The sequence below is a fragment of the Pseudomonadota bacterium genome (assembly GCA_013285465.1).
Taxonomy (GTDB): Bacteria; Pseudomonadota; Alphaproteobacteria; order Micavibrionales; family CSBR16-224; genus CSBR16-224.
On record CP053449.1, the window covers coordinates 1,402,290 to 1,459,960 of the forward strand.

A 57,671-nucleotide genomic window follows, 5' to 3' on the forward strand; every position below is an offset into this window, starting at 1 on the left:
GTATTGCTGGCACGGAAGCTGAGAACACGGCGCGGCAGAATCGGCACTTCCTCGCCTGTCTTGGGATTGCGGCCAATTCTCTGGCCTTTCTGGCGAACGGTAAATGTTCCGAAGGAGGAGATTTTGACAACCTCTCCACGCTCAAGTGCGGTGCAGATTTCTTCTAAAACCATCTCGACCAGATCAGCCGATTCGTTGCGGGAAAGACCGACTTCTTCATAAACGGCCTGGCTTAAGTCTGCGCGTGTGATTGTGTTGCCTGTGGTACTCATGTGCTGTGACACTCCCCTATTTTTAAATGATTCATCTTTCAAAACCAAAGCTTTGACAGGCTAGCGGAAGCGGTAAAAACAGTCAATAACAAAGCATTAAAAAATAACTGCTTACGCAGTGAAACTTCGCATGGAAAAAGAACGCGAAAATTCTACCAGCGCACCAGCGCGGAGCCCCATGTCAGGCCGCCCCCCATTGCCTCGAGCAACAGTAAATCATTTTCACGAATGCGTCCATCCTGAACCGCTTCATGCAACGCCAAGGGAATCGAGGCAGCAGAAGTATTTCCATGTTTCCCGACAGTTAGAACGACTTTTTCAAGCGGCATTTTGAGTTTCTTGGCCGTGCTTTCAATGATACGGCGGTTCGCCTGATGCGGCACCAGCCAGTCAATATCCGCAGACGTCAACCCGTTGGCATCCAGCGCTTCCCGCACCGCTTCGCTCATCCTTGTGACGGCATGGCGGAAGACCTCCTGCCCGTTCATACGGACATGCCCCGTTGTTCCCGTTGTCGACGGACCGCCATCGACATAAAGCAGATCACGATGTCGGCCTTCCGAATGCAGATGCGTTGATAAAATACCGCGCTCGCTTTCCGCATGGCCTTCCAGAACGACAGCAGCAGCACCATCGCCGAACAGCACACAGGTGGTGCGGTCTTCCCAGTCCAGAATCGAGGTGAAATGATCTGCGCCGATCACAAGGGCGCGTTTCACCTGCCCCGTCGTGACAAAGTTATTGGCAACCGACAATGCGTAAACAAAACCCGAGCAGACCGCCTGCACGTCAAAAGCAAAACCGTGATCGCCCATACCGATCTTGTCCTGTACCGTCACAGCTGTTGCGGGGAATGTCTGATCCGGCGTGGTGGTTGCCAGAACAATCACATCAATATCGCTGCCGTCGATACCGGCATTTTTTAATGCCTGGCGCGCAGCTTCCGTCGCCATAAAAGAGGTTGTTTCGCCTTCGCCCGCAATGTGGCGGGATTCGATGCCTGTGCGCTGGCGCACCCATTCATCGGAGGTATCGACCGTTTTGGCCAATTCGTCATTACTGACGCTTTTTTTCGGCAAATAAGCGCCCGTGCCGATAATGCGCGCGCGAATTCCGGTCATACCGCTTTCTCCACCCCGTCTTCCGCCGCAGGCAACCCCGTATCACCGGTTTTATCAAGCGCTGCGGCCAGATGTTTATTCATATCGCCCGCAATCATCTTGGCGCCCACTCCGACAGCATTAGCAAAGCCCAGCGCATCCATACCGCCGTGACTTTTCACGCATAAGCCGCGCAATCCCATGAAAACGCCGCCGTTATAACGGCGCGGATCCATACTGTGTTTCAATTTACGCAAAGCCGGAATCATAAAAGGATAGCCAAGCCAGCCGATCGGCGAATGCTTGAAGGACTGCTTCATCATATGCGCGACCAGACGCGCCGTACCTTCCGATGCCTTCAGCGTAATATTTCCGGTAAAGCCGTCTGTCACGACAACATCGACAACGCCTTTCATAATGTCATCACCCTCGGCATAACCGACAAATTCCCCCGGCAGCGACATTTCAGCCAGCAGATGTGCCGCTTCCTTCACTTCTTCACTGCCCTTCATTTCCTCTGAACCGACATTCAAAAGCGCAATCTGCGGCTTTTCGACTTTCAGCACGACCTGCGCAAAAATAGCGCCCAGCACGGCGAATTCCGTCAGATTTTTTGCCGTGCATTGAATATTCGCCCCCAGATCCAGCAAAACGGTTTTCCGCCCCTTTTGCATGGTCGGATAATAAGAGGCAATCGCCGGACGGGAAACATTGGGAAGCGGCTTTAAACCAAACAGCGCCATCGCCATCAGCGCACCGGTATTGCCCGCCGAAACGACACAGGCGGCATCACCCTCTGCAACGGCCTGCACGGCCAGACTCATGCTGGAGTTTTTACGGTGACGCAATGCGGCTGACGGCTTGTCATCCGGCAACACCATTTCTTCCGTATGGCGAATCTCTGATTTTTTACGCAAGGACGGGCGGGCATCAATCAACGGTTTGATTCTTGCCTCGTCACCCGTGAAAATATAAGACAGTTCGGGATGGCTTCGCAGCGCCAGCACGGCACCGTCAATGACATGATCCGGCGCTTCATCGCCGCCCATCGCATCCAGTGCCATTGTGAATTTTTGCTGCAAAACCGCCGTCTCCCGTTGTCATGCGAAACCAGCACAGAGCCCAAGCGTTTCTGTGCTGTTCCTATTTGCGCATTACCTGTTATTTAGTCTTTTAATTATTCAGCAGGTTCGATAATTTGCTGGCCCTTGTACATGCCTGTTTTCAGGCAGACATGGTGCGGGCGTACGAATTCGCCGGTCGTCTTATCTTCGGCATAAGCCGGAGACGACAGGGAATGGTGCGAACGGCGCATATTGCGTTTCGACTTCGAGGTTTTCTTCTTAGGTACAGCCATTGCCTTATCCTTTGTCCTTTATCTTTATCGTCTTCTTTTCAAAATCCTTTTTTCCTGTCCTCCCCTCGGGAGGCGGAAACGCTTTTATATAATACATCACAGCAGAAAGTGCAAGCATATTTCTTATATATGGCGCTTCTCCGCGAAAAAGAGCAATTTGCAAAAAATTTTACGAAAACTTAATATTGTTATGCAATACTGGAATTATAGGGTTTTAAGTCTTCAGTTGAATGTGTATTGCTCGCTCCAAAGTTGGTTGAATGAAATTGTAGCCGGGATGTTCTCATCCCGGCTATTTTTTTTTGTTTCCCGTGAAGATATAGCCTTCTTCGCCCGTTTCAATCAGCGGCTCTCCCGAAAGAGCCTGAATCTTCTGCCGCAGGCGGTAAATATGAGTTTCCAGCGTGCGGGTATTGACTGCGGCATTATATTTCCAGACATTTTCCAGCAATTCCGCCCGGGTCACATTCTCTCCTGTACGGTTATAAAGATACAGCAGAATATCAGCCTCTTTTTCGGTCAGGGATGCTTCCCCGCTCCCCGATTTCAGGCGCAAAATCCGTTCCGCAGGAATAAAGCGGCATTTTCCGATTGTCAGAACCTGCTTCAGGCTTGCCGCTTCCTGCCGGGCAAAAAACTGTCCGATCATATCCAAAAGCACCCCGGCACGCAGCGGTATCTTGACGGCCAAATCGCGCCCATCGTTCCTCTCCGCCGCATGATCCACCAAGCGCAGGTCATATTCCGCTTTTCCGTCATCACGCAACAATGTGTAATGCACAGACAGAAAGGCTTCCAACGCATCCGCCAGCACATCATCCTGCACCGACAGCGCGATTCGTTTTTCTGTGTCTTTCCCCATGATTGCAACGCTTTGTTAAGAATGTTTCTGGTAAGCTATAAATTAGGGCAAAAACGATACGGGCGCAAATAATGGCTCAGGAAAAATCCATTACTGATTACGAAGTCATGTTCACCATGCATACCGGCGTAACGGTACTGGTGAGCAAATTAAAGGAATTCGATAAAATCAACGGCGAAGGTCTGCATTTTCAGATCAGCCCCGATCAGTGTCTGCAAGTCGAAACCCCTGAAGCCCTGATCATCATCAAGGATTTAAGCAGCGATTACCTTGAAGAAGCGCTGGAGCGCGGCTTTATCATGTTCTATGAGCTGGAGGATGACGAGGTCGTACGCTGCACCCCCTGCCAGATCCACCGGCAGCAGGCGCGCGCAAAAACCTAGAAATTTCCTAAAAAAGCCGAAAAAACCTAGCCCGCAGCCTTAAGCGGCAAGCTCATCCGTTTTTTTTAGCGCCAAAGACTTTCCTGCCGCACCAAGATCGGCAAATGCCTCATCCAGACGTGCCGCCATGCCTTTTTCCGCCTCCCGCAGCCATTTACGGGGATCATATTGCTTTTTATACGGCGTGCCGTCTTCAGGATCGATCTGATATTTGAAGGCTTTCGCATTGGTTTCGACATATTTGCCGACAGGCGCGGCGAATGCAAATTGCGTATCCGTATCGATATTCATTTTGAAAACGCCATAGGTCAAAGATTCCGAAATTTTCGCCTTTTCAGAGCCGGAACCGCCATGGAAGACCAGATCAAGCGGGTTTTTACCCGTATTATGGCTCTTTTGCACCAGATCCTGCGAATTTTTCAGGATTTCAGGGCGTAATTTGACGTTTCCGGGCTTATAAACGCCGTGAACATTGCCAAAAGAGGCCGCAAGCGTGAAATGTCCGATCGGATTCAGTGTTTCATAGGCACGCAGACAGTCTTCCGGCTGCGTGTAAAGATGCGGGTTATCCGCACCGATATCATCATCGGAGCCGACACCGTCCTCCTCGCCGCCTGTTACGCCGAGCTCAATCTCGATACTCATGCCAAGCGGCACCATGCGTTTCAGCAAACGTGCGGATTCCGACAGGTTGAAATCAATATCATCCGCCGACAGATCCAGCATATGCGAGGTAAAGAGCGGCTTGCCCGTTTCTTTGAAATGCTGTTCGCCATGATCCAGCATCGCCTCGACCCAGGGGATCAGCGCACGGTTGGCATGGTCGGTATGCAGAACAACGCAAACGCCGTAATGTTCCGCCAGCAGATGCACATGTTTGGCCGCAGCGACCGCGCCCAGAACTTTTGCCGCAAATCCGTCTTCCATGCCTTTTCCGGCATAGAATTCCGCGCCGCCGTTAGACAGCTGGATAATGACATCGGATTTATTCTTTTGCGCCGCTTCCAGTACTGCATTGACGGAATTTGTACCGACAACATTGACAGCCGGCAATGCATAGCCGCCATCCTTACAGGCTTTCACCAGTGTCAGATATTCCTCACCGGTGACAACGCCGGGCTTCAGTCCTGTTTTGCTCATTTTCGCACCTCTTGCTGTTGAAATAGGGTTATTCGCACGGGAAGTCTAGCAAATCCTCCCCGAAGGATAAAGCCTAAACGGCAATGTCCAGCAAGATGCCCGTGATATCTTCCGTGGTCTGTCGCGTGGTCTTTTCCGCATCGGAAAATGCCTGCAATGCGGCCAACAGCCCGTTTTGCTGTCCACCCTCACCGCGCCGCTCCGCAGCTTCTTCCGCACGCTCCTGACGCAATTCGGCCTGCGCCTGCAATTTGGTCTGCTGCGCCTGCGCCGCGACCTGCACATCCTGCGGTGACGGCTCCGCCGGTGCCAAAGCCGCGCGGATGACGATCTCCATTTTACGGATGGTTTCTTCCGGATTGCCGCGCACGGCTGATGCGTCAATCTGCACTTCACCCCCGACGGCATATTCACGCCCGTCCGGTCCTGTGACCGTATCAAAGCTGACCGCACCGGCATACGGGCCGCCAACGGATTTATGCGCTTGTTCATGGGCGCGCACTTCGATATCACGCTGTTTTAGCTCACGGACGGTTTTTTCTTCCGCCTCCGTCAGCCCTTCGGCATTGGTTTGTTGCTGATTTTGCCGTGCAGAAGCCTGCTCCGGCGCAATGGCGGCCGGACGCTGCACAGGAATAGAAAACTGTACACCAGAAATCGCTGTCATACCTTATTCCATTTTACAGGAATAAGGTTGACTATGCGTTAAAATACAATGATTTAGAGAGATGCCAGCTTCACAGCCGTATCCGACATACGGCTGGAGAAACCCCATTCGTTGTCATACCAGCTCATCACACGGATCAGACGGCCATCCAGCGCTTTGGTCTCGTTCAGTGCGAAAATAGAAGAACGGGGATCATGGTTAAAGTCGCTGGAGACCAGCGGCTCGTCATAATAGCCCAGCACACCGTGCATGGCACCGTCAGCCGCCGCTTTGATCGCGGCGTTGATTTCTTCGACCGTCGTGTCTTTTTCCGCAACGAATTTCAGATCAACAACCGAGACATTCGGGGTCGGCACACGAATAGCCACGCCGTCCAGCTTGCCTTTCAGCTGGGGCAGTACTTTGCCGACAGCACGCGCCGCACCCGTTGAAGTCGGGATCATGTTGCAAGCCCCTGCCCGTGCGCGGTGCAGGTCTTTATGCATCGTATCAACAATACGCTGATCGCCGGTATAGCTGTGGATGGTCGTCATAAAGCCGTGTTTGATACCGACCGTCTCATGCAGAACAGCGGCAACAGGTGCCAGACAGTTCGTGGTGCAGGAGGCGTTGGAGACGATTTTGTGATCGCCCGTCAAAGCATCACTGTTCACGCCGTAAACAACCGTAATATCTTCATCCGTACCGGGGGCGGAAATCAGCACTTTGCGCGCACCCGCTTCCAGATGTTTGCCTGCGGCTTCGCGTCCGGTGAAAATACCCGTGCATTCCATCGCCACATCAACGCCCATATCACCCCAGGGCAGCGCCGTCGGGTCGCGTTCCTGAATACATTTCACTTCATGGCCGTTGATAATCAGATTGCCGTTTGCAACCGAGACATCCCCGTTAAAACGTCCGTGTACCGTGTCGTATTTCAACAAATGCGCATTGGTGTTTACATCCGCTAGATCGTTAATGGCAACGATTTCGACATCATTGCGTCCTGATTCAAAGGCCGCGCGCAGAACAAGGCGTCCGATACGTCCAAAACCGTTAATGGCAACACGTGCTGTCATGATATTCCCTCCTGATTAAAAATGATCTCTTACCCTAAAGCCTTTTTACACCTGCTGCACTGCAAAAGACAAGAGTTAACGCATAGAAATATATTTTACATATTTGCATTTTATCTATTTATTATGTATAATAATATTGTGTGTGTGATTCTTTACTATGGCGGCGAATGCAAAAATAGGGGTGTGTAATGCTGAATAACGATAAAAATCAATACCATCAGGAAAATCGTCTTTTCGGATATGTCATTATCAATGCCGAAGGCGATGTGCTGGACGGTATGACAGATGACGGGCATCTGCATTTTACACCGCAATATGAATTGGCTGATCTGGATGCGCAGCCGATGCTGTTCCGCAACCGGATGCGCCTGCCCCGCAATATCACGGACAAACTCGACAGCAGCTTCGGTCTGGTGGAGGTACGTCTGGACAATGACGGCAAAGCCGACGCGGATGCCGTATTGCAAGGCCGTGTCATCGGCTCCGTTTCTTCGTTGCTGGCGGCGGTTGCCATGGATAAAAGCTTTGAAGATGTCAAAAGCTACGCCACGCGCCAAGACTTCCGCGAGAAAAACTACCGCGACAAGAAATAATCACAATTGATTGTCTGAAAGGTTAAACGGCTTCCTCAGCGGCGGCATTCGATGCTTCGACGCTTGCGAGTGCCTCTTCATGGCAGCGGCCCAGCTCCAGCCACAGGCGGGATTCGGATACGCCCGGCAGGTCTTGCTGCACTTTGCCAATCACATCTTCAAAACCCGGCTCGTCCAGATCGAAAGACACCAAATGCTCGGCATAGGCTTTGGCCTCAGTCTCGCCCAGTTTCATCTGTTCCGCCGCCCATAATCCAAACAGCTTCACCATCCGGGCGCTGACTTTGAAGATCATTTCCTGATCGTGCTGGAATTTTGCCTCAAAAGCACTTAACCGTCTTTGGAAATTATCCATCTTCTATACTCCTGATTACTGTTAACGGCACAACATCTGTACAAATTTCGCGCCCATTATGCGCAAGCGCGCCGTGGATTGCAAGCATGACTCACTCTCCTGTCTGCAATAATCCGCCATGTTTGCGCGACCGGTCCAAAGACCAGAAAAAACATCCCGTCGCAATGACAAAATAAACCGCATTCAGCCCCGCCGCCCGCCACAGATATTCCGCATGAAATTCCCCGTTCAGCAGGATGCCGCGCAAGCCTTCAAACACATGCGAGGCCGGCAGCGCCCGTGAAACCACCTGCACGGCCTCCGGCAAAGCGCTGATCGGATAATAAACGGCGCAAAGCGGTGCAAACAGGAAGGTCAGCGCATAACAGAACCCTTCCGCCCCCAACCCTGCCCGCATTAAAATAGAGGTGATAAACAGCCCCAGCCACCAGCCCATCACCCATACATTGATAATCAGCGCCGCCAGCGGCAGGCCGATACTGAAAATATTGAAATCGTAAATCCACATCGCCAGAAACAGCACAGGCGTCACCCCGATCAGCGTGCGGATAATACTGATGCAGATCATCGACACAATCCATTCCGCCGGACGCAACGGACTAACGCAGAGATGACCGATATTGCGCGACCACAACTCCTCCATAAAGGACAGTGATACACTCAGCTGTGAACGGAACAGCATTTCCCAAAGCAGTGCCGCGCCCAATAGCGCCCCGACAACATAAGGAATATGCGCCGACGAAGCCGCGAAATATTGACTGATAAAGCCCCACAGCACCATATGCATGGTCGGCCAATAGATCAGATCCAGAATACGCGGCCAGGATTTGCGCAGAATATAGAAATAGCGCAGGATCATCGCGTAAATACGGCCGAAACTCATCATTTTTTCAGCCCTTTCTTCTCTTGGCAGCCGTTTTTTTTGTAGCGGCTTTTTTAATCGCTTTCTTCTTAACAGCTTTTTTGGGAGCGGCTTTTTTCTTCTTCTGCAACAGCGCCGCCACGGCCTTGTCTTTCCCATGATCACGCGCAACCTTCAGGAAGACATCCTCCATATTGCGCAGACCATAGCGGTGAATCAAGGTTTGCGGCGCACCGACATCCACAATCTTGCCCTGCCGCATCATCAAGACATTGTCACATAATCTTTCGACTTCCGGCATATTGTGGGAGGCCAGCAGAATCGTCGCGCCGGTCTTTTTGCGGTATTTTTCGATATAACTGCGGATTTTATCGGCCATATCAGGATCCAGCGAGGCTGTCGGCTCGTCAAGCAGCAGAACATCCGGTTTATTCAGCAGCGATTTTGCCAAGGCGACCCGCGCCTGTTGACCTGCGGAAATTTTGCCGTAATGGCGGTCAAGGAAATCAGTAAAAACAAAGCCTTCCGCCAGCTCGTCAATCCTCTCCCGCAGGTCGGGGACGGAATAAAGCCGTCCGTACACCGTCAGATTTTCACGCACCGTCAGGCGGCGCGGCAAATCCGTAAAAGGCGAGGCAAAATTCATGCGCTCCAGCGCGGCATAGCGGTCATTCGTCATGTCATGGCCCAGCACCGCGATCGACCCTGCGCTGGGATAAAGAATACCAAGCAGCATTGATAATGTGGTGGTTTTTCCGGCACCGTTACCGCCCAGCAGTGCTGTCGTGCTGCCGAAAGGAACGGAAAAACTGATCCCGTCTACCGCACGGATATTGCCAAAAACTTTTTCGAGATTTTGGACGACAATGGCATGATTGCCCGCAGTCTCATTCTTTTTTGCTGTCATTTTTTTTTGATTACGCGCGATTGATTTTGCGTCAATCGTCATTTTCTTTTTTACTGCGGAAACTGTCGAGTGAAATGACCTGCCCCGTCTTTTCACCGTCTTTCAAATTCAGTTCATCATCCTGCCCGTCATCCTCATCTTCCTGTCCGGGGTGCAACGGCTGGAATTGCAGCGCGAAATTCACCGAGGGATCCGCGAAAATGGTGATCGAATCAAGCGGCACGACCAGTTTTTCCGGCACATTGTTGAAGCTGAGCATGACGGAGAAAAATTCTTTTGCAATTTCAAGATCATAGAATTGATGCTGCAAAACAATCGTCATCTCATTGGGATAGCGTTCCTTGAGATAATCCGGCATTTCCACGCCTTTGTGCTTGGTCTGGAAAGTAATGTAGAAATGGTGGTCATCCACAAGTCCGGTTTCAGCCGTTTCCCGCAAAGCTGCACGAACAACGCCGCGCAGCGCCTCTTCCACCATGCGGTCGTATCTAAAAGCATCATCGTTATCTTGCATTCAACCCTCTTTCGTCCTTCTTTTTTTTAAATCCTAGCAGATGACAGGTTGAGATACAGTTAATTTTTCAAAAAAATCAACCCGTCCGATACTGCCCGATCTCTAGATTTCAACTGCGCGCACTTCCACAACTTCGGGAATAAAATGCTGCAAAAGGTTCTGCACGCCGGATTTCAACGTCATCGTCGAACTCGGACAGCCGGAACACGCGCCCTGCATATGCAGATAAACAATCCCGTCTTCAAAAGAATCGAATAAAACATCACCGCCGTCACGCGCCACGGCGGGACGGATATGCGTATCCAACAATTCTTTGATCTGTTTGACGATTTCACTGTCCAGATCACTGGGCGCATGTGTTTTTTCCGCATCATTGCGCACGGCATCCAGCGCCTCGTCCAGCATTACGGGATGTCCCAGCGTGAAATGCTCCATCACGATATCCAGCACCGCCGGTTTCAAATCATTCCAATCCGTATCTTCCGCCTTGGTCACGGAAATGAAATCCTTGCCCAGAAAAATGCCGCGCACTTCGGGCAGAGAAAACAGCTTATGCGCCAGCGGTGAATTTTTTTCCGCTTCATCACCCGTCTTAAATTCGGCAGAACCGGACGGCATTACCTCGCATCCCGGTAAAAATTTTAGCGTTGCGGGGTTAGGTGTGATTTCCGTTTGGATAAACATTAAGCTGTAACTCCCTGTTATTTTATTATTTTTATCGTTCCGGCCTTATAGAGGCACACCCTTGCTTGTCGAATATTCAAAATGCAGTGCCTGCCCCGGGAATACACGCGGGTGAATCGCATGCGCTGCCGTTGCCGCCTCGGAAAAACCCGTCAGAATCAGTTTCAGCTTGTTCTTATAACACGCAATATCCCCGACGGCAAAAATACCCGCACGGTTGGTCTCGCAAGTAGACGGATCAACAACGATATGGTTTTGCTGCAATTCCAGCTGCCAATCGGCAATCGGGCCGATTTTACTGGCCAGACCGAAAAACGGCAGCAATATATCCGCCTCCAGCATCCGGCTGCCGCCGTCAAAATCTGTCACTTCCAGTGCCGTCATGATACCGTCCCGCCCGTGCAACGCGCCCAGCTGATACGGTGTCACGATTTCCACAACATCGCCCTGCTCTGCCAGTTCGTGCATACGGCGTACCGTTTCCGGCGCGGCGCGGAATTTGTCGCGGCGATGCACCACATAGATTTTTTCCGCGACATCAGCCAAAGAGACGGCCCAGTCAACAGCGCTGTCACCGCCGCCGGCAATCACCAGCCGCTTGCCTTTAAAATCGTCACGGCGGCGCACCATATAAAAAACCGATGTCCCTTCATAATCCGCAAGACCGTCCAGCGGGGGGCGGTTCGGTCCAAAAGCGCCGACACCCGCCGCGATCACAACCGCCTTGGCGCGAATCTGTGTTCCCGTCGTGGTCGTCACGCACCAGCCATCTGCACCGTCTTCCTTCATAAACACAGCCTGTTGATTTAAATGATAGACCGGATCAAACGGCTCAATCTGGCTGATCAGGTTCTCGATCAACTGCCCCGCCTCCAGCACAGGATGCGCAGGAATATCATAGATCGGCTTTTCCGGATACAGCGCCGCGCATTGACCGCCAAGGCTTTCCAGCGCATCAATAACATGGCAGGACATACCCAGCATACCGCACTCAAAGACAGCGAATAATCCAACCGGACCGGCACCGATGACAACAACATCGGTGGTATGACACGGAAAATTTGATGTATTGGTATTCATCTGCTGTTATTATAACTTGTTTTGATTGACCATATGCGACGTGAAAGGCGAAGCCCCGTAAAATGTTGGAGATCATCCTGACCCTATCGCTTGTCTGTACAGTTGTACTGCTGTTCGTCACGCTTTTCAACGAATATTATCAGCAGCGTCTCGGCGTTTCCTGCATGCCCACGACTCCGAAAGTCCGTGCGCATATGATGGGACTGATTGAGGAATACGCCAAAGACGGACACGCCAATATCGTGGAGCTGGGCTGCGGCTGGGGCGGTATGGCCCGCAGCGCGACCAAGCGCTTTCCGTGGCTGACCACAACGGGAATTGAGAAATCACTCTTTCCCTATCTGTTTTCAAAACTGCGTGCGATTGGCAATGACACAAATATCCGCCACGAAAATATCTACAAATATGATTTAAAAGATGCCGATATCATATTGTGTTATTTATCAAATCAGCACATGGAAGGCCTAGAGGACAAAATGACGGAAGAGCTCAAACCCGGCAGCGTTGTCATCAGCAGCACCTTCCAGTTTGCCAAGAAAAAACCCGATAAAATCGTACCTCTTACAGGTGTTTACGACACAAAAATCTACATTTATGTGTTCTGACGCGCTACAATAGGTATGAATGAAGACAAATTGTTAAAAAGAAAAATCTAAAAACACTCTCAAGGTTCCTGTCCGTGCACTTCCGGCCCATTTTTTTCTCACTCGGTATTTTATTGACGATTCTGGCGGTCGTCATGCTGCCATCGGTGCTGCTGGAGTTTTTTGACAATAAGAACTGGAAAAGCTTTGCCTCTGTGCAGGCTTTGACCGCTTTCTGCGGTATTTTGACCGCTCTTGCAAGTTACGAGAAAAAGTTCATCTTCCGCATCCGCGAAGCCTTTTTGATGACAAACCTGATCTGGATTGTTGTCGGGCTGTTCGGCTCATTGCCGTTGTATTTTTCCGATATTGAGATCAGCTTTACCGATGCGCTGTTTGAATCTATTTCCGGCGTGACCACAACCGGCGCAACCGTTCTGACCAATCTGGACGATATGTCGCGGGGACTGCTTTTGTGGCGCTCCATGCTGCAATGGCTGGGCGGAATCGGGATTATTGTGATGGCGCTCTCCGTCCTGCCGCTATTGAATGTCGGCGGCATGCAGCTTTTTAAAACCGAGGCAATGGATGTGGAAAAAGTTCTTCCCAGCGCCGCACAAATTGCCGCCTCGATCGGTACAATCTATGTCATGCTGACAGCTATTTGCGCTGCCTGCTACGCGCTGGGCGGCATGACGCGTTTCGATGCGCTCAACCATGCCATGACAACCATCGCAACGGGCGGATTTTCGACCCATGACAAATCGATGGGTTTTTTCGACAGCGCCCGGCTGGAATATACCGCAACATTCTTTATTCTGCTTAGTTCCCTGCCCTTTATGCTTTATCTGCGCGCCATTCGCGGCAATCTGCTGGCTATCTTCCGCGATACGCAGGTGCAATGGTTCTTAAGCATCGTCGGATTGGCCATCCTGTCGCTGATTTTCTATCTGACCCTTACTTTTAATGCGCCGCTGGCCTCCGCCTTGCGCTATGCCAGCTTTAACGCCGTCTCCGTCATTACCGGAACGGGCTATGCCACAACGGATTATTCCGCATGGGGCGGCTTTGCCAAAGGGCTGTTCTTTTTTCTGATGTGTATCGGCGGCTGTGCCGGTTCAACGACCTGCGGTATCAAGATTTTCCGTTTTCAGATTCTCTATGCGGTCTCCCATGTACAGATTACAAAATTGGTCAAACCGCATGCCAGTATCCGCCCCTATTACAACAAGCAGCCGGTTTCCCAGGATGTGCAGATGTCAGTGATGTCGTTCTTTTTCCTGTTCGCACTCAGCTTCACAATCACCGCATTGCTGCTGCAAATGACCGGACTGAATTTTCTGGATTCCATGTCCTGCGCCGTGACCGCGATTTCAAATGTCGGTCCTGCTCTTGGCGAGACCTTCGGTCCTGCGGGAACTTTTGCGGATATGACCCATGCCGGAAAATGGATCATGTCCGTTGCCATGATGTTCGGACGTCTGGAGCTGTTTACATTGCTGGTGATGCTGTCACCGCATTTCTGGCGGCATTAAACGGCTTTACTTCTTCAGCAATCCCGTTTGCTTTAAATAAAACAGAATAAATTGTTGCGATTCCTTGCTGCCCCAATCCGCGGGCTGTTCGACGCGGCGCAACAGCTTACCGTCAGGGCCGATAATCCACGTCACAGGCAGTGCCATCATATTTTCACGGTGGCGAATGGAACGCTGCGTATCCATATAAAGCGGCGTCAGTTCAATATTATGCCGTTTGAGGAACCTCCGAACCGATGCCTGCCCGGTATTATCCATGGAGACCGCGACAAAAGCGACCGGCGCACCCTGAAAAAATTTCTGCGCTGCCATAAATCGCGGCAATTCCCTGATGCAGGGCTTGCACCACATACCCCATAAATTGACCACCAGTAATTTCCCTTTAAAGGAAGACAGCGCATATTCCTTGCCGTCATCCATATTGCCGAACACAATCTCCCGGGTCGTGTCCGGGCGGAAGGGCGGACGGTTTTTGAGTTCTTCGCGGCGCTTTTCCGCACGTTCTTCTTGCTCCTTGCGCGCCTTTTCCGCCTCTGCGCGGAATTCCTTTGTACGTTTCTCGACGGCAATTTGCTGCTGTCTCTGTTCTCCGGAATCCATGCGCTGTTTCAGAAACAGACCTGCTGCCAAAACGCAGATAACAGCAATAATGCCAATAATCACCGTCCGGTTTTTGCTTGCCATATTTTCGCCCTCGATTAGAATTGCGATAGAGTTGACTGTTCCCTTCTTTTTTAAAGGAAAGCCATGTTCCGCGCAACATCCCTGTTTCTCTGCTGCCTGACCGTCGCTACAAGCCTTGCGCTGAGCGGCTGCGGTATCAAGCCCTCCAAGGTTCTGCCGCCTGAAGACAGCAAGACGGTCACCTATCCGCGCACCTATCCCGATCCGGTCAAAAACAGTCCTTAAAAAACCTTCCCTAAGGCGTAAAACTTCGTGATATAATAAAAAGATGAGGGATATGTCGTTTTATAATTTGCCCAAATCAACACGCCGTCTTTTAAGATTCAGCCAGTGCCGGCTGTTTCTGACCAGCTTTGTGATTGAAATATGGCCCGTGCTGACGCTGCCGTTATTTTATCTCGGTCTTGGCCTGCTGGATCTATTCTCCTATATGCCGTGGTGGCTTCATGCTTTGACCCTGCTGGCCTTTATCGGCACAATGCTGTTTTTCATCCGGCGCGCCATTCTGCGTCTGAAATGGCCGGATGTACGGGATATCATGCGCAAACTGGAAATCTCCTCCCATGTCGCACACCGCCCCTTGAACAACCTGACAGATCATCTTTTCCACGGAACGCGCAGCGAAGACCAAAAGCTGTTGTGGAAAAAGCATCTGCTGCGTGCGCGGGAGCAGTTGACGCAGATTCGGCTGTTGCAGCCCGACCGCTCCTTAAAACAGCAGGACCCGCGGCGCCTCGGTTTTCTGGCCATCCTTATTTTCGCTGTCGGATTTTATTTTGCCGGTGATAACCGCAATATGCGCATCACGCAGGCTTTGACACCGCCGCAGGAAATGGCGGAGATCGTCACACCGTCATGGCAACCGCCTTTGATGGAAGTGACCGCATGGGTCACACCGCCCGCCTATGCCGGCGGCGAAGCGCAATATCTGCACAGCGGTCCGTTAAAAAGCATCGGTGGTAAAATCACCCTGCCGCAGGATAGTACGCTGACCATGCATATTTCAAAAACCCGCCACTTCCCGCCGCGAATCTATGTGGATGGTGCCCGCAAAGACCTGATCTTCAACAATGAAGGCCATTACAGTATTGATATCGACTTTACGGAGGCCGGAGTCTTCGAAGTTGTGATGAAGCGCTTTTTTCTGACGCGGGCACATTGGACGGTGACCTCCGTTCCCGATCAGGCACCGCAGATCAAGCTGGAAGAAAAAGCCGCCGAAGTTGAAAGTCAGGAAATAGAATGGTCCTACAGTGCTGCGGATGATTACGGCATCGCCAAGCTGGACATGTATATCAGCCCCGATTCTTCCCTGCAGAGCAAACTGGATAAAGCGCCGCTGACACCGGAGGAAAAACGGCAATACCACTTCCCGATCGCCGTCCCGCAGGACCCGCCCTTACGACAGCTCGCGGAAACGCGCACCACCGATATGACGGAATCGGTCTTTGCCGGACAAGCTGTTGTTCTCAGCATTCTCGGCGAGGATACGGGCGGACAAATCGGACAAAGCAACCCTTTTAAAACCGTCCTACCGATGCGCCAGTTCAAACATCCGGTCGCCAAGGCACTGGTCGAAATCCGCCAGACGCTGGCATGGTCGGATAATGCCGCAGAGCGCTTGAACGCATGGACACGCCTGCGCGGCATCGCCACCGCCCCTGACCAGTACCGCGATGACATCACGGTCTTTCTGGCGCTGAGCGTTGCGCATATGACGCTGGAGCGGCTTGTCGCCTCACCCTATTCCCGCATGAACCAGAAAACGGAAGATCAATGGCTGAAACGCCTGAAAAACGTGCGCGAACTGTTGTGGAAAACCGCCTTACATATTGAGGACGGCAGTCTGGCTGTCGCCGCACGTGATTTGCGCAATGCACTGGAACAACTGGCTGAAAAAATGGAAAAAGGCGACATGACGGAAGAGGAGTTCCAAAAACTGGCCGCCGAAATGCAGGAAACCATGGCGCGTTACATGCAGGCACTCAGCGAGGAATTGCGGGAGAAAATGCAAAACGAACAAAAAAGCAGTCAGGAAAATCAGCAAATGTCACAGGAGCTGATGGACCGTCTGGCTGAAAAAATGGATGTCGGCAGCATGTTCCAGCAATGGCAGCAGATGTCCGAAGGCGGCTCGAAAGAAAACATGCAGAAAATGATCGAGCAAATGCGTAAATTCATGGAACAGATGGATCCGGAAAAGCTGAAAAACGCCCGCCCCTTCGATAACAAAGAATTTGAAAATATCGGCGATCTGCAAAAACTGATCGAACAGCAGCAGGAGCTGATTGAAAAAACGCAGGAAGAAAAAGACCGCCAGGAACAGAAACAGGAACAAAAGAAAGATCAGCAGGGCAAGCAGGAGAAAAAAGAACCGCAGAACAAGAAAGACGGTGATAAAAGCAAGGAACTGGCCAAAAAGCAGGGCGAAATCCGCAAAGAACTTGGCGATATCAGCAAGAAAATGGATGAAAAACTGGGCGAAGTTCCCGAACCGATGGCCGAGGCAGATCAATTCATGAAACAGGCCGGCGACGGCTTGGAAGAACCGGATATTCCCGCCGCCCTGAAAAGTGAGCAGGAAGCTCTGGAAGCCCTGCAAAAAGGTATGGATCAGGAGCTGGAACGCCTTGCCGACCTGCTGGAAAATGTCATGATGATCGGCAGCGGCGGGCAACCGCAAGGACCGCAAGACGGCGAGCGCGACCCGCTGGGACGTCAGGACGGTGACAATATCGACACCTCTGACCTTGATTTGCCGGATGAGAAAGAGCGCACAAAGATTCAGGAAATCATCCGCGAATTGCGCCAGCGCTCAAATGATTATCAGCGTCCCGATTTCGAAAAAGAATATTACGACCGCCTGCTTGAACGCTTCTAGCGTTTGTTGCCGCGGCCTTTGCCTTTCTTCGGCCCCTGGTTTTTCGGGGGTGTTTTTTTTGCGCAGGATTCGATCTTTTTCTGGAATGCCGCAATATCTTCCTTTAATTCCTCAGACATCGGCGGCGGTTTGATACCGCAACGTTTATCCATCATATCCGCCTGTTGCCATTGAATGATCGAAGACGGCAGTTCAATTGCGCCGGGCGGCGGCGTTAAAGCACCGGTCTTGGCATCCGCATCAATACGGAACAATGTCCGTCCCTGATAATCATCCAGACGCAAACGCCCATATGTAATGCCAAGACGTTGCTGCAAATCGTCCTGCGTCGGCTCTGCCGGAAAGCTGCGCATTTTTTTGGCATTTTCACGGCCTTCATCCGTGCTTTCATCCGGAACACAGTCAAATTTCGTCACATCATAGATTTTACCGTCATCATCGACTTGCGATGCACGGTGCCGATTTTGCTGCAGCCAGTTTTCCGGCACTTTCTCAGAGAATTCGACATGGTGAATTTCGCCGGACATCGAAAAACCATAGCTGCCACTGCCGCCAACCGCTTTGATGAAATCCTTACGCAGTTTCGAAACCTTGTTTTTTTCCTGCAGATAATCCTGATAGATTTTATCCGACTGCCCTGCGGGGAGGAAATAACGCCGCTCCGCATGGTCATTGTCAGGACGTTGATAACTGTAATCATCCGGCAAAGCTCTGCCTTCCTGACGCAGCATCATATGCGGCTCATACATATCCCCGCACATGCTGCGGAAATCGTAATATTCCTTTTTCGACAAACGCGCACTATCCGTCGGACGGAAAACGTCACCTTTATAATCGGCGGGCGATTCAATCAGGAACTGGTTGCGCAGTACATGCACAAAGGGCCATTCGCGATAGGCGCGCGGATAGGCGTCTTTTTCCTTACGGACACCGATAATCGGCTCGTCACCGAAAACATCTTCAAATGATTTGTAATCAGGGTAAGACAGGCGCGCAAACAGTTTTTTCTGTTCTTCCGGTGCATTTTTACCCGGACGGTAAACGCCGGGGCGGTTTTTGACTTCAACCCAGTCCTCCGGCGGCTCGACATTCTCCATCCCCTGATAATGCGGGTACAAAGGTGCCCAGTCACAGCGGATACCAACGATCTTTCCTTCGTCATATTCGGGATGAAACTGGCTTTTATAGGTCGAGAACTGCTGTCCGCCGACATTAAAGCTGTTACTGACATCAGGCTCGCCGAACAGAATCAATTCAAGCGCTTTCTGGTTTTTATAAAGGTCTTTTTCCGCACGCAGAATCTCTTCCAAAACGGCCTTCGAGCGGCCTTCGGCACGGAAAACCGTCTCACAATACAGGTCTTCCAGCGCCGGCGGCGGGTCCAGCGGCGGGCGAATACCGATCTGGCGGTCAAAATCATCTGCCGCGACCCAGTAATATTCGGCCGCATCAACGCGTTTCACCGATTCGACACGCGCAACAAGCCCCGCATCATAATCCGGATCGCCGAAAATGTTTTTCAACGCATCTTCCTGTTGCTTTGCGTCGTCAATCTGCCCCAGATCGCGCTCACGGTCGATCGGCAGCTGTACATAGTTTTTGACATTGCGGTAAACAAGATAGGATGCCGCCTTATAGTCGGAGAATTGCGGCAAAGTCTTGCCGTCATCGGAAACCAGCATTTTAAACAGCGGGTCATGCTGCACGGCGGCCGTACCGCCCTGCTCGGCTTTTTTAAAGAATTTCCGCAGCTTGTTCGTCATATCGACAGGTGCACGGTAATAACGTGTTTCATTTCCGCCCGAAAAAGCGGGAGAAACGGCAACATGCTGTGATGTACGCGCATCATAATCCGACGGCATATGCGTGCCGAAACGCGGTTTCAGCCCCAATGCGTCATTCATCGGCCGCGGATCCGCCCAGCCGCCGCCATGCGCCAGATAGGATTTCACATATGCGGCTTCTTTATCAGAGAGTTTTTCCGCATCCGGCGGCGGCGTATGGTTGCCATTATAATCAACGGGCACTTCCACCACATATTCTTTCACGCCGCCGGTAAAGGGCAGCTCATATACTTGCGGCGCGGCCAGATAGGGGCGCGGATGCGCATCTTCGGCCAAATGGATTTGTACCGCCGTCGGCTTCAGAATACCGAGCGTTTCCAGCCCTTCCAGCACGGTTGCCGTCGAAGACGAAGGCTGCTGTAGCAGATAGTCCGGACGGATTTGTTCCACAGCCTCAAGGGAGCGCCCTTTCGCGCGGTAATATACGTAATTGTCTCGATCGGAAACATTGACCATTTGCCCATACCTTTCATTGGTATCTTAAATCATAAATATGCATATAATACATAATAAGAATACGTAAGAAAGTCAAGCTGTCAGCAGGCATGATTTGCCATTGTATAATTGTTTTTTAAGAGTTATTGCATCTTTCCGCTTGTTCTAGCATGATGAAATATATAGTATGTGGAATCGTTAAGGGTTTGACAAACAATTCAGATAATTGAACGACTTAGGACATTAACCATGACAAAACGCGTTTCTTTTCTGGCCATCCCGGCTTTGATGGCATGTCTGCTGACCGCAGGCTGCGCAACCGATGGCTGGAGCACAACACAGGCTGAGCCTGCCTCTGACAAGACAGCACAGATGGCACAAACGGCTGATTCCACGCGGCCTTCACTGGTTGTAAAAGACAAAAATTCAACGGTTTTATACCGTCCCGGCTCCCGCGACAGCTACACGGGTACGGCAATGCCCGCCGCCGCGCCGCCGCCTGTCGAAACAGAGGTTGCTGCTTATAAAGGCATGTCTCCGGAACCGGATATGGCCGGATACGGCACAAAAACCGTTTCCAAACCCGCTCTGAAAGAGCCGGTTATAACAGATAGCTGGGAGCCCATGTCCCATGACACGGTACAGAAACTTCCCATTCAAACCCCGCGCATTGACACATTGGTCGGACGCAAGGTTCAGGAAATGTATCAGGAACTGCAAGCTCTGCAGGATGAAGTCAATAAACACGACTCGCATCTGACCAATTTGCAGATGCAGGGCGACAGCATTGCCGGCGCTTATTACGGCATGACGGGCGAGCTGAGCGCACGTCTGCAATCCGGCACCACTCCCGGTAACCCGGAAATGCTGGAAATGTGGAACAGTGCCGGCGAACAGCTGGATAAGCTTTCCGCGCAATCCAAAGATCTGACGCGTCTGTCGAATGATATCGCCAATACGGCATCACGCGGCGCCTTTCTGCATGATTCGACCCGTGCAACTTTCGGTCTGTCCGGTGCGGTGGAAGATGACCACACGAACCTGACGGCGCTGGAAGACATGGTCAATCAGGATATTGTGCGTATCAACCGCATGATGAATGTCGTTAATGATGAAATCAACCGCCGTAATGCCTATCTGCGGACCGAACGCCTGAACATGCAAACCCTGTCCGTTGCCATCGCCAATGGCGAGCTTTACGGTCAAAGCATGTCAAGCCGCCTGTTCTCCCGCGTTGCGGATACATCGGATGAACGCGACCCTGCGGCAAGCTTCAATGCTGCGCCTGTCCCGGCGAAACGTCCTTTGGTGATCATCCGCTTTGACCGCCCGAATGTCCAGTATCAGCAGCCGCTTTACACGGCACTGAGCCAGGCCATGGAAAAATATCCGGGCGCACAATTCGATGTTGTGGCCGTTTCTCCGGCATCACGCAACCCTGCGGAGCAGGCTTTGGCCTCTTCTGACGCCCGCCGTAACAGCGAGGATGTTCTCAGAACCATGACACAAATGGGTGTCCCCACGAACCGCATCAGCATGGGATCGGAAACCCGCTCCAATATCGGTGCGACCGAAGTACATCTGTATATTCGCTAAAACAGCGAATAAGATACGGAATATAAAAGCGGCGCCAATTTGGCGCCGCTTTTTCTTTGTCCTGTTGAATGAGCCCCTGCCCTAGATCGGAGAGCGCATCACTTCCTCATAGGCGCGGATAACGCGGTCACGTATGGCCAGAACCGTTGACAGCGACATTTCCGCCTCTGTCGTGGCCTGCAGGACATCCGTGATATTCGCCTTGCCCGCAACTGCCGCGGCTGAAACACGCTCACTATTGCGCTGCGTCTCAACCGTGTTCTGGATTGTGTTTTTAAGAATGTCACCGAAGCTGGGGCCTTGTTGTCCGGCGGTTTTGCCGCTGTCCGGCATCGCCATGCCTTGTTTGATTCGCGCAATTGCATCCGTATAGGCCTGCGCACCTTTGATATCAGCCATTATCCCTACTCTCTCCCTGTTTTATGATCCGTCTTATTTTATTATTATCCGTTTTTAAGAGCGCAGCAGATCAATCGTCCGCACCAGCATGCTACGCGTCATATCGATAATCCCCAGATTCGCCTCATAGCTGCGCTGTGCCTCCCGCATATCCATCATCTCAATCAACGGATTAACATTCGGATAGCTGACATAGCCGTTCTTATCCGCCGCAGGGTGCTGCGGGTCATGCTTCAGTTTGAATTCCGACTGATCTTTTACAACCTTATCAACTGTTACGAAATTCACACCCTTATTGCGCTCTAAAACATTTTTGAATGTCACGATCTGGCGCTGATACGGGTCTTCCCCCGGTTTGCTGCCTGTTGTTTCGGAATTGGCCAGATTCTGCGAAATCACCCGCATACGGATACCTTGCGCGCGCATACCCTTTGCAGCGACTTCCATGGCGTTTAACAAATCCATTTGACGGCCTCCTTATTCCTAAAGCCCGTTATTGACCGCTGCCGCGTATCGCGGTGCGGAGCAAGTTGACGTTTTTCTGATAAAGGCTGGTAATCATCCGGTGATCCACCGCCAGTTCATTCGCTTTTAACAGCTGCTCTTCCAAAATCACACCATTGCCTGAAGGCGCTGTTTCATAAACTTCCCGCTGGGCGATATGGCGCTTATCTGCCGCCCCATCTGCGCTGCCGCCTTGATGGCCGCTTTGTGTTGTTTTGAGTGTCAGACGGTAACTGCCGCCTGTTCCGCCAAACGGAATACGGCTGCTGCTGCCTTGCAACAGCTCCCGAAAATCCGGCTCTTTCAAATCGCGCGGTACATAGTTCGGGGTATCGGCATTGGCAATGTTTTCGGCCAAGACCTTTTGACGTTCGGTCTGCCAATCCATTTTTTTATACATCGCCTGAAAGAGTGCGAGGTCATTCGGCATGTCAAAACCTACCTTATCTTTCAATACTTCGTTTACCGTTCAAAATACGGAACAGATGTCACCAAAACAAACCGTCTTCATTGCAAAGACCGGCAACATAATAGACAACGAGAGCAGATTCCCGAGAAAAGAACCTACAACTTCAGTATCGCATAACTGCATTAAGAAGTCATTAACTTATCGCCGGAAGCCGCCTATTCCTTGACGGCCAACAATTTAATGCCCGGCTTGAAGCTGATTTGGAAGCGGCGGACTTTCAGCCCGTGACGCGCCAGCAGCGTTGCAATCCCCTTGCGGGTAAAATATGTCAGATGCTCAGGCGGCACGACCTGCCCCCATGTGGAAAAGTTCTTCGGCACAAGGAAATGGCCGCCATCAGGCATTGTCATATAAGCCACACCGCCTTTCGATAGCAGGGTGGCGATGGAGCGGACGAAACTTTCCGGATCCGGCACATGTTCGATCACTTCACTGGTATAAACCATATCGAATTTCACACCCGTTTCCGCCATTTCTTCCACGGAAAGCTGTTGGAAGCCGCCCGCTTCGGGGAACTCCTTCCCGGCAATCTCTACGGCGGCACCGTCAATATCGATTCCCATCGCATCCAGCCCCAAAGAGGATGCCGAGGCAACCGTATAACCGACATTACAGCCGACATCCAGAAAACGTTTTCCGGGCGGCGACAATTGCAGCATTTTCTGCACCCGCTTGCGCGTACGGCGCAATTTGCTTTCTTTCTTGCTTAGATAGCTGTCATTGGCTTTGTAGTCCTGATAATACTCGTTCAGCTCTTTCATCGTCGGCCAGGGCGACACCACAACCGTGCCGCAGGATGTACAGCGCATCAGGTCAAAGCGGTCTTTCTCACCCACCTTCTGAAGATCTTCTGATAAACATGCGCGGCAAAAGACATGTTCCTGTGCGTCACCTTTTGTTTTCAGCTCTGTATTCATTTGAGAATTCCTTTTTCTATCATTCATCCAGCAAATCCGGCTTATCGGTAAACACGCTGACAACCCCTAATTGGAACAGTGTATCGGCGATGTCCAGATCATTGACCGTGTAAGATAATAGCGGATAGCCCGCGGCCAGAAACTCATCCAGAAAGCCCTCTTTCTCCGTCAGGAACAGCCTGTCGAAATGCAGGGTCGTAATTTGCAAATGCGCCGCTTTTTCACGCCAGTCACGCATCGTTTCTTCAATATCCGTCGCAATCAGATAACCGCGCGGATATTCAGGCATCATTTCCAGTGCCGTTTCAAGGCTGACCGCCTGAAAGCTGGAAATTAGCGGTGGCTGCACATCGCCTTCATCCTCGGCATCAGGCCAGATACGTGACACACAATCCAACATGATTTCCGCGGTTTCTTTCTCGCGCCCCGGGCAAGGCTTGATCTCAAGATTAACGCCAAGACCGCGATCCAGAATGACGGAAAGCGCATCCTCCAGATGGGGGATGCGCTCATCAACAAAGCTATGGGAAAAATGCGCCCCGGCATCCAGCTCTTTCAGCGCGGACCAGTCGGTTTCAGCGACAAGGCCGGCAACACCGGTAATGCGGGACAATTCTTCATCGTGGAAAACAATCGGTTCCCCATCGCGGCTGAGCTTAACGTCAATTTCGACCCATTCAGCCCCCATATCCGCCGCCGTATGAAGGCTGACGATGGTATTTTCGGGGGCATAGGCCCGCGCACCGCGGTGACCGATCAGACGCGGCAAGCGCGGAGCACCAAGGCGCTCCGCGCGAGCATTCGAAAAATTAACGACATTTTCCATGCGCGCCTGCGTTTCCCTTTTATTACGCGTCGGCAGCTTCCTTCAGCTCACCGTCATCGCGCGAGATTTCTTCGCCGGTCTCTTGATCGACAACGCGCATGGACAGTTTGATACGTCCACGATCATCAATCGCGATACATTTGACCTTTACCTCGTCACCTTCGTTCAGGACTTCTTCGACCTTTGCGAGACGACGATTAGCGATTTCAGAAATATGCAGCAGACCATCTGTCTTGTGCATGATATTCACGAAAGCACCGAAATCAACGACACGGACAACTTTCCCTGTATAGATTTTGCCAACTTCCGGAACAGCGACGATGTCTTTGATCCATTTGATGGCTTTATCCGCAGAATCCGCATCAACGGAAGCGACGAAAATCGTACCGTCATCTTCGATATCGATTTTAGCACCGGTGACTTCAACGATTTCACGGATAACCGAACCGCCCGTACCGATAACCTCGCGGATTTTGTCACGCGGGATTGTAAAGCTGGTGATTTGCGGTGCAAAATTGCTCAACTCCTGACGGGAATCCGTCAAGGCTTTCGCCATTTCATTCAGAATATGGATACGTCCGTCACGTGCCTGATCCAGAGCGATACGCATGATTTCCTCGGTAATGGATGTAATCTTGATATCCATCTGCAGCGAGGTGATACCGCTTTCCGTTCCGGCAACTTTAAAGTCCATATCGCCAAGGTGATCTTCATCGCCCAGAATATCCGACAAGACGACGAAATCATCGCCCTCTTTAATCAGACCCATGGCAATACCCGCAATCGGGCGCTTCAACGGTACGCCGGCATCCATCAATGCCAGAGACGTTCCACAAACCGTTGCCATCGAGGATGAACCGTTTGATTCCGTAATCTCGGAAACAACACGCATCGTATACGGGAAATCTTCTTTGGACGGCAGCAGCGGGTGAACCGCACGCCATGCCAGTTTACCATGACCGACTTCACGACGGCCAACCGGACCGATACGACCGCATTCACCAACCGAAGACGGCGGGAAGTTGTAATGAAGCAGGAAGGATTCTTTATATTCACCTTCAAGTGCATCGATGATCTGTTCATCCTGACCGGTACCAAGCGTGGCAACAACCAATGCCTGTGTTTCACCGCGTGTAAACAGTGCAGAACCGTGCGCGCGCGGCAGAATACCGACTTCTGACACAATGGAACGTACCGTTTTGGTATCACGGCCATCAATACGTTTGCCGGTCTTGATCAGACCGCCGCGAACGATATCTGATTCAACCTGTTTGCACAGACCTTCAATAACAGAGGCTTCAATCTCGCCTTCAACAGCCATTTTTTCAACGGCAGCTGCGCGGACTTCCGCCAGACGCGTCTGACGCTCCTGTTTCACCGTCAGGTCGTAAGCAGCAGCAAAGTCCTTGCCGAAATCGCTTTCCAGTTTTTTCGCCAGTTTTTTCTTCTCAGCATCTTCCTCAGGGATATCCCAAGGCTCTTTAGCCGCTTTTTCGGCCAGATCAATAATGGCATCAATCACCGGCTGGAAACCTTTCCAACCGAACATCACCGCTTCCAGCATAACATCTTCCGGAAGCTCATTGGCTTCGGATTCAACCATCAGCACGCCTTCCTGCGTACCGGCGACGATCAGATCAAGTTCACTTTCAGCCATTTGCTCGGGCGTCGGGTTCAAAACAAACTCACCATTAACGCGTCCCACGCGAGCCGCACCAACCGGCCCCATGAACGGCATGCCTGAAATCGTCAGCGCAGCCGAGGTGGCAACCAGTGCCAGAATGTCCGGGGAGTTCTGGAAGTCATGCGACAAAGTCGTGCACAATACCTGAACTTCGTTTTTAAAGCCTTTGGCGAATAGCGGACGGATCGGACGGTCAATCAGACGCGATGTCAGCGTTGCGAATTCGCTCGGGCGTGCTTCGCGCTTAAAAAAACCGCCGGGAATTTTACCGGCAGCATATGTTTTTTCCTGGTAATGAACCGACAAGGGGAAAAAATCAAAAGCCGGGTTCACTTTCTTGGCACCGACAGCGGTTGCCAAAATCATTGTATCGCCGTAGCGGGCAACAACAGCACCGTCAGCCTGACGTGCTACTTTACCTGTTTCAAATGACAGGGTACGTCCTGCCCATTCAATTGTTTGCGTATGAATATCAAACATATTTTCTTTATACCTTTCTTGTGTCATCGTTGCCTGTTTCTAAGCGCAACGACGCATTCTGTGTAAGTTTAGAGCAGCTTTCGGACACCGTGTCCGGCTGCGCTTCAACCTCGTTTTTTGACGTGTTTGAGGAAAACTTCCAGGAGGGTCTATATTCCAAAACATCTCTTTAATAAAAATATTCCGGGCCGGATGTGCTGAAATCTAGACCCAAACACGCCCTTCGCCGTATAAATTGCATATTCCCGCCATTTTGTCAAACAAAGATTGGCGGGGGAAGAGCGCATCGGCCTGTGTTTTTGACTGTGCCGTCAATGGAAAACGCCCCGCTGTAAAGCGGGGCGTTTCTTATTTCATCGGCATTGTTCCTAACTAGGATTTCTTTCTGCCAAAAATATTACCTGTCATAAATTTGTTCTTACCCATAGCCCCTCCTAATTTGAGTGGCGCTGTCGTTATACCGCCTGCCAAGTTACCCATAGACGCGGCAGCCTGTCCGGCAACACCCATGCTTTGAGCGAATTCACCCATGTTCTCTTTCATAAAGCTCTCCACATGGCTTGCTTCACCACTGAAGTCCTGAGAACCGGCGCTACTGCCAAGCCAACTCATCGTCGAGTTCGGAATAATATCCACCAGTTTGAACGATGCGTTGACCAAGGCATAAGCCGAGAACACATAGATATAGGTGTTAATCACCTGGTCAATGATACCAAAACCACCGGAACCCATATTCGCGATCGACTGGTTAAAGGTATCATTCAGGTAGAGGATCATAGATTCGAAGATCAAATTACCCATCACGAAGCCGATGACCGTCAGTCCCGGACGCAGCAGCAGATTCAGCCAAGCCACATAGGCGGAAGATGCCATCGGTCCCATCAGACCCTCACCATCCGTACGCATATGCGCCAGAGCCACGACCGGTATCGTTGCGACCGCTTCCACCACGGAGACAATCCACGCAACGACGGCGAACATCACCTTGGTCCACGGAATCAGCGGCACGTAATACAGCAGCATCAAACCGGGGGTCAAACCGAAACTGGCAATCATACCCAGGAAGCTACCGACCGGACCGGCCATCAATGCCGTGATCATACCGCCGATCAGCGGCAGACCTGCGAACAAGGAGATAAAGGCCATCACACCGTAGAGGAAGATCGCTTTATCAACAATCTGGTAACCGGCATAAGCCAGCGATGCCATCGGGTGCGTATCCGTGCCGTAACCGCCGATTGAGATCAGAAGCGGCCCGTTATCCGACTTCATTTTATGAAGTGCCCAGTGGATAATCTTTTTACCTGCATCCATGTTGATGTCACTGGCACCCTGAATCGGGAAGCCTGCCAGCATACCGGAAAGACCGCCACCGCCAACCCAGGCAACAGCGTCACCAACACCGGTAACCATTGCGGAACCAACATTCCAGGCGCCGACAGCAACACGTTTTGTGCCGCTCCACAAACAGCCCCAGAAGCCGTCACAGCCACCGTCACCGCCCTCATCCGCACTGGGTGAACCGGTATTCATGGCACTGGGGCCTTCAGCAGCCGTTTCAACGACGACGGCCTCACCGAATGAGCGGTTGATACTGGCAATCTTGAAGTACCATGCGCCCATACCGGCCCAGCCCTGTATCGCCGCATCACCGGTAAAGGTACCGGCACCTGCGCCTGAGATATAAGGATCCAGATTAGCCGCTTTTGCCGTAGCCAGAGCATCCTCACGACCACCGCCACCGACGCTACCCGTATAAGCTGCAACCATCTGACCAAGACAGAGTGCGGACGCCGGATCACCGTTAAAGCCACCTGCAGTCGTGTTACAAGCAGGGTTAATTGCCGCAGCTGTCGCATTGGCTCCCGTTGGCGCATATGTCACGCTCGGACATGTTTGCGCATACGAACCCGGGTTTGCCTGCTGCGTTGTACTTGCCATTTGGCAGGCAATGCCTTCCATATCCGCATACAAATCGTTAAACAGATCCCATTCCGCTTGACGTACGTCTTGTTTAAACTGTGCAAATTCGTCAAACACCGCCCCTACGGGAACAGCCGGATACATCGCCGTATATAACGGGTCATAGTTAACGATATCGTTACCTTGAGGGTTCGGCAATGTAATACCGCCGCAACGATTCGGATTAGACATATCCCCGAAAGTAACCGTAATACTCGGCGCGTTCTTTGCGACATCTGTCTGCTGCACGATCGGACGCACAAACTGATCATGCACCGCCGGAGCACCTGTCAAAGCCAGCGCAGGTGTAATAGCCGGACTAGGAACATACGGTCCGCCAGGAAAGTTTGCCGTTCCCAAAGTTACTTCCTGCGCCATATTATGGCGTTTCATACATGTTAAACTCTCTACAGAAGGCACAATAACCGTCGTCGCCGGATTCTGCGACTGCACTAAATTGACAAGCAGATTGATATCATTTGTACCGTTGATATAGGTTGACCACATGTTACTGCCAAGGTTCGAGCCCCATTCCGCCAGTTTCATCACAACCAGCTGACCACCGTTGAACATACCGCCCACGGGGATCAGCATTGCCAGCGCGAATACAAAGCGGATCGGCGTCCAAACCATGTTATGACGACCGCCGCCGAATTGCCCCGTGCGTGCAGAGTCAATAACGATCGACACAATCGACCAGAACACAACAACAGAAGCAATGACCAGAACACCGGTACTGTAAGTACCGAACATCGGACCGATAGCCGACTGCATCGGTCCGCCACCGCCAATGGCACCCTGACGCAGAACTTTATCCAGAATACCCAAAGCCAAATCGCCCGTCGCAGACTGAGACCTGTCAAACAGTGCCGTGGGAGATGCCGCAACAACCGTCGAGAAATCCGTTGCAACCGGTACACCGCCCGGTGCCAGCTGGAAAATCTGCGCATGTGCAACAGTGCCAAGAACCAGATACGAAGCCGACATCACCAAAGCGGCAACGATGGTTGCAAACATCATCACGATGGAACCGAAAATACCCCATTGGTAAAAACCCATATTCGGGCGCGTCCGCAGGTTATACCACGCCTCCCCCATAATCTCGGAGACGGAAATTCTCTCACCTTCCGCGTTATATCCGTGACGCGTTCCGGGGTGATTAATCGGCAACAGACCTGACTGCGCAAGCATGATGGAGAGTGTTTGTACAAAAATCGGTCTTACATGGCTGAAATGCGCAAAAGACCGCCAAAACTGTGGGAGTAAAAAGAACGCCAAAAAAGGTTTTACGCCAGGACGCACCATTTTGACCCGCTCATGTCTACTACTCATACCAACACCCCTTGTTATTATAACCTCGCATATCCATGCCTGCCATTCGCCGGACTACAACACGAATCAGCCTTAAAAAGCTGTCAAAAGTCGCAGTTCGACCAATACTTCTATATTACACCTTTTTCGATATTTCGTCAAATGCACGTCTCTTTTTATTAAAGTTTTAAAATTATGCATAACAACACTTCGAAAAGGTCAAAATCTATTCCACCGCACCACGCAAAAAGTATTTCATATCAGCGATATAGACGAAAAAATCTTACATACGATTTACAACCAGAAATCCACGAAAAACAAGTCGGATTCCCCCTATCTACCCGCTATTTCTTACCCTTGCCTCTCTTCATCGCGCCGCTTATTCCGCGCGCCAATCCGCTTAGGCCGCCACTCACCGCACCACCGGCACTAATACCTGCCGTTGCGGCAGCTTGCGGTACAACCTGACCAAAGGCTTTCGCAACCTCACCCACAGCTTCACGCCCGAATGACTGCATTTGGAAAACCTCTTCCTCAAAGCTTGCAGTGCGTGGACCGCCAAGCCATCTGACCGTTGCATTCGGCATCAAATCCACCATTTTGAATGATGCATTCACCAGTGAATAGGCCGAGAAAATGTAAATATAGGTGTTCAGAATCTGGTCAATAATGCCAAAGCCGCCGCTTCCCATTTGAGAAATCGTGGTGTTGAAGGTATCGTTCAGATACAGGATCATCGATTCAAAAACCAGATTCCCCATCACAAAACCGATGACAACCAGCGAAGGCCGCAACATGATGTTCAGCCAGCCCATATAGGCGCTCTGCGCCATCGGCCCGACCAGCCCTTCCCCTTTTGTCCGTATATGCGCCAGCGCAATAATCGGCATCGTGACGATCGCCTCCAAAACACTTACGATCCAGGAGACTGCCGCAAACATAACCCGTATCCACGGAATCAATGGCACATAATACACAAACAGCATGGCAGGAACAAAGGCGATACCGCCCATCGTTCCGATAAAGCCGCCGACCGGCCCCATCATCAATGCCTCAATCATGGAACCGACCACCGGCAACGCCGACAGCAGGGAAAGCACGGCAATCGTCCCGTAAATCCCCAATGCTTTGTCCATAATTTCAGCACCGGCACGTGCCATCTCGGAAATGGGATGCACATTCTGGCCATAACCGCCAATCGTCATCAAAACAGCCCCATCCCCCTGTTTCATTTTATTCAAAATCCAGTGGATGATCTTTTTACCCGCTTCAAGATTGATATCCTCGGCACCTGTTACCGGAAAACCAACGAAGAAATTCGACCAGCCTTCACCGCCAAGCCATGCAATACCGCCTTCAATCGCACCTGCAATGTTTTTCGTAACCTCCCATGCGCCCTCTGCAAAGCCCCATGCTCCCTTTGCAAAGCCCCATGCACTACACGCCCAGCCAGGCAGCGAGCAACCACCATCATCCTCGGCAGTCGCGCTCTCGCCGCCTTGCGCGAGATTGCCGCCTGCCACAACCGTTTCCGGCTCAATGGACGAGCGGAATGTGCGGTTAATAGAGGCAATCTTGTAATACCATACCCCCATACCGGCCCAGCCTTGCGCAGCCATTTCCGTCACAAAAGCGCCACTTGTGAAATACGGATCAAGATGCGTCGCTTTTGCGGCGGCAACATCCGCATTCCGTGCCGTCATATATCTGTCGACAAAGTCATTAAAACAAGATGTATCAATCGGATTTTGGCCGTAACCACCGGCAGCACCACCTTGGCAGGCATTGCTATAGGTTACACCGGTCGGACAGCTATTGCCGTACAGCGCGGGGTTCGCGCCCTCACCCAAACTGACCATATGGCAGGCCATTTCCTGCATATCAGGCAACAGGTTGTTAACCGTATCCCATTCCGCCTGACGGACTTCCTGTTTGAATAATGCCATCGCGTCAAATGCCGTGCCAACGGGAACAGCGGGATAAGCCGCTGCATAATCCGGATCATAGTTAATAATATCAATACCGTTCGGATTGGGCAGATTGATTGACCCGCACAGATTGGGTGTATCCTCATTACCGAAATATATTGTGATATTGGGCGCATTCGCCAAAACCGCTGTCTGGTCAAGAATCGGGCGCACATATTCGCGGTGCGGGCTGCCCCATGCCGCAATCGGCATCATCGGTGCCATCGCCGGCGTCAAAGGTGTACCCGGATAGCCGCCGGCCGTAAAGACGGCACTGCCAAGCCCCACCTCATTCGCGATATTGTGTTTTGCCGCACACAGCGTCATTTCATGCAATGGGTTCAAAATAGTACCCGTCGGGTTCACAGACCTTATCTGGTTCCCCAGCAGACTTAAATCTGCCGTCCCCGCAACATAGTTGCTCCAAAGATTTGAACCGAGATTGGAACCGATTTCCGCAAATTTCATCATGATAAACTGGCCCGAATTAAACGCGCCGCCAATCGGAACCAACAGACCGATCGCAACAACGAAACGGATCGGTGTCCAGACAATGTTACGGCGGCCGCCGCCGATTTTACCGGAACGCGCGGTCTCCACGACCATGATCGTGATGTGGAAAAAGATAAACATGGAAGCAAGCACAAGCACCGCCGTGCTATATGTCCCGAACATCGGGCCGATATTCACCTGCATCGTTCCGCCGCCGCCCGATGCCCCCTGACGGAATACCCTGTCCAGAATACTGATCGCCAAATCGCCATGAGCCCCTGCGGGGGATCTATCAATCAGCGGGTTGCTTGTCGCAAGCGACACATTCGCCATATCCGTAGAGAACCCCGTCGGGTGATCAAAAATCTGTGCGCGCGCAACGGAGCCGCTCATAAAATAAAACAGCCCCAATACCAGGGAGCTGATCATACACACGAACATCATGATAACGGCACTGAAGGTTCCCCATTGGTACAAACCGGCATGCGGGTTGTTTTTCAGGTGATACCATGCCTCGCCAAGCAAAGAGAAAATTTTGATTTTCTTACCGTCAATCTGCGCACCGTAACGTATAGCCGGATGATAGGGCGGCAACAAATTCGCCTGCGCCAGAGATGTGGCCAGCAATTGTACAAAAATCGGACGGATATGGCTAAAATGTTCGAAGGATCTCCAGAATTGCGGAAGCAGGAAAAAGGCAAAAAAAGATTTGGCGCTCGGGCGCTGTATCTTGATCCGTTCCTGCCTACTCATGCGCACACCCCTTTGTTATATTACAGCCCCTTCGCCACCGGCCCGCCTTCATGTCATCCTGACCTCATGTCATATAGCACGAATCAGCCGCAAAAAACGCTTGCTAGCTGGAACAGACCGATATTTTCATTTTATCCCTTTTTCTACGATTTCGTCAAATTTATGACAGTTTTCATTAAAATACCATGCATTATATTACGTAAAAACAATAGCATAGCATAGACAGAATAAATGCCGCAAAATCGGCGGGAATATATTAACGAAATCTTAGGGGCAAAAACAGACCGCTTTAGGTGATGTTCCGGTCGTTTTTATCCGCTGTCCATTTACGCGGCTCCCCAAACAGATAACCCTGCCCGTAATCGGCATGTACATCAAGGAATTCGACCAATTGACGCTCAGACTCTATTTTTTCCACAATAAAATCAATACCATGGTAGTCAAAAGCGTCTTTCATACGCCGTATTTTTGTAAAACCGCCCGCTCCCGACAAGACCCGCATCAGCACAGCCCCGGAAATCTTGACATAGCGAATGTGGCAGGCCTGCATTTGTTCGAAATCAAAATCAAGATGCGTGACCCCGTCCATCGCAAAGCGGCACCCCAGACGCGACAACCCGTCCAGCACCCGCAGCGTTTCCGGATCAATGACGGCCAATTCCCCTTGCGCCAATTCAAAAACCAGACGCGGTGCCAGCAGGCGGTGCTGGGTCAGAAATTCCAGCAAATCCGCCATAAACTGTTGATCATTCAGTGTAAACGGGGAGATGTTACAGAAAAAAGAACGGTTTAAATTCCCTTCATCCGCCGTTTGTATCAGTTGCAGCGCATGCAGCAACAGCCTGTTATCAATCTCGGACAAAATACCGTCCTGCTTGGCCAACGGAATATAACGCTCCGCCGGAAGGTAAACATCCGGACGAACCCGGATGCGCGAATACATCTCGTAAAAGCGGCGTTTCCGTTGCGGCAATTGCACAATCGGCTGGATAAACATATCAATGCGGTCACGCGCAATCGCCTCCTGCACACAGCGGGTCACTTTGGCATCTGACCAGTCTGAAAAATCAGCCGCCGCAGATAATGATGAAAAATCAATATCTTCCTCGACGGGGCTTAAGCGCTCGGCCATAGCCGTTGTACCCGTCGCGGCATAGGCGGTTCCTGCTGCTGTGCGTACATCTTCCAGAAAAGATGCTTCAGGCTGTTGCGCAGACCGTTTCGGCTCCGCATCGGTTGACAAGGTTTCGGGCCGTCCCTCCAGAAGTTCCGCCAATGCGTCCGGCAAATCATCTTGCAATGATGCGGGCGGCACAGGTTTATTTGCCGTCGCACGCATCAAGCGCTCGTAATCTTTCCGCAGGCGCTCTTTATCCCGCAGCAATCTGCTGTAGACATATCCGCCCGCCCATAGACCGCCGCCAATACCCAGCACAATCAGCAGGATCAATGCGGACGCCGCCCCCGCAGCATACCAGACAAGTGAAGACACCAGCCCTGCAAGCACGACAGCGGCGGCATAAAGCATCACGCCGCCCGATATTTTTTTCTGCGCTAAGCGTACGCTTGATGTACGCGTCACAGCTTTTTGTTTTTTAATGATTTTTTTATTTTTTTGCTGCGCGGCCGGTCTCTGTAACACTTTCTTATTCAAGCTGTCACGCGGCGGCGCAACAGGCGGCAAAGCACGCTGTTTCTTGTTGCCTGTATGCGGTTTGATACGGATTTTCGGCTGCGACCCTTTTTTCACGGGCGGCAGCCCCTGTTTTTTACGGGCTGACATCATCACGATCGCTTCTTTTTATATTTCCGGCACCTTATATGGCACTCTCATCTCTGTACCATATAACATTAACGCATATAGCGTGCAGAGTCGATTCCTATGATCTGCGTCCAGTCCGAAATCTCTTCGGCAGCAATAATTTGCGACAGCTCGCGCACAGACTGCGCGGCGACATAGGGGCCCTTAAAAATCATACCGCTATAAATCTGCACCAAAGACGCGCCGGCGCGGATTTTCTGATAGGCATCCGCGCCTGAAGAGACGCCGCCGGCACCGATAATCGGTATTGTTCCGCTTGTTAGGGTGTAAAAACGGGCAATCATCTCTGTGGATTTGTCACGCAACAGCGCGCCGCTCAACCCGCCCTGCTCCGCCGCAAAGCCTTGCGGCAGCACATCCGGCCGCGCCAATGTCGTATTTGAAATAACAACACCGTCACAAGCCGTTTCCGCTACAACAGTCGCGATTTCCTCCAACTCCTGCGCGGACAAATCCGGAGCGATTTTCACCAGCAGCGGGATTTGCGCATCTTTCACCCGCATCAGCGCGGACAGCAGAGAAGACAACGCCTCTTTACTTTGCAAGGCACGGAGACCGGGGGTGTTTGGCGAGGAAACATTCACAACAAAATAATCCGCCAACCCCTCCAGCAGCTTTAGACAGCTTTCATAATCATCGATAATTGCATCGAAATCTTCGCTCGCCTTATTTTTGCCGATATTAATGCCCAGCGGTACGGGGCAGGTTTCACGTCCGCGCAAAGAATTTTTGACATGCGCCGCACCTTTTCCCGGAAAGCCCATCCGGTTAATAACTGATTGCGTCGATGAATCGCGAAAAATGCGCGGCTTGGGATTCCCCTGCTGCGGCTTGGGCGTCACGGTTCCCAATTCCAGAAAACCGAATCCCAGCCGCGACAGCCCGCGCCACGCTTCTGCATCCTTATCAAACCCCGCCGCAAGCCCGACCGGATTGGAAAAACGCCGCCCCCACAGCGTTATCGGCAGCTCCGGAACCGTTGCGCGCGGAAATATCCACGGCAGATGCGCCAGCGCAAAAATAGCGGCGCGGTGCGCGGCTTCCGGCGGTAAAGAAAATAAAAGCGGGCTGATAATCCGGCGGTACATATCCATATTGCGGTACTTCCTCTTGCCTTAGGCTCTTCACTTCTATACAGTTTTTCCTGATGTCAGACCAGAAAAAACACACGAAAATTCTGCGCCCGCAGCGCCAGAGCGTCGCGCTTGTCTTTGACAGCCCGCACAGCGGCAGCGATTATCCTGCCGATTTCAACCATGCCTGCGATATGAAAGACCTGCGCATGGCCGAAGACATGTATATCGACGAGCTGTTCGCACATGTCACCGATCACGGCGCCCCTTTACTGAAAGCCCTGTTCCCGCGCTCTTATATTGATCCCAACCGCGCGGTAAAAGAGGAAGATAAGAAAAGCGGTAACCCGCCCTCCCTGCGCGGATTGTTCCGTACGGTTTGCAGCGGCATCAACCCGACACCGATCTATGCGGAAGACGCATTGCCGACTGGGCAGGAAAAGCAGACCCGCATCGATAACTGCTACCGGGAATACCACGAAAACTTAAGCGACATTATTAAAGACACAAAGCAACAGTTTGAAAAAACAGTGCATATTAATTGCCACTCTATGCCCTCAACCTATGGCGACAATCTTCCCAACGGCTATGATTTCATTCTCGGCAACCGCGAAGGGCGCAGCTGCGCCCCGGAACTGGTCGCTTTCGTCAAAACTGCGCTGGAAGATATGGGCTATAAGGTCGGCGTGAATATTCCGGGTTATCGCGGCGCGGAAATCGTCAAACGCTATGGCGACCCCGCCAATGACATACATTCTCTGCAATTGGAAATCAATCGCGGTCTGTATATGGATGAGCGCAGCTTTGCAAAAACCGCTGATTTTGAAAAGCTGAAAGACGATCTAAAAACCCTGACGACAAAGCTTGCCTTCTACGCCGCGCCCAAAGCCAAGCCACAAGCGAAGCAATCTCAAACTCTCAGGAAACGGAAATAAACCGGCTGTCCCGCCAGCTGTTTCTGACCATAGCGTGTTTCCGGCCAGTCATCAGGGCGCTGCCGCCAGTCATCCGCACAATCGGCCTGAAAGTCAAAAGCCGGATGACTCCATGTTTTCGACAGCATCCAGTTTGCCAGATCGGCATCATCGGTTGCTATGCGTAGCTCCCCCCCCTTGCGTAGCAAACGTGCAAAGGCATCCAGCGTTTCCGTTTGAATAAAGCGCCGTTTATGATGGCGCTTTTTCGGCCAGGGATCGGGGTGCAGTAAGAAAATTTTGGATAAAGAGCCGCTTTGTAAAGCATCCAGCAAAAAACGCGCATCATCCGGCCAAATGCGGATATTCTCAATCTTTTCTTTTGCCATGGATGTCAGCAGCGCCGCGACCCCGTTGATAAAGGGCTCACAGCCGATCAGCCCTGTACCGGGATGCGCTGCAGCCTGCGCCGCCAGATGCTCCCCGTTACCAAAACCGACTTCCAGCCAATAGTCCTGATACCCCCCTTCCGGAAAACACGCGGCGGGAGCCAGACTGTCTGCCGGCATATCTTCGGGAATATCGACAGCGAAACGGGGCAGATCTTCCGTCACAGCGGTTTCCCGTGCGGCGTTCATTCTGCGTCCGTGTCGTCTGCCGTAAAATTTGTAGCCTTGCATTTATCTGCCGCTTTTCAGCAGGCTTCTGCTGCCTTCAGCTCCGCACCTGCGCCAAGACCGTTTTTCAACGTCTCGACCAGATCCAGCTTCTCCCATGAGAAACCGCCATCCGCCTCGGGATCGCGGCCAAAATGACCGTAAGCCGCGGTGCGCGCATAGATCGGACGGTTCAGTCCAAGATGCTTGCGGATACCGCGCGGGCTAAGATCCATAACCTCACGGATCAGCGTGGACAAAGCTTCATCATCAACCCGGCCCGTACCATGCGTATTCACATAGACGGATAGCGGCTGGGAAACGCCGATTGCATAGGAAAGCTGGATCGTGCAACGATCCGCCAGACCTGCGGCAACGATATTTTTCGCCAGATAGCGCGAAGCATAAGCTGCGGAGCGGTCAACCTTCGTCGGGTCTTTACCCGAGAATGCACCGCCGCCATGAGGCGCCGCGCCGCCATAGGTATCAACAATAATTTTCCGTCCGGTCAGACCGGCATCGCCGTGCGGGCCGCCGATGACAAAACGGCCTGTCGGATTGATCAACAAATTGGTGTCTTTCGTGACCCAGCCTTCCGGCAGGACACGCTCGATATAGGGACGCACCATGTCGTAAACATCCGACTGCGAGACATCATCCGTATGCTGCGTCGAAACAACAACGGATGTCGCACGTACCGGCTTGCCGTGTACGAATTCAAGGCTGACCTGACTTTTGGAATCCGGTCCCAGCTTATCCAGAACACCGGCATGGCGGTCATCCGCCAGCGCTTTCAGAATACCGTGGGAATAATGCAGCGCCGCAGGCATATAGGTCTCTGTTTCGCGGCAAGCATAACCGAACATGATGCCCTGATCGCCCGCACCTTCGTCCTTATCCGCACCGGCATCAACGCCCATAGCGATATCGCCGGATTGTGCGTGCAGACGCACAGCAACTTCAATATCCTGCCAATGGAAGAATTCCTGATCATAGCCAATGCTGCGCACGGCTTCACGGGCGACGCGTTCAATATCTTCCGGCGTAATACTGTCCGGTCCGCGCGTTTCTCCGGCAATCGCCAGAAAATCGGTCGTGGCAAGGCATTCCGCAGCAACGCGTGCCTCCGGCTCAGCCGCCAGATACAAATCAACGATTTCATCGGATACGCGGTCGCAAACTTTATCGGGATGTCCTTCCGATACGGACTCGCTGGTGAAAATATAATGTTCGGACATAAGGTCTTTCCTCCGGATTTTTATTAAATATAACAACCCGAACACTAAAGCACATGCCGACGGCTGAATCCACCGTGTTTTTGCCTTTTTTGGCTTTTTTTTACCCGAAAATCACCGCCCAATATTGCAATTATGTAAAGATAATGTTATATAGTATGGTTATTGCAAAATGGAAATACGAAAAAAGGTGTGCTTGGCATGTTCTACAGCACCGCTGAAATGACACGAAAAATCGATTCCTATCTGGAACGGCAGCATTCCATGCTGACGGACGACCCTTTTGCCGCACTGATGCAGGCCATTGCAAATAAAGAAAATATCGGTCAGGGGCAGGAAGATTTTGAAAGCGAGCATCTGGCCCTTCTCAAAAGCATCCCCGCCGGTGACATGATAAAAGATGACGGTATTTTGATGCTGGCAGCTGCGGATAAAGCACAACACCGCACCATTTCCTATATGTTGCAGGAAACAGATCAATGGCCCAAAGACGTGCTGAAACAGGCCGCACTCTGCGCATCCTCCAAAGGCTATGACATGACGATGCGCGCCATTTTGAACGGCATGCCGGATATGGATGGTGCTTTCTTTCAGAAATTACTGGACGGCGCAGCAGATAGCGATATGCGCAGCACATTGGAACGCTTCCGCAAAGAAACGCTCGGTGAAGGCTGGCGCATTAATGATGATTACGAAATCCAGCGCAAAACGGAATATCCGACTTTGGTACATGTCTTCAATTTCGGTGCCTGCCATGTGACAACCATTATTCCGGGCGGCGAAAAAGGCCAGCAGGTCATCCAGCGCGACTTTAAAGATTTGCAAAATGACGGCGAGCTCACAATCGCCTATGAGAAACTGCGCAAATTTACCGCCAACCCGCCCGCCTATCGCGGCAAAGATGCCGGCGCTGCACGTCGCGTTCAAAAACGGGAAAGGACAGCGCGACATGTTTAAACCCGATGATATTCTTGAAAAAAAAATGCGCGAATATACCGAACAACAGGACAAAAACTTTGCCGATGCCTTGCAAAAATTTCAATATCGCACACCGGACGACACCTATGAGGAAGGGGATGAAAACCGTGAAAAACCTTTCACGGATATTCTGCTGAAACTCAAGAGCCCTACGCGGGCAAGAAACAGCGCCGCCTTGCTGGAAGATATCGCCAGAAAAGGACTAGTCATCACCGCCGCCTATCTTTTCGATGAAGAACATGTCTTCAAGCCCGGCGCGCTGGAACAAGCCGTCCTGATCGCGGCTGAAAACAACTACCCTGAAACCGCCGTCTTTTTCCTGAAACATATGGAGGACTGGAGCGGCGTGTTTTTCCAGAAAGTCATGGAAAACGTGAATAATGACGATACCCGCCGCAGGCTGGAGGCATTTCACAACGACTATGTTGAAAACAGCCGCCCCGACTGGATACCGGAAGCGGGCTATAATGATGCGGAGCGCCTGCAAAACAGTGACCTGCGCGCGGTGATGCAAGAAAGGCGTCTGTGGTGCGTCTACCAGTTTCTGCAAAAAGGTCACACGCCCGAAAAAGAGGACTTCCTCGCTCTTATAAAAGGCGGTGAGTCACGCAACGATACGGCTGATTTCATCCGCGCCTTCGTCAAATATGATCAGGGTGCCTCTACGACCAAATGGCGGAACGAAACCGCCTATATGATGATCAATGGCTATCTGAAAAACAGGCGTGACGGGCGCAGCGACAAAACGGATAACAATCTGACATCCCTGGCCCATCTCTTCAATGACAGTCTGCAACAGCGCGCAAAGGACAAATATGCGTTCTTCCTGCATGGTGATATTCCCGGATTAATGCAAGCCGGCGCAGGCCGCGACCCGCTGGCGCAAATTTTCGATTCCCTGCCGCAAGAGGAACGGCAAAAGGTTTTGCTTACCGTGCATAATCAGGCACAAGAAGAGCAAAATCTGGACATCCTGTACTGGTTCCACACAACGGAACTGCTGAATGGCGTTGCAGACCCCGACATTTTTGGCAATTTGCTGAAATGCGTTGAGCAACTTGGTCAGGATGATGATTATAATGCGCAACAGCGCTTAAAATCTGCGTGTGAACGCTATATCAAATTACTCGCGCCGGAAGAGCTGACGGCGCAAAACGGCATTCTCTTGAAAACCGTGGTTGAAAAGCGGGAAACTGATTTGCTGCGCAATTTGATACAACGCAATGCAGACTGGCCGCACCCGCTGGTGGAACAGAAAATGACGGATGCCGTTTATGCAGGCGATGGCACAATACTGAATTTGCTCTGTCAAATGAAACAAGACTGGCAAATTGCCTTTATCAAAAACTGCGGAAACATGCCATCGGCGAATAAAAGAAACATTGAATCCGAAGTCAGCAGTATCAAACGCAGCTTCATGGAAGACTGGTCTGCCCGCAACAAGAATGAAATCTCGCGTAGCATCAGAGTCGATAGTGTAACGATTACGCATTTGTTTAATTTTCAATCCGCACAGCTTATCACCACCACATCCACCTACGAAGGCAAAGGGGCGGCATTGGAAATCACAAATTTCCGTGACGTCCAAAACGGTGACGAGATTGATGAAGCCTATGCCAAACTCCGCATCATGTATGATGACGCCCCGCCCTATAAGTGTAAGGATGATTCAACACGCCAGCATGTCATCCGCCGCCGCAACACGAACAGCCGCTGAAAACATGTAACCTTTTGCATACCGCCTGCGAAAAATACTATAGTGAAGACATAACAAAGCGGGGAAACAGTCATGCGCATTATGCTTATTTTAACGCTGGCGATTATCGGCGCAGCTGTCTTTTATCAGGGCATCCCCTATCTTCATATTGTCCCGGCAGAGGCCGCAAACGGCCGCGAAATTTCCGCACAGGCCAGCGATGCCAATATCAAAAACGATCATCCCGTATTGCTGGAGCTTTTTACCTCGCAGGCCTGTTATTCCTGTCCCGCCGCCGAGGCGCTGCTGCGTGAGCTTGCCATACGTCCCGATGTCATCACGCTGGAATATCATGTCGATTACTGGAACGAACTTGTCTACGGGCTGGCAGGCCGTTGGAAAGACCCCTATTCCAGCCCGCAATTCACCGCACGCCAGCGCGATTACAACAATGTCCTGCGCGGCTCCGCAAAGGTTTACACGCCGCAAATTATCATTAACGGCGCAGCGGAAACCGTCGGCTCCCGCAAGAAGGAAATCGAGCAGGCCGTTGCCGCCGCCGAAGACAGCGGGATACGCCTGAGTGCATGGTTAAAGGATAATATGCTGCAAATTGAAACCGGCGGGGCATTACCGCAGGAGACGCGGCTGGTGCTGGCACGTTATCTGAAGCGCGCGGAAACCGATGTCATCTCGGGTGAAAACAAGGGTAAAAATCTTGTCAGCTATAATGTTGTGACCGCGCTGTCCCATATCAGGCCGGCGCAGGATGAAAACGGCATCATCAACAGCAAAATCACACCGCTGAAAGCAGACGAACATTGTGCCGTCTTCGCGCAGGACGGCAAAACCATGGAAATCCGCGCCGCCACTTTGTGCCGCATGATGAGATAACTATTTCTTTAAAAGCCTTAAAGTTTGATCAAATGTGATTAAACCATCATAGATTTTATAGAGCTCACCTTGACACCAAGACGGCGCCTTCACATTGGGTGTTATCCCTTTGATGTGTGTATGAGCCGCAGAGTTTCTAATTGTCTTTAAACTACCCAAACTAGACTTGAAAAGATGCAACTTTACAGGATCAACCCTTTTTTCCAATTTTTCAAAAACTGAAAAACCTACAATCTGAACCAGCATAGAACGAAAATGCCGCTCATAATCAAACCCAGAGTTACGCTCCACAACTTGCTCTTTTAAATATTGTCGATATTGGTGTTTTTTAACATTTTTATTAACACACCTATTTACTACATCGTCCATGGATTCTTCAATCCAGCCACACAACTCTAACAAAGCCAATTTAGAATACAGTAAAGAAGCTCTCTGACTTTTAGCAGAGTTGTATTGCTTATCCAGCCATTGTAAATTCTTTAATATATATGACTTCGCAATCATTCACTATCTTCTGAAAAAATTCCTATTGCAGAACCCAGCCTGTCTATCACTTTTCCTCTATGAGATAGCCCTTCTCGTAAAAATATTTCAGAGAACGCCTCATCCTCAATCAATTTCCTGTATCTTCTTTTTAAAACCGCAGGTGGCTGTGTTTCTAAATAATCAATATTCTTACCAACCCCTACTAAAAGTGCTTCCAGCGTTACTAATGATAACTTGTCAACAGGCGCTCGATTATCAAATATTTTTTGATTTATACAATCAACTGTTCGGGTAAAGTATTCCTGTTTGGAGTTGATAACATCACTATCAATCATACGGTTTTCTTGCATGTACGAGTTCAGAAACCTAACAAGGCTCCCGTGATATCGTAAATATTCGTCAGAAAATGCAAAAAACCGTAATATCAACTCCTGCTTAGATAAGCGATACTTCTCTTTAGGCTTCATTTTATTAAGCTTACGCCAAGGAGGGTATTCGTCAAGATGCTTAAGTAAGTTGTTAAATGAGCCACTATAAATGCAATTGCGAATTTCTTGGTTGTTTAATTTCATTCCACCGGAGTTAAGACGATGAAAAATTGTAAATAAATATTCCATATGTGATTTTTTGCTATAATCACACCTTAGAACAGTGACTGGGATAGTTAAGTTTTCAACAAGACTGTAATATCCCTTTCCCGCATCTGTGCCCTCTTTTATATCCGCGACTGATTTTCCGGCTATTTCTGGGATAATATCGCTCAAACTTGATAAAACCCAATCCTTCCCCTCTAAAAACCTAATAATAGCGGATATTCTTTGTAAACCATCAATAACAAGCCATTTTTTTGACTTGTAATCCAAACTAAAACACATGCTCGGGATAGGCAGTTGCTTAATCAAAGAATCTATAAAGCGAGTTTGCGCAGCATCCTGCCAGACTACATCTCGTTGAAATTCTGGCTTAATATCTAAAACTCCTTGCTTATGCATTCTAAAAAGATCTGCACATGATCGTAATTCATTATAGGAAATAATATCACTAGGCGGCGTCTCGTTGCTGTCGTCTTCAAACGATTGAAGTTCTTCTAGTTTTTCTAAAGGTAATTCATGTTGTTGAGGCATAGGTTTAATACTCTCTGCTTTTCATTTTACGCCGCCGTACCGCCGACCGTCATACCGTCAATACGCATGGTCGGCTGGCCGACACCGACGGGAACACCCTGACCGTCTTTGCCGCAAGTGCCGATTCCCGCATCCAGCTTCATGTCATTGCCGATCATGCTGACGCGTTTTAAGGCTTCGGGGCCGCTGCCGATCAGCGTTGCGCCTTTCACAGGAGCGGTAATCTTGCCGTCTTCAATCAGATAGGCTTCCGAGGCTTCAAAAACGAATTTCCCCGAGGTAATATCCACCTGCCCGCCGCCGAAATTCACAGCATAAAGGCCGTTTTTGACTGATTTCAGAATATCTTCCGGCTCATCCTGCCCGTCCAGCATATAGGTATTGGTCATACGCGGCATCGGCGCATATTCGTAACTTTCACGGCGACCGTTTCCTGTCGGCTCACGCCCCATCAATTTCGCGTTCAAACGGTCTTGCATATAGCCGACCAGAATACCGTCTTCAATCAGCACATTTCGCTGTGTCGGCGTGCCTTCATCATCAATGGTCAGAGAACCGCGACGATCCGGCAAAGTGCCGTCATCCACCACCGTCACACCTTTTGCCGCGACGCGTTCACCCAGAAGCCCCGCAAAAGCAGATGTGCCCTTGCGGTTAAAATCACCTTCCAGCCCGTGACCGACGGCTTCATGCAGCAAGACGCCCGGCCAACCCGGACCGAGAACAACCGTCATTTCCCCCGCAGGCGCCGCCACGGCATCCAGTTTCACCGTTGCCTGACGCAGGGCTTCATCCGCCACTTGTTTCCAGGCATCATCTTTCAGAAACAGCGTATAATCCTGCCGTCCGCCGCGGCCATCATGACCGCTTTCCATTTTTCCGTCCGCTTCCAGCACAACACTGACATCCAGCCGCACCAACGGGCGGATATCGGCGCGCGCATCGCCGCCGGCGCACAGTATCTGCACAGCCTTCCATGATCCCGTCATACTGACGGAGACCTGACGGATACGGTTATCTTTGCTGCGGATATAGCTGTCAATATCTTGCAACAATTTGATCTTATCGGCAAAGGCCACACCTGCCACAGGGTCATTGGCGCTGTAGAGTTTTTTCTTCGGCGCGGGCGGTTTTTCCTGCATGGCCATCGCGACCATATTACCGCTTTGCGCCTGTTTCATGGTTTGCGCCAGTTCCGCCGCCTCTTTCAGGGAATGTTCCTTCATATCCGAGGAATGACCATAGGAAAAACGGTCTTCCAGCACACCGCGCAGACCAAAGCCGCGTTCGGTATCAAAACTGGCTTCTTTCAACTGCCCGTCATCCCAGACCAGCGCCTCGGACAGCGCATATTCCAGATACAGCTCACCGTCATCACAGGAAGACAGTGCCTCATCAACGATTTTAATGGTTTTCCCCTGCTCCAGCCCGCTTTGTGCGCCGAAAAACAAATGGTCGGTGACGGCAACGGGATCGGATGTGTCTGTCGCAACAGCTGAGTTCTGCATGGCATTTCTCCTTTGCCAAAAAGAGTAACATTCTTTATTGTTTCAGAACAACTCTCAAATCAAAACGGACAGGAATTCATGAGCGTTATCGAAAGCCGGATCAACACCTCCTCCCCCGAATTTCAGGAAAATGCGGCGGCAATGCAGGAGACCGTCGCGGATATGAAAGTCAAGCTGGGCGATATTCTGGTCGGCGGCCATGAACATGCGCGGGAAAAACACACATCCCGTGGCAAATTACTGCCGCGTGACCGCGTCAATACGCTGCTGGATGCAGGTTCTCCCTTTCTGGAGCTGTCGCAATTCGCCGCCCATGACGTCTATGACGACCACGTTCCTGCCGCCGGTATCATCACAGGCATCGGGCGCATTTCGGGACAGGACTGCATGGTGGTTGCCAATGACGCCACTGTTAAAGGCGGCACTTACTATCCGTTGACGGTCAAAAAACATCTGCGCGCACAGGAAGTCGCGGCGCAAAACAATCTGCCCTGCATCTATCTGGTCGATAGCGGCGGCGCATTCCTGCCGAAACAGGATGAAGTCTTCCCCGATAAGGAACATTTCGGGCGCATCTTTTATAATCAGGCCAATATGTCGGCGGCGGGTATTCCGCAAATTGCCGTCGTTATGGGCTCCTGTACTGCGGGCGGCGCCTATGTGCCCGCCATGGCCGATGAATCAATCATCGTGCGGGATCAGGGCACGATTTTTCTCGGCGGGCCACCGCTGGTGAAAGCCGCGACAGGCGAAATCGTCTCTGCCGAAGATCTTGGCGGCGCGGATGTTCATTGCCGCAAATCGGGCGTCACCGACCATTATGCGGAAGATGACGATCATGCGCTGGCGCTGGCGCGCCAGATTGTCGGCACGCTGAACCGCGTCAAACGTCCCGATCTGGATATCCGCACACCGGAAGAGCCCGCCTATGACCCGTCGGAGATTTACGGCATCATCCCGAAAACCAGCCGCAAACCCTATGATGTGCGCGAAGTCATCGCCCGTACCGTTGATGGCAGCCGCTTTGACGAGTTCAAAAAACTCTATGGCGAAACGCTGGTTTGCGGCTTCGCACATATTCACGGCATGCCTGTCGGTATTCTGGCCAATAACGGCATTCTGTTTTCCGAATCCGCGCTGAAAGGCGCGCATTTCGTTGAAATGTGCAGCAAACGCCGTATTCCGCTGGTGTTCTTGCAAAATATCACCGGCTTTATGGTCGGACAGAAATACGAAGCCGGCGGCATTGCCAAAGACGGTGCCAAGCTGGTCCATGCTGTTTCCTGTGCACAAGTGCCGAAATTCACAATGCTGATCGGCGGCAGTTTCGGCGCCGGCAATTACGGCATGTGTGGTCGTGCCTACAACCCCCGCCTGCTGTTCAGCTGGCCGAATTCCCGCATTTCCGTGATGGGGGCCGAACAGGCCGCGACGGTGCTGGCAACCGTCAAGCGCGACGGCATCGAAGGAAAAGGCGGCAAATGGTCGAAAAAAGAAGAGGAGAGCTTCAAACAGCCGATCCTTGAGCAATATGAAACGCAGGGCCACCCCTATTACGCCAGTGCGCGGCTGTGGGATGACGGCATTATCGATCCTGCGGATACGCGCACGGTGCTTGGCCTCGGCCTTTCCGCCGCGCTGAACGCGCCCGTTGAAGAAACCAATTTCGGTATTTTCCGCATGTAGAAAGGCGCATATGGCATGACCTCCGCCTTTCTTTACATTCTGCTACCCAGCATTCTGGTGACCTCCTTTATTTCGGGGATTTTCGGCATGGCGGGCGGCATGATTATGATGGGGATTATCGCCTGGTTTCTGCCCGTCAATACAGCCATGGTGCTGCACGGCTTTGTGCAGATGACCTCAAACGGCTGGCGCGCCATTTTGCACCGCAAACACATCCAGTGGCCCATCATAAAATATTATCTGCCCGGTCTGCTTTGTGCGCTGGCGGCTTTTATGCTGCTGCAACTGGTCGTCAATAAGGCGGTGTTGTTTATCTTCCTCGGCGCGATGCCCTTTCTGCAATATCTGCTGCCGAAAAATGCGGCGATGAATATCGAGAAACCCAAACACGCTTTTCTTGCCGGTCTCGTTTTCTCGACATTGCAGCTGCTTTGCGGCGTCAGCGGCCCGATTGTCGATCTGTTCTTTGTCAAATCCAAACTGAACCGCCACCAGATCATTGCCACCAAAGCCGTAACGCAGGGCTTTGGCCATATCATGAAAATTTTCTATTTCGGCGCGGTCGTCGCCTTAAATGAAGAGCTGCCCGCCGCCCTTTACATCACAGCTTTCCTTGCCGCCATGATCGGCACCACCCTCTCCGGCTTTGTCCTGCACCGCATGACGGATCAGCAGTTCCGGCAATATTCACACGGGCTGATTATCGTCATTGCCCTTGTCTATCTGGGGCGCGGGTTGTCCGAATATCTCGGCTGAATATATTTGACATAATAATAAAGAGGTGGTATTATTATCGCTTTCAATGACCTTTTGCAGAGTGCATTTTAAATGGCTGACGACAAGATACTGACGCAAAAATTTCAGGACACGCTGAAAAACCTCCGCAGCAATACGGAGACCTGTGCCGTGCTTGAGAAACTCAGCGCAGCCCTTAGTGACGTCCAGCAGGCGTTGGCACAGGAAGGTGTCGCCTTTGGCTTTTGCTTTTCACATTACGATACCATCTCTCCCACACTTTCCTCCGGTCTAAAGCAGAAATCCGATAAAATTCTGGAACGCTCTGTCACAAGGCAATGCGCCGTCACCTACCATATTGACGGGCAGGATTATTCTTTGGCGCTGGCACGTTTCAATGATACCCATTACCGCACGCATTGGGAATTTATCGGTAGCCACAGCTTTGAAGACCGTTCCAAAGAAAGAGATGACAACTATGATGCCGTCGTATCCCCAATAGAAAATTTTCGTTTTGATTCTGAGAACGAAAGCGATCCTTTGACCGATCTGAAGAGCTATCTTGTTGAACAGGCCGCAAAACAGAAATTCCTGCAAGCCTATGATGCAAAAAGCCAGCCGCGCCGTATCAAAAGAACCGCGCGTCCATCGTAAGAACTTCCCTGAAATCTAGTTTAGGAAACGGCCGCTTTTATCGCTGCCGACTTTCCCTTCAAATAACTCGACCTGTTCTTCAACAGCGCCGGAATCCTCAAAGGTCGCGATGTGAAAAGCCGCATCTCCCGCATTGACCAGCGGCAGCGTTGCCAGACCGACGACAATCCCCGTCTTGCGGGCACGGATTTCGAAAACATCCCCGCCGAACGGGTCGGAGATAAGCCCCAGCAGCTGGTTCTTTTTGACTCTTGCCCCCAAATGCGTTTCCGCTTGCAGAATGCCGCTATGGGGGGCCCGCACCCAGTGCCGCGACCGCGCCACGAATACCGTCTTTTTCTTTTCATCCTCTTTCTCAGCCGGCGTTTTCTTACGCGTACGCGGCAACATGCCGATCTGCCGCATCACCGACAAAACACCCTGCAAGCCGCAGCGTATGACCTGTTCATTGAATTTCAGCGCTTCGCCGCCCTCAAACAATACCAGCGGAATGCCGCGCTCATCCGCTGCTTCACGCAAAGAACCATCAACGAAATTGGCATTAATCAACACCGGCACTTTGAAAGCATGCGCCATCTCCAGCACCGCCGGATCATCGAGATTGGCGCGGATATGCGGCAGATTGGCGCGGCTGAATCCCGCCGTATGCAGATCAATCCCATGTGTGCATTTTTCAAGAATCTCGGTGGTGAAAATATGCGCCAATTGTGCCGCCAATGATCCGTCACCGCTGCCGGGGAAATAGCGATTCAAATCACGGCCATCGGGCAAATAGCGGGACTTGGTGTTAAAGCCGAACACATTGACAATCGGCACGGCAATCAGCGTTCCTTTAATCTTGCCAAGCGCCTTATGCCCCAGCAACCGCCGTATAATATCGACACCGTTGATTTCATTTCCGTGAATGGCGGCGCAGACAAACAGGCGCGGCCCGTCTTTCTTGCCGCGGACAACTTCAATCGGCACATTCATTTCAGTGAAGTCATACAGCCGCGCGACATGCAGATTAACCCGCATCCGCTGCCCCGGTGCGATTGTTTCTCCTGCAATGATCAGATTCTCGCCCATTGATATCTGCCGTCAGCCTTTGTTCAAGCGTGATTTCTTCTTGGAGGCCGCCATGATTTCAAGATGTTCAATCATCAGCGACGCAACATCTTTTCCTGTCGTTGTCTCAATGCCCTGCAATCCGGGAGAGCTATTCACTTCCAGAATCAGCGGCCCGCGGTCAGAGCGCACAATATCAACCCCTGCGACCTGCAGCCCCATCGCTTTGGTCGCGGCAACCGCCAATTTGCGCTCCGCCGGTGTGATCTTGACCTTTTCAGCGCTGCCGCCGCTGTGCAGGTTGGAACGGAAATCTCCCTCTGCAGCCTTGCGCATCATCGTTGCCACAACCTTCTCGCCGACGACAAAACAGCGAATATCCGCCCCGCCTGCCTCTTTGATAAATTCCTGCACCAGAAAATGCGCATCCAGACCGCGAAAGGCCTCAATCACGCTTTCCGCCGCTTTCTTGGTTTCCGCCAGAATAACGCCTTTCCCCTGCGTGCTGTTCAACAGCTTGACAATCAGCGGCGCACCGCCGACAAGACTGATCAAATCACCGGTATTATGGGTGGAATGCGCAAAACTGGTCGAGGGCATTCCCAGCCCCTTCCGCGCCAGCACCTGATGGGCACGCAACTTGTCACGGGCGCGAACAATTGCCAGCGATCCGTTCAGGCTGTGAACACCGTCCATCTCGAACTGGCGCACCACAGCCGTGCCGTAAAAAGTGACGGAATTGCCGATACGCGGAATAACCGCATCAAATTCCAGTATCTCGTCACGGAAATGCACATCCGGCTGGTTCGGATTGATATTCATGAAACAGCTAAGCACATCAATCACGCGTACCTTGTGGCCGCGCGCACGGGCGACGTCAAGCAGACGTTTGGTGGAATAGATGGACGCATCGCGCGACAGGATACCGATCTTCATTGCCGATCCTTTATTATTCTTATTGTTGCAGCTATGTCTTCGTCACGCGGGGATGCGGCACGGATGATCAATAACCTTTATTATCGGCGGCAGAGCCGGAAATCGCCTCGCCCGCAGCCTTAAAGTCTTCGCCAACGCCCTGCATCGTATTGCAGCCGCTGATGGATAAAACGGACACTAAAAACAGTGCCGCCGTAAAAATTCTGATCGTCTTTGCCATTGATTCCTCCGTCAATCTTGTAAAAAATCCGTCTTCATCCTACACAAAGCGCTGCAAAAGAAAAACAGCTTTCTTTTGTATGGGGAACGGCTTTTTATTTGACATATCAATATATTTTCTGCTATTGTAATTATAACAAAAGTTATAACAACACCATTTAACCTTGGGGAGTACCAATCAGCCATGCATGACAAAAAGTCTCTGTCGCAAATTTTTGAGACCCATATTCAAGCGCAGGAAAGCAGCGCATCGCAGAAAGCCTTGAAAATGTTTTTTGCCGCCATGGATAATGTGCGCACGGTTCTGTCCGGGCAAGATATCCCCTTAACGGTTGATTTGCATCCCGTTGGTACGGAAAAAAATAACGTGATGCATGATCTGGGCGGCGTTTACGGCAAACCGCTTTATCAGGGCACGGCCAAAATCGGTGAAACGCTGAGCTTTCCGGTCACATTGTTCGGCGGGTTTACAGGCGAATACGGGGTAAAACTCGGCACGGTCAGCGCGAAAAACTTTACCAATGACGATACGATCGGCACTGTTCAGGAACATCTTGTACAGCATGCCGCACGCTATGTCGCTTTGCGGCAGGGTAATCAGACCCAAAAACGGCATCTTGACCGCCGCCATGGCCGGTAATTGACTTAAGCCGCGTCTTCCAGGGATGTTTTATCGTAAGGAATGATTTTCCCGTCTTTCAGGGTCAGGATACGGTCGGTTTTCTGCGCCAGCTCCATATTATGGGTGACGATCAGCGCCGCCAGCTGCAATTCCGACACCATGCGCTTCAGCAAGGCAAAGACTTCTCCCGCCGTTTTCGGGTCCAGATTCCCAGTCGGCTCATCCGCCAGCAGCAGCACCGGATTATTGGCCAGCGCCCGCGCAATCGCAACACGCTGCTGTTCCCCGCCCGACATTTCCGACGGATAATGCCCGCCGCGTTCGGCGATTTTGACCATTTTCAAAAGATCATCGGCATTCTGCCGCGCATCCGCTTTCGGTACACCGGCAATCAGCTGCGGCAATATCAAATTTTCCTGCGCGGTGAAATCCGACAGCAGATAATGGAATTGATAAATAAAGCCGATTTTTTCACGGCGCAGGCGTGTGCGGGTTTCATCATCCGCATGTTGCACAGCCATACCGTCCATATAAATCTCGCCGGATGTCGGACGGTCAAGAATGCCGGCAATCTGTAACAGGGTCGATTTCCCCGCACCGCTGGGTGCAACCAGCGCAACGCTTTCTCCCGCTTTAATCTCCAGATCGGCACCGGCCAGAATCTCCAGCGTACGACCGCCCTGCACAAAGCTTTTGGTAATATTTTTCAAAGACAGAATGGCTTTACTCATGGCGCAGCGCCTCCACAGGGTCAAGCCGTGCGGCTTTCCATGCCGGATAAATCGTCGCCGCCAGCGACAAAACCAGTGCCATCAGCACAATCGCGACAATTTCCCCCCGCTCTATTTTCGAGGGCAATTGCGACAGGAAATAGATTTCATCGGCAAACAGCTCGGTGCCCGTGAAACCCTCCAGCCATTTGCGGATCGATTCAATATTTGCGGCAATCAAAATCCCCAGCGTTGCGCCCAGAACCGTTCCCAGCACGCCGACTGCCGCGCCGGTATAAAAAAAGACCCGGATAATCATGCCGCGCGTTGCACCCATTGTGCGCAAAATCGCAATATCACGCCCCTTTTCCTTTACCAGCATGATCAGACTGGAAATAATATTAAAGGCCGCGACCAGAATAATCAGCGTCAAAATCAGGAACATCACATTGCGTTCGACCTTCAGCGCTGTATAGAAGCTGGCATTATTATCGCGCCAGTCGCTTATCCTTGCGTCCAGCGGTTGCGCAACACGTTCTGCCGCCGCACGGATCGTATCTATATCCGTTGCATCGGTTGTCATCACTTCCAGCCCGGAAACGCTGTCGCCGCGGCGGTAGAATTTCTGCGCGATTTCAAGCGGCATAAAGACAAAATTGGCGTTATATTCATACATGCCGACATCAAAAATCGTACCAATCGTGAATTTCCGCGCCGTCGGAATGGTCCCGAACGGGCTGGCACGCCCTTGCGGTGCGACAAGACGGATATCACTACCAATGCCGAGTGCAAAACGGTCCGCCATAACTTTCCCGATGGCAATTTTATCCTCACCGAAAGGCAAGGTATCATCCTGTACCAGAATACCGTCCGACAGGATCGGCTTGCGGGCAAAATCAGCCGGCAGAATACCGCGCACAACCACACCGCTGGCCGCACTGTTGCCTTGACCGACACTCATCAATGCCTGCCCCTCAATCACCGGCATCACACTGGTAATACCTTCAACACCCGTTTCCAGCGCTTTCTGCAAGGCATCATAATCCGATAACCCGCGATACTGCGCATCATGCACCATCATATGGCCGTTCAGCCCCAGAATACGGGTCACCAGATCCTCGCGAAAGCCGTTCATCACCGACATCACGACAATCAGCGCGGCAACGCCGATCATAATACCCAGCAACGAGAAAACCGCTGTCACCGAGATCATACGCTCGCGGCGGCGGGCGCTGAAATAGCGCATGGCGACCATTTTTTCAAAAGCCTGCGGCATCGTGGAAAACTGCTCCAAAAACGGGTTCAATTAAGTGCCCCACATTGGCGCAGGCATGGCTTTTTGTCAAGGAGATGCGGGGGAGATTATCCGCGCCCGCGTTTCAGATATTGGCGCAAGGTTTGATGGCGGTTATCGGCGGTTTGCCGTGCTTCCTCCAGTTTGGGGACATCCGCGGCGCGCACCAGCTCGGCGGGATATTCACGCATAAACATACGAATCCAGTCGCCCTGTTCTTCAAAGCCCTTCTGAATTCCCGCCCCGTTCAGCGTTGTATGGTCAAACGCGATTTCGCCCTGCCACAGAACCTCTTTTCTGGACGCATCGTTGAAAACCGTCAGCATATCGCCCTTTTCCAGCGCAATCAGCCCGTCCATACTGCGCTGCCCGTCCGGCCGCTCATATGTTGTATCATAAACAGCCCAGATGGAATGTGTCATGCCCTGCTCGCAAAAAGCCTCCAGCAGCCCCTCCACAACGGGAACGCCGTATTTTTTCAACGATGTCGGTTTTTTTGATGCTGTCATAGTCTGCATCTTACCGCAAACATATATATTATGTCAATAAGCTTTACCGACGATAACTTTTTTGCCGTCATCTGCGAAGGGCAGACAGCGCGGCGTGACGGAAAATTCCTGCATCAGTTTTTCAAACGCCTCTTCCTGCAGGAAGGCGGCATCAAAGCGCACCTGACCGATGCTGTCTTTGGCGGCAAAGAACTGATGCGCCTCGTCCAGCGTTTTCACGTCATGTACCATGCTTTCCGTGCGTTTCAGTGCCTGCTGATACATGCCGGTCTGCATCTCGTCCAGAATAGTTGTGATTTTGTTGCAGAAGGCATCGACGCTTTCCGTGGTTTTGCTGTCACGTCCGATATCGCGGCGGGTATGGGTGATATTGCCCTCTTCCATTTCGCGGCGGCCGATTTCAACACGCACGGGCACACCCTGTTTGATAGAACCCCATAATTTGTCCGGTGTTTTTTTGTCGCTGGCATCCAGATCAACGCGAATGCTTTGATTTTTCAAACGGCGCGCCAATGTTTCCGCATAATCCAGAATTTTGGCGCGGTCGGCATCATCATGGATAATCGGAATAATAATGACATGATGCGGCGCGACTTTCGGCGGCATGCGCATACCGTCATCATCGCCATGGGTCATAATCAATCCGCCGATCATGCGTGAAGACATGCCCCATGAGGTCGTCCATGCAAATTCCTCCCCGCCTTCGGCTGATTGATAGCGGATATTGGCGGAGCGGGAGAATGTTTGCCCCAGATCATGCGAGGTACCGCTTTGCAGCGCCTTGCCGTCTTGCAGCACAGCCTCGATCGTATAGGTCGCCGATGCGCCGGGGAAGCGTTCCTCCGGCGTTTTCTCGCCTTCAAAGACGGGAATTGCCATGACATTACGGGAAAATTCGGCATAGACTTCCAGCATACGGCGGGCATCGGCATTGGCTTCCTCAGCTGTCGCAAAGGCATTATGCCCTTCCTGCCACAGGAATTCCGCCGTGCGCAGGAACAGACGCGGACGCATTTCCCAGCGCATCACATTCGCCCATTGGTTCAGTTTCAGCGGCAGGTCGCGATAGGAATTGACCCATTTGGCAATGGTTTCACCGATAATGGTTTCCGAGGTCGGGCGGATAATCATCGGCTCCGCCAGTTCGCCGGCGGGGACAAGCCCCTTACCATCGGGCGCGGCTTCCAGACGGTGATGGGTCACGACCGCGCATTCCTTGGCAAAACCGTCAATATGCTCCGCCTCTTTCGCGATATAGCTCAGCGGAATCAGCAGCGGGAAATAGGCATTTTTTACGCCTTCATTCTTGATGCGGTCATCCAGTTCGCGCTGGAACAGCTCCCACACCGCATAACCATAAGGTTTGATAATCATACAGCCGCGCACCGGCGCATTTTCAGCCATATCCGCCGCTTTGATGACATTCTGATACCATTCGGGGAAGTTTTCCTCCCGCGTCGGGGTGACGGCAGTTTTAACTTTCTTCTGGCTGCCTTGCTTTTGCGCCGTTTGTGCTGTCATGTCTGTTACCCTTTTCGGTTTTTATTTATGTATATCTTTATACGCGCTGCCGGTGCTGTTATCCAGCGTTTTTTCCCGCTTTTCCGCGCAGAATGCCCGCAGCATTTCCTGCCCTTCGCCGGAAAGCGCCTGCCCGTTCACCAGCACGCGCCCGTCTTCAATGCGCATCGGAATGGGTTTGGTTTCCATTTGCACTCCCTGCGGTCTGGCAATACCAAGATAATCGGCCAGATCAATGCTCAGCGCAAATTCCATCGGCACATCCAGCACCGCCGCAGACGGATCGACATCCGCACCGACAACAGGTCTGCCATGCACATCAACGCCCGGCTGATAGGGCACATCCGCTGCCGGTTCATGGACAATGTAGAAACGGCAGAAGGCTTGCAGATCGTTCGGCTCCGTTGCTTTCACCGTCTCCGGTTCTCCCGCCAGAACCTTCAGACACAGCATCATAAACATCACAACAGCCAGCGGATACAACATGTAATATTTGATCATCCGAACATCTCCAAAAAAGACAGGTCGAAAATTTCAATGACCGCATACAGAACGGCCCAAACGACAAAGGCCAGCCCCGTTGTCAGAATAAATTTGCGTTTCAAATTCGGAACAGCAGGTGCGCCGCGGTCATGCCCGTGTTCCGGCGTATCCGGCGTGTGTGCGCCCAGCGGCAGAACGGTGAAGAGCATCACCCACCAGATCAGCAAATATGTCGCAATCCCTGTAAACCAATCCATCGCCGCGCCGCCTTATCTACTTTATTGACACATTATGCAAAATATGCTACAAATTTCGCTTACCATTCTTTACCAAAGAGGCAGCGGAATGTCATCCAGTTTGGGCGAAAAACTCATAAATACTGTGGAGAACGGCGATTTAGACGGCGTGCGCGACCTTGTGTTGAACCATAACGCCCCCGTCAATTACGCCAATGACGGCTGGACACCGCTGATCAAAGCCGCCAGCCGCGGATATATGGAGATGGTCCGCTTTCTTATCGAACATGATGCGGATCCCAATCTGCGATCCGGCGACCAGTGGACGCCCCTTTGGGGCGCAATTTCTTCGGATCATGACAATCTGGAGGTCGTGGAATATCTGCTGGACAACGGCGCCAATCCGCTCATCACCACAAAAGGAAAAACACCGGAAGCCTATGCGGCGGAAAAGAACAAACGCCTCGTCGTCATGGCTTTGAATGAAAGCCTGCGCTGGCAAAAGCTTGGGCCGCACCGTATCCAGAACCACAGTATCGAACCGCTGTTTGAAGTCACCCGCATTTTCAATTTTAAATCCATGAATGTGATGACGGTTATACAAGACCGTGACCATAAAACGATGAGCCATAGCGAAATGCATTTCTCCAACCCTGCCGTTGATCTTGAACTTCTACGGGAAGCCAAGGTAGAACTGCTGGAGCGTGGCGGTACACTTGATGACCGCGCCGTCAATGATGCGCTGATCAATTCACGTCATGGCCGCCGTTTGCACAATATCTCCCGCCGCGAGGCCAAAAATGGCCGATAATGCTTATACCGAAGCCTGTAAAAACGGCAATCTGGAGCTTGTCCGCCGTTATATTCAGGAGGAAGGATGCAGCCCGGATGATTGCGATTCCAAATACTGGACACCGCTGGTCGCCGCTGCCTATCACGGTCATGATGATCTGGTGGTGTTTTTAATTCAACAAGGTGCCGATCTGAACACGCGTGATGAGAATGACGGCTGGACACCCTTGATTTCCGCCTCCTATAAAGGGCACAGTAAAATCGTCGAAACGCTTCTTGAACAGGGCGCGGATCAATATCTGCGTGATAAAAAAGGCCGCAATGCCGCCGATCTTGCTGAAAAAGAAGGCCACAGCCGTATCGGCTTGTTGTTGAAGGCCGCCCGCAAATGGCGGGTTTTGTCCGATGAAAAAATCCAGCATTTCAGTCTGGACGGTGATTTAAGCGTCACCCGCACCTTCAATTTCCGCGCCATGAATGTGATGACGGTTGTCAGCAACACGGCAGACAAACTGCAAAGCCATCAGGAAAATGCTTTTTGCGATCCGTCCGTCGATTACGGTTTACTGCTGGAGGCCAAAGAGGAATTCCTGAAAACAGGCAAAAAAATCGATGAAAGCACTTTCAGTACGGCACTGAAATACCCGCTAAAAACCCGCCCTTCCCGTACAATTTCCCGCCGAA

57 protein-coding genes (2 of these 57 cut by a window edge) are annotated in these 57,671 nt (G+C 51.6%); 17 read left to right on the forward strand and 40 right to left on the reverse strand.

Translation table 11 applies throughout. The features are described 5' to 3' along the window. The 5 genes from HND56_06920 to HND56_06940 all read right to left on the reverse strand — a co-directional run. Window positions 1–272, reverse strand: the 5' portion of a protein-coding gene (locus tag HND56_06920) for an integration host factor subunit alpha (protein ID QKK05428.1). Its footprint begins 34 nt before the window's first position; 272 of the gene's 306 nt are visible here — the first part of the coding sequence; the start codon lies at window positions 270–272; its stop codon lies off the left edge, out of view. 152 nt (window positions 273–424) lie between these two features. After that, window positions 425–1,393, reverse strand: coding sequence for a ketoacyl-ACP synthase III (locus tag HND56_06925; GenBank protein ID QKK05429.1), 969 nt, complete (start codon window positions 1,391–1,393; stop codon window positions 425–427). Then, a complete protein-coding gene (plsX, locus tag HND56_06930) occupies window positions 1,390–2,454 on the reverse strand; it encodes a phosphate acyltransferase PlsX (GenBank protein QKK05430.1) in 1,065 nt (354 codons plus the stop codon). The genes HND56_06925 and plsX overlap by 4 nt, the downstream gene beginning before the upstream one ends. A 95-nt stretch (window positions 2,455–2,549) precedes the next feature. Continuing rightward, window positions 2,550–2,729, reverse strand: coding sequence for a 50S ribosomal protein L32 (locus HND56_06935; protein ID QKK05431.1), 180 nt, complete (start codon window positions 2,727–2,729; stop codon window positions 2,550–2,552). A 292-nt stretch (window positions 2,730–3,021) separates the two neighbouring features. Further along, a complete protein-coding gene (locus tag HND56_06940; GenBank protein ID QKK05432.1) occupies window positions 3,022–3,591 on the reverse strand; it encodes a winged helix-turn-helix transcriptional regulator in 570 nt (189 codons plus the stop codon). A gap of 71 nt (window positions 3,592–3,662) precedes the next feature. Here HND56_06940 and HND56_06945 point away from each other — a divergent pair, with 71 nt between their 5' ends. Then, complete coding sequence (locus HND56_06945) at window positions 3,663–3,974, forward strand: hypothetical protein (protein ID QKK05433.1); 312 nt, start codon at window positions 3,663–3,665, stop codon at window positions 3,972–3,974. Between the two features lie 39 nt (window positions 3,975–4,013). On the opposite strand, the gene fbaA is transcribed toward HND56_06945, so the two are convergent. From fbaA to gap, 3 genes are all read right to left on the reverse strand, one after another. Beyond that, a complete protein-coding gene (gene fbaA, locus HND56_06950; protein ID QKK05434.1) occupies window positions 4,014–5,114 on the reverse strand; it encodes a class II fructose-bisphosphate aldolase in 1,101 nt (366 codons plus the stop codon). A gap of 73 nt (window positions 5,115–5,187) precedes the next feature. Next, window positions 5,188–5,781 (reverse strand): hypothetical protein, encoded by a 594-nt coding sequence (locus tag HND56_06955; GenBank protein QKK05435.1) that lies wholly within the window; start codon window positions 5,779–5,781, stop codon window positions 5,188–5,190. A 53-nt stretch (window positions 5,782–5,834) separates the two neighbouring features. Then, window positions 5,835–6,839 carry a type I glyceraldehyde-3-phosphate dehydrogenase gene (gap, locus tag HND56_06960; GenBank protein ID QKK05436.1) on the reverse strand — a complete coding sequence of 335 codons (1,005 nt, stop codon included), beginning with the start codon at window positions 6,837–6,839 and terminating at the stop codon, window positions 5,835–5,837. Between the two features lie 188 nt (window positions 6,840–7,027). Between gap and HND56_06965 the strand changes: the two genes are divergently transcribed. Further along, a complete protein-coding gene (locus HND56_06965) occupies window positions 7,028–7,432 on the forward strand; it encodes a hypothetical protein (GenBank protein ID QKK05437.1) in 405 nt (134 codons plus the stop codon). Window positions 7,433–7,454: 22 nt separating this feature from the next. Here HND56_06965 and HND56_06970 read toward each other — a convergent pair whose 3' ends face one another. The 6 genes from HND56_06970 to HND56_06995 all read right to left on the reverse strand — a co-directional run bounded on the left by HND56_06970 (window position 7,455) and on the right by HND56_06995 (window position 11,834). Then, window positions 7,455–7,787 carry a DUF1476 domain-containing protein gene (locus HND56_06970; protein ID QKK05438.1) on the reverse strand — a complete coding sequence of 111 codons (333 nt, stop codon included), beginning with the start codon at window positions 7,785–7,787 and terminating at the stop codon, window positions 7,455–7,457. Between the two features lie 91 nt (window positions 7,788–7,878). Continuing rightward, window positions 7,879–8,673, reverse strand: a complete 795-nt coding sequence (locus HND56_06975; protein QKK05439.1) for an ABC transporter permease — start codon at window positions 8,671–8,673, stop codon at window positions 7,879–7,881. Window positions 8,674–8,677: 4 nt separating this feature from the next. Next, window positions 8,678–9,556 (reverse strand): ABC transporter ATP-binding protein, encoded by an 879-nt coding sequence (locus HND56_06980; protein ID QKK06590.1) that lies wholly within the window; start codon window positions 9,554–9,556, stop codon window positions 8,678–8,680. A 31-nt stretch (window positions 9,557–9,587) separates the two neighbouring features. After that, window positions 9,588–10,070: a hypothetical protein gene (locus HND56_06985; protein QKK05440.1), complete on the reverse strand. Its 483-nt coding sequence runs from the start codon at window positions 10,068–10,070 to the stop codon at window positions 9,588–9,590. 102 nt (window positions 10,071–10,172) lie between these two features. Then, entirely contained in the window at window positions 10,173–10,754 is a 582-nt protein-coding gene (locus tag HND56_06990) for a NifU family protein (GenBank protein ID QKK05441.1), read from the reverse strand. A 45-nt stretch (window positions 10,755–10,799) separates the two neighbouring features. After that, window positions 10,800–11,834, reverse strand: coding sequence for an NAD(P)/FAD-dependent oxidoreductase (locus tag HND56_06995; GenBank protein ID QKK05442.1), 1,035 nt, complete (start codon window positions 11,832–11,834; stop codon window positions 10,800–10,802). Window positions 11,835–11,896: 62 nt separating this feature from the next. Between HND56_06995 and HND56_07000 the strand changes: the two genes are divergently transcribed. Both HND56_07000 and HND56_07005 read left to right on the forward strand, forming a co-directional pair. Beyond that, window positions 11,897–12,439 (forward strand): class I SAM-dependent methyltransferase, encoded by a 543-nt coding sequence (locus tag HND56_07000; GenBank protein QKK05443.1) that lies wholly within the window; start codon window positions 11,897–11,899, stop codon window positions 12,437–12,439. Between the two features lie 74 nt (window positions 12,440–12,513). After that, window positions 12,514–13,953 carry a TrkH family potassium uptake protein gene (locus tag HND56_07005; GenBank protein ID QKK05444.1) on the forward strand — a complete coding sequence of 480 codons (1,440 nt, stop codon included), beginning with the start codon at window positions 12,514–12,516 and terminating at the stop codon, window positions 13,951–13,953. Between the two features lie 6 nt (window positions 13,954–13,959). Here the strand turns inward: HND56_07005 and HND56_07010 are convergent, their stop codons facing one another. Then, window positions 13,960–14,637, reverse strand: coding sequence for a TlpA family protein disulfide reductase (locus tag HND56_07010; GenBank protein ID QKK05445.1), 678 nt, complete (start codon window positions 14,635–14,637; stop codon window positions 13,960–13,962). 63 nt (window positions 14,638–14,700) lie between these two features. On the opposite strand from HND56_07010, the gene HND56_07015 reads away from it, so the two are divergent. Further along, the gene (locus tag HND56_07015; GenBank protein ID QKK05446.1) at window positions 14,701–14,862 is read left to right on the forward strand and encodes a hypothetical protein; all 162 of its coding nucleotides are present in this window, start codon (window positions 14,701–14,703) and stop codon (window positions 14,860–14,862) included. 52 nt (window positions 14,863–14,914) lie between these two features. Then, window positions 14,915–17,518 (forward strand): DUF4175 family protein, encoded by a 2,604-nt coding sequence (locus HND56_07020; GenBank protein ID QKK05447.1) that lies wholly within the window; start codon window positions 14,915–14,917, stop codon window positions 17,516–17,518. On the opposite strand, the gene HND56_07025 is transcribed toward HND56_07020, so the two are convergent. Beyond that, window positions 17,515–19,818: a hypothetical protein gene (locus tag HND56_07025; GenBank protein ID QKK05448.1), complete on the reverse strand. Its 2,304-nt coding sequence runs from the start codon at window positions 19,816–19,818 to the stop codon at window positions 17,515–17,517. The genes HND56_07020 and HND56_07025 overlap by 4 nt on opposite strands. 228 nt (window positions 19,819–20,046) lie before the next feature. Here HND56_07025 and HND56_07030 point away from each other — a divergent pair, with 228 nt between their 5' ends. Further along, on the forward strand, window positions 20,047–21,393 hold the full coding sequence (locus tag HND56_07030) for a hypothetical protein (protein ID QKK05449.1): 1,347 nt from the start codon (window positions 20,047–20,049) through the stop codon (window positions 21,391–21,393). 81 nt (window positions 21,394–21,474) lie between these two features. Here HND56_07030 and fliE read toward each other — a convergent pair whose 3' ends face one another. The 10 genes from fliE to HND56_07080 form a co-directional block, all read right to left on the reverse strand. Continuing rightward, window positions 21,475–21,792, reverse strand: a complete 318-nt coding sequence (gene fliE, locus HND56_07035) for a flagellar hook-basal body complex protein FliE (GenBank protein ID QKK05450.1) — start codon at window positions 21,790–21,792, stop codon at window positions 21,475–21,477. A gap of 54 nt (window positions 21,793–21,846) precedes the next feature. Beyond that, complete coding sequence (gene flgC / locus HND56_07040) at window positions 21,847–22,257, reverse strand: flagellar basal body rod protein FlgC (protein QKK05451.1); 411 nt, start codon at window positions 22,255–22,257, stop codon at window positions 21,847–21,849. 28 nt (window positions 22,258–22,285) lie between these two features. Next, on the reverse strand, window positions 22,286–22,726 hold the full coding sequence (locus tag HND56_07045) for a flagellar basal body rod protein FlgB (GenBank protein ID QKK05452.1): 441 nt from the start codon (window positions 22,724–22,726) through the stop codon (window positions 22,286–22,288). A gap of 194 nt (window positions 22,727–22,920) precedes the next feature. After that, window positions 22,921–23,682, reverse strand: a complete 762-nt coding sequence (locus tag HND56_07050) for a methyltransferase domain-containing protein (protein ID QKK05453.1) — start codon at window positions 23,680–23,682, stop codon at window positions 22,921–22,923. 19 nt (window positions 23,683–23,701) lie between these two features. After that, window positions 23,702–24,508, reverse strand: a complete 807-nt coding sequence (locus tag HND56_07055; protein QKK05454.1) for a glycerophosphoryl diester phosphodiesterase — start codon at window positions 24,506–24,508, stop codon at window positions 23,702–23,704. 22 nt (window positions 24,509–24,530) lie between these two features. Then, a complete protein-coding gene (pnp, locus tag HND56_07060) occupies window positions 24,531–26,672 on the reverse strand; it encodes a polyribonucleotide nucleotidyltransferase (protein QKK05455.1) in 2,142 nt (713 codons plus the stop codon). 372 nt (window positions 26,673–27,044) lie between these two features. Further along, window positions 27,045–29,966, reverse strand: coding sequence for a DotA/TraY family protein (locus tag HND56_07065; protein ID QKK05456.1), 2,922 nt, complete (start codon window positions 29,964–29,966; stop codon window positions 27,045–27,047). 323 nt (window positions 29,967–30,289) lie between these two features. Beyond that, the gene (locus tag HND56_07070; GenBank protein ID QKK05457.1) at window positions 30,290–33,157 is read right to left on the reverse strand and encodes a DotA/TraY family protein; all 2,868 of its coding nucleotides are present in this window, start codon (window positions 33,155–33,157) and stop codon (window positions 30,290–30,292) included. Between the two features lie 289 nt (window positions 33,158–33,446). After that, window positions 33,447–34,943: an EAL domain-containing protein gene (locus HND56_07075; GenBank protein QKK05458.1), complete on the reverse strand. Its 1,497-nt coding sequence runs from the start codon at window positions 34,941–34,943 to the stop codon at window positions 33,447–33,449. A gap of 65 nt (window positions 34,944–35,008) precedes the next feature. Next, the gene (locus HND56_07080; protein QKK05459.1) at window positions 35,009–36,073 is read right to left on the reverse strand and encodes a quinone-dependent dihydroorotate dehydrogenase; all 1,065 of its coding nucleotides are present in this window, start codon (window positions 36,071–36,073) and stop codon (window positions 35,009–35,011) included. A 53-nt stretch (window positions 36,074–36,126) separates the two neighbouring features. Between HND56_07080 and HND56_07085 the strand changes: the two genes are divergently transcribed. Continuing rightward, complete coding sequence (locus HND56_07085) at window positions 36,127–36,987, forward strand: N-formylglutamate amidohydrolase (GenBank protein QKK05460.1); 861 nt, start codon at window positions 36,127–36,129, stop codon at window positions 36,985–36,987. Here the strand turns inward: HND56_07085 and trmB are convergent. Both trmB and HND56_07095 read right to left on the reverse strand, forming a co-directional pair. Then, window positions 36,963–37,646, reverse strand: coding sequence for a tRNA (guanosine(46)-N7)-methyltransferase TrmB (gene trmB / locus HND56_07090; protein ID QKK05461.1), 684 nt, complete (start codon window positions 37,644–37,646; stop codon window positions 36,963–36,965). The two genes, HND56_07085 and trmB, sit on opposite strands and share 25 nt — an antisense overlap. Window positions 37,647–37,660: 14 nt before the next feature. Next, complete coding sequence (locus HND56_07095; protein ID QKK05462.1) at window positions 37,661–38,860, reverse strand: methionine adenosyltransferase; 1,200 nt, start codon at window positions 38,858–38,860, stop codon at window positions 37,661–37,663. Between the two features lie 198 nt (window positions 38,861–39,058). Here HND56_07095 and HND56_07100 point away from each other — a divergent pair, with 198 nt between their 5' ends. From HND56_07100 to HND56_07110, 3 genes are all read left to right on the forward strand, one after another. Further along, the gene (locus HND56_07100; GenBank protein ID QKK05463.1) at window positions 39,059–39,814 is read left to right on the forward strand and encodes a hypothetical protein; all 756 of its coding nucleotides are present in this window, start codon (window positions 39,059–39,061) and stop codon (window positions 39,812–39,814) included. Beyond that, on the forward strand, window positions 39,807–41,552 hold the full coding sequence (locus HND56_07105; protein ID QKK05464.1) for a hypothetical protein: 1,746 nt from the start codon (window positions 39,807–39,809) through the stop codon (window positions 41,550–41,552). The genes HND56_07100 and HND56_07105 overlap by 8 nt, the downstream gene beginning before the upstream one ends. A gap of 72 nt (window positions 41,553–41,624) precedes the next feature. Next, entirely contained in the window at window positions 41,625–42,425 is an 801-nt protein-coding gene (locus HND56_07110; protein ID QKK05465.1) for a DUF1223 domain-containing protein, read from the forward strand. Here the strand turns inward: HND56_07110 and HND56_07115 are convergent, their stop codons facing one another. Genes HND56_07115 through tldD form a run of 3 tightly spaced genes read right to left on the reverse strand, consistent with a single transcriptional unit; the run spans window position 42,426 to window position 45,543 of the window. Further along, the gene (locus HND56_07115) at window positions 42,426–42,929 is read right to left on the reverse strand and encodes a hypothetical protein (protein QKK05466.1); all 504 of its coding nucleotides are present in this window, start codon (window positions 42,927–42,929) and stop codon (window positions 42,426–42,428) included. Continuing rightward, on the reverse strand, window positions 42,926–44,035 hold the full coding sequence (locus tag HND56_07120) for a DUF262 domain-containing protein (GenBank protein ID QKK05467.1): 1,110 nt from the start codon (window positions 44,033–44,035) through the stop codon (window positions 42,926–42,928). The genes HND56_07115 and HND56_07120 overlap by 4 nt, the downstream gene beginning before the upstream one ends. 26 nt (window positions 44,036–44,061) lie before the next feature. Continuing rightward, complete coding sequence (tldD, locus tag HND56_07125; GenBank protein QKK05468.1) at window positions 44,062–45,543, reverse strand: metalloprotease TldD; 1,482 nt, start codon at window positions 45,541–45,543, stop codon at window positions 44,062–44,064. A 78-nt stretch (window positions 45,544–45,621) separates the two neighbouring features. Here tldD and HND56_07130 point away from each other — a divergent pair, with 78 nt between their 5' ends. From HND56_07130 to HND56_07140, 3 genes are all read left to right on the forward strand, one after another. Then, complete coding sequence (locus HND56_07130; protein ID QKK05469.1) at window positions 45,622–47,229, forward strand: methylcrotonoyl-CoA carboxylase; 1,608 nt, start codon at window positions 45,622–45,624, stop codon at window positions 47,227–47,229. A gap of 15 nt (window positions 47,230–47,244) precedes the next feature. Next, window positions 47,245–47,985: a TSUP family transporter gene (locus HND56_07135; protein ID QKK05470.1), complete on the forward strand. Its 741-nt coding sequence runs from the start codon at window positions 47,245–47,247 to the stop codon at window positions 47,983–47,985. A 72-nt stretch (window positions 47,986–48,057) separates the two neighbouring features. Continuing rightward, complete coding sequence (locus tag HND56_07140; protein ID QKK05471.1) at window positions 48,058–48,618, forward strand: hypothetical protein; 561 nt, start codon at window positions 48,058–48,060, stop codon at window positions 48,616–48,618. Window positions 48,619–48,633: 15 nt separating this feature from the next. Here HND56_07140 and HND56_07145 read toward each other — a convergent pair whose 3' ends face one another. The 3 genes from HND56_07145 to HND56_07155 all read right to left on the reverse strand — a co-directional run bounded on the left by HND56_07145 (window position 48,634) and on the right by HND56_07155 (window position 50,821). After that, window positions 48,634–49,686 carry a succinylglutamate desuccinylase/aspartoacylase family protein gene (locus HND56_07145; GenBank protein QKK05472.1) on the reverse strand — a complete coding sequence of 351 codons (1,053 nt, stop codon included), beginning with the start codon at window positions 49,684–49,686 and terminating at the stop codon, window positions 48,634–48,636. A 12-nt stretch (window positions 49,687–49,698) separates the two neighbouring features. Further along, the gene (gene rimK, locus HND56_07150) at window positions 49,699–50,601 is read right to left on the reverse strand and encodes a 30S ribosomal protein S6--L-glutamate ligase (GenBank protein QKK05473.1); all 903 of its coding nucleotides are present in this window, start codon (window positions 50,599–50,601) and stop codon (window positions 49,699–49,701) included. A gap of 67 nt (window positions 50,602–50,668) precedes the next feature. Beyond that, window positions 50,669–50,821, reverse strand: coding sequence for an entericidin A/B family lipoprotein (locus tag HND56_07155; protein QKK05474.1), 153 nt, complete (start codon window positions 50,819–50,821; stop codon window positions 50,669–50,671). A gap of 183 nt (window positions 50,822–51,004) precedes the next feature. On the opposite strand from HND56_07155, the gene HND56_07160 reads away from it, so the two are divergent. Continuing rightward, window positions 51,005–51,460 (forward strand): hypothetical protein, encoded by a 456-nt coding sequence (locus HND56_07160; GenBank protein ID QKK05475.1) that lies wholly within the window; start codon window positions 51,005–51,007, stop codon window positions 51,458–51,460. Between the two features lie 5 nt (window positions 51,461–51,465). Here the strand turns inward: HND56_07160 and HND56_07165 are convergent, their stop codons facing one another. The 6 genes from HND56_07165 to HND56_07190 all read right to left on the reverse strand — a co-directional run bounded on the left by HND56_07165 (window position 51,466) and on the right by HND56_07190 (window position 56,216). Next, window positions 51,466–52,173 carry an ABC transporter ATP-binding protein gene (locus HND56_07165; protein ID QKK05476.1) on the reverse strand — a complete coding sequence of 236 codons (708 nt, stop codon included), beginning with the start codon at window positions 52,171–52,173 and terminating at the stop codon, window positions 51,466–51,468. After that, on the reverse strand, window positions 52,166–53,428 hold the full coding sequence (locus tag HND56_07170) for a lipoprotein-releasing ABC transporter permease subunit (protein QKK06591.1): 1,263 nt from the start codon (window positions 53,426–53,428) through the stop codon (window positions 52,166–52,168). Before HND56_07170 ends, HND56_07165 begins: the two co-directional genes overlap by 8 nt. Before the next feature lie 86 nt (window positions 53,429–53,514). Beyond that, window positions 53,515–53,955: a hypothetical protein gene (locus HND56_07175; protein ID QKK05477.1), complete on the reverse strand. Its 441-nt coding sequence runs from the start codon at window positions 53,953–53,955 to the stop codon at window positions 53,515–53,517. A gap of 33 nt (window positions 53,956–53,988) precedes the next feature. Then, window positions 53,989–55,476: a proline--tRNA ligase gene (locus tag HND56_07180; protein QKK05478.1), complete on the reverse strand. Its 1,488-nt coding sequence runs from the start codon at window positions 55,474–55,476 to the stop codon at window positions 53,989–53,991. A gap of 21 nt (window positions 55,477–55,497) precedes the next feature. After that, window positions 55,498–55,977 carry a hypothetical protein gene (locus tag HND56_07185; GenBank protein ID QKK04154.1) on the reverse strand — a complete coding sequence of 160 codons (480 nt, stop codon included), beginning with the start codon at window positions 55,975–55,977 and terminating at the stop codon, window positions 55,498–55,500. After that, a complete protein-coding gene (locus HND56_07190; protein ID QKK05479.1) occupies window positions 55,974–56,216 on the reverse strand; it encodes a DUF1467 family protein in 243 nt (80 codons plus the stop codon). Before HND56_07190 ends, HND56_07185 begins: the two co-directional genes overlap by 4 nt. An 88-nt stretch (window positions 56,217–56,304) precedes the next feature. Between HND56_07190 and HND56_07195 the strand changes: the two genes are divergently transcribed. Further along, window positions 56,305–57,006, forward strand: coding sequence for an ankyrin repeat domain-containing protein (locus HND56_07195; protein ID QKK05480.1), 702 nt, complete (start codon window positions 56,305–56,307; stop codon window positions 57,004–57,006). Continuing rightward, window positions 56,996–57,671 carry the 5' portion of an ankyrin repeat domain-containing protein gene (locus HND56_07200; GenBank protein ID QKK05481.1) on the forward strand. 8 nt of this gene lie beyond the right edge of the window, so the window shows 676 of its 684 coding nt (coding positions 1–676); its start codon is at window positions 56,996–56,998; its stop codon lies off the right edge, out of view. Before HND56_07195 ends, HND56_07200 begins: the two co-directional genes overlap by 11 nt.

What these genes read in the sequence shown, in the direction of transcription:
- HND56_06925 (QKK05429.1), bottom strand. Translation starts at nt 1,393, where the DNA reads ATGACCGGAATTCGCGCGCGCATTATCGGCACGGGCGCTTATTTGCCG.
- HND56_07140 (QKK05471.1), top strand. Translation starts at nt 48,058, where the DNA reads ATGGCTGACGACAAGATACTGACGCAAAAATTTCAGGACACGCTGAAA.
- HND56_06985 (QKK05440.1), bottom strand. Translation starts at nt 10,070, where the DNA reads ATGCAAGATAACGATGATGCTTTTAGATACGACCGCATGGTGGAAGAG.
- gap (QKK05436.1), bottom strand. Translation starts at nt 6,839, where the DNA reads ATGACAGCACGTGTTGCCATTAACGGTTTTGGACGTATCGGACGCCTT.
- HND56_07185 (QKK04154.1), bottom strand. Translation starts at nt 55,977, where the DNA reads ATGATCAAATATTACATGTTGTATCCGCTGGCTGTTGTGATGTTTATG.
- HND56_06955 (QKK05435.1), bottom strand. Translation starts at nt 5,781, where the DNA reads ATGACAGCGATTTCTGGTGTACAGTTTTCTATTCCTGTGCAGCGTCCG.
- pnp (QKK05455.1), bottom strand. Translation starts at nt 26,672, where the DNA reads ATGTTTGATATTCATACGCAAACAATTGAATGGGCAGGACGTACCCTG.
- HND56_07050 (QKK05453.1), bottom strand. Translation starts at nt 23,682, where the DNA reads ATGAATACAGAGCTGAAAACAAAAGGTGACGCACAGGAACATGTCTTT.
- HND56_07180 (QKK05478.1), bottom strand. Translation starts at nt 55,476, where the DNA reads ATGACAGCACAAACGGCGCAAAAGCAAGGCAGCCAGAAGAAAGTTAAA.
- HND56_07015 (QKK05446.1), top strand. Translation starts at nt 14,701, where the DNA reads ATGTTCCGCGCAACATCCCTGTTTCTCTGCTGCCTGACCGTCGCTACA.
- HND56_07095 (QKK05462.1), bottom strand. Translation starts at nt 38,860, where the DNA reads ATGTCCGAACATTATATTTTCACCAGCGAGTCCGTATCGGAAGGACAT.
- HND56_07120 (QKK05467.1), bottom strand. Translation starts at nt 44,035, where the DNA reads ATGCCTCAACAACATGAATTACCTTTAGAAAAACTAGAAGAACTTCAA.
- HND56_06990 (QKK05441.1), bottom strand. Translation starts at nt 10,754, where the DNA reads ATGTTTATCCAAACGGAAATCACACCTAACCCCGCAACGCTAAAATTT.
- HND56_07055 (QKK05454.1), bottom strand. Translation starts at nt 24,508, where the DNA reads ATGGAAAATGTCGTTAATTTTTCGAATGCTCGCGCGGAGCGCCTTGGT.
- HND56_07175 (QKK05477.1), bottom strand. Translation starts at nt 53,955, where the DNA reads ATGACAGCATCAAAAAAACCGACATCGTTGAAAAAATACGGCGTTCCC.
- HND56_06965 (QKK05437.1), top strand. Translation starts at nt 7,028, where the DNA reads ATGCTGAATAACGATAAAAATCAATACCATCAGGAAAATCGTCTTTTC.
- HND56_07160 (QKK05475.1), top strand. Translation starts at nt 51,005, where the DNA reads ATGCATGACAAAAAGTCTCTGTCGCAAATTTTTGAGACCCATATTCAA.
- HND56_06975 (QKK05439.1), bottom strand. Translation starts at nt 8,673, where the DNA reads ATGATGAGTTTCGGCCGTATTTACGCGATGATCCTGCGCTATTTCTAT.
- HND56_06970 (QKK05438.1), bottom strand. Translation starts at nt 7,787, where the DNA reads ATGGATAATTTCCAAAGACGGTTAAGTGCTTTTGAGGCAAAATTCCAG.
- HND56_07105 (QKK05464.1), top strand. Translation starts at nt 39,807, where the DNA reads ATGTTTAAACCCGATGATATTCTTGAAAAAAAAATGCGCGAATATACC.
- HND56_07130 (QKK05469.1), top strand. Translation starts at nt 45,622, where the DNA reads ATGAGCGTTATCGAAAGCCGGATCAACACCTCCTCCCCCGAATTTCAG.
- HND56_07115 (QKK05466.1), bottom strand. Translation starts at nt 42,929, where the DNA reads ATGATTGCGAAGTCATATATATTAAAGAATTTACAATGGCTGGATAAG.
- HND56_07065 (QKK05456.1), bottom strand. Translation starts at nt 29,966, where the DNA reads ATGAGTAGTAGACATGAGCGGGTCAAAATGGTGCGTCCTGGCGTAAAA.
- HND56_07000 (QKK05443.1), top strand. Translation starts at nt 11,897, where the DNA reads ATGTTGGAGATCATCCTGACCCTATCGCTTGTCTGTACAGTTGTACTG.
- fliE (QKK05450.1), bottom strand. Translation starts at nt 21,792, where the DNA reads ATGGCTGATATCAAAGGTGCGCAGGCCTATACGGATGCAATTGCGCGA.
- HND56_07070 (QKK05457.1), bottom strand. Translation starts at nt 33,157, where the DNA reads ATGAGTAGGCAGGAACGGATCAAGATACAGCGCCCGAGCGCCAAATCT.
- HND56_06935 (QKK05431.1), bottom strand. Translation starts at nt 2,729, where the DNA reads ATGGCTGTACCTAAGAAGAAAACCTCGAAGTCGAAACGCAATATGCGC.
- HND56_07135 (QKK05470.1), top strand. Translation starts at nt 47,245, where the DNA reads ATGACCTCCGCCTTTCTTTACATTCTGCTACCCAGCATTCTGGTGACC.
- HND56_07025 (QKK05448.1), bottom strand. Translation starts at nt 19,818, where the DNA reads ATGGTCAATGTTTCCGATCGAGACAATTACGTATATTACCGCGCGAAA.
- HND56_07045 (QKK05452.1), bottom strand. Translation starts at nt 22,726, where the DNA reads ATGCCGAATGACCTCGCACTCTTTCAGGCGATGTATAAAAAAATGGAT.
- trmB (QKK05461.1), bottom strand. Translation starts at nt 37,646, where the DNA reads ATGCAAGGCTACAAATTTTACGGCAGACGACACGGACGCAGAATGAAC.
- flgC (QKK05451.1), bottom strand. Translation starts at nt 22,257, where the DNA reads ATGGATTTGTTAAACGCCATGGAAGTCGCTGCAAAGGGTATGCGCGCG.
- HND56_07110 (QKK05465.1), top strand. Translation starts at nt 41,625, where the DNA reads ATGCGCATTATGCTTATTTTAACGCTGGCGATTATCGGCGCAGCTGTC.
- HND56_07155 (QKK05474.1), bottom strand. Translation starts at nt 50,821, where the DNA reads ATGGCAAAGACGATCAGAATTTTTACGGCGGCACTGTTTTTAGTGTCC.
- tldD (QKK05468.1), bottom strand. Translation starts at nt 45,543, where the DNA reads ATGCAGAACTCAGCTGTTGCGACAGACACATCCGATCCCGTTGCCGTC.
- HND56_07010 (QKK05445.1), bottom strand. Translation starts at nt 14,637, where the DNA reads ATGGCAAGCAAAAACCGGACGGTGATTATTGGCATTATTGCTGTTATC.
- HND56_07145 (QKK05472.1), bottom strand. Translation starts at nt 49,686, where the DNA reads ATGGGCGAGAATCTGATCATTGCAGGAGAAACAATCGCACCGGGGCAG.
- HND56_07195 (QKK05480.1), top strand. Translation starts at nt 56,305, where the DNA reads ATGTCATCCAGTTTGGGCGAAAAACTCATAAATACTGTGGAGAACGGC.
- HND56_06995 (QKK05442.1), bottom strand. Translation starts at nt 11,834, where the DNA reads ATGAATACCAATACATCAAATTTTCCGTGTCATACCACCGATGTTGTT.
- HND56_07085 (QKK05460.1), top strand. Translation starts at nt 36,127, where the DNA reads ATGTCAGACCAGAAAAAACACACGAAAATTCTGCGCCCGCAGCGCCAG.
- HND56_07030 (QKK05449.1), top strand. Translation starts at nt 20,047, where the DNA reads ATGACAAAACGCGTTTCTTTTCTGGCCATCCCGGCTTTGATGGCATGT.
- HND56_07075 (QKK05458.1), bottom strand. Translation starts at nt 34,943, where the DNA reads ATGATGTCAGCCCGTAAAAAACAGGGGCTGCCGCCCGTGAAAAAAGGG.
- HND56_07020 (QKK05447.1), top strand. Translation starts at nt 14,915, where the DNA reads ATGTCGTTTTATAATTTGCCCAAATCAACACGCCGTCTTTTAAGATTC.
- HND56_07190 (QKK05479.1), bottom strand. Translation starts at nt 56,216, where the DNA reads ATGGATTGGTTTACAGGGATTGCGACATATTTGCTGATCTGGTGGGTG.
- HND56_07080 (QKK05459.1), bottom strand. Translation starts at nt 36,073, where the DNA reads ATGGATATGTACCGCCGGATTATCAGCCCGCTTTTATTTTCTTTACCG.
- HND56_07100 (QKK05463.1), top strand. Translation starts at nt 39,059, where the DNA reads ATGTTCTACAGCACCGCTGAAATGACACGAAAAATCGATTCCTATCTG.
- rimK (QKK05473.1), bottom strand. Translation starts at nt 50,601, where the DNA reads ATGAAGATCGGTATCCTGTCGCGCGATGCGTCCATCTATTCCACCAAA.
- HND56_07165 (QKK05476.1), bottom strand. Translation starts at nt 52,173, where the DNA reads ATGAGTAAAGCCATTCTGTCTTTGAAAAATATTACCAAAAGCTTTGTG.
- HND56_07170 (QKK06591.1), bottom strand. Translation starts at nt 53,428, where the DNA reads ATGCCGCAGGCTTTTGAAAAAATGGTCGCCATGCGCTATTTCAGCGCC.
- HND56_06980 (QKK06590.1), bottom strand. Translation starts at nt 9,556, where the DNA reads ATGACAGCAAAAAAGAATGAGACTGCGGGCAATCATGCCATTGTCGTC.
- HND56_06945 (QKK05433.1), top strand. Translation starts at nt 3,663, where the DNA reads ATGGCTCAGGAAAAATCCATTACTGATTACGAAGTCATGTTCACCATG.
- fbaA (QKK05434.1), bottom strand. Translation starts at nt 5,114, where the DNA reads ATGAGCAAAACAGGACTGAAGCCCGGCGTTGTCACCGGTGAGGAATAT.
- HND56_06940 (QKK05432.1), bottom strand. Translation starts at nt 3,591, where the DNA reads ATGGGGAAAGACACAGAAAAACGAATCGCGCTGTCGGTGCAGGATGAT.